37 protein-coding genes (1 of these 37 only partly in view) are annotated in these 41,007 nt (G+C 40.8%); 26 read left to right on the top strand and 11 right to left on the bottom strand.

Annotated features, from left to right (window positions below; all coding sequences use genetic code 11):
- The first annotated feature begins 278 nt into the window (after positions 1-278).
- Complete coding sequence (locus BB427_RS07925) at positions 279-893, top strand: trimeric intracellular cation channel family protein (protein WP_039492969.1); 615 nt, start codon at positions 279-281, stop codon at positions 891-893.
- A 17-nt stretch (positions 894-910) separates the two neighbouring features.
- Positions 911-2,431 carry a YifB family Mg chelatase-like AAA ATPase gene (locus tag BB427_RS07920; RefSeq protein WP_069020136.1) on the top strand — a complete coding sequence of 507 codons (1,521 nt, stop codon included), beginning with the start codon at positions 911-913 and terminating at the stop codon, positions 2,429-2,431.
- Positions 2,432-2,474: 43 nt separating this feature from the next.
- Here the strand turns inward: BB427_RS07920 and BB427_RS07915 are convergent, their stop codons facing one another.
- Both BB427_RS07915 and BB427_RS07910 read right to left on the bottom strand, forming a co-directional pair.
- Positions 2,475-3,170, bottom strand: coding sequence for a response regulator transcription factor (locus BB427_RS07915; RefSeq protein WP_017219015.1), 696 nt, complete (start codon positions 3,168-3,170; stop codon positions 2,475-2,477).
- A 224-nt stretch (positions 3,171-3,394) separates the two neighbouring features.
- Positions 3,395-5,848 carry an alpha/beta hydrolase family protein gene (locus BB427_RS07910; RefSeq protein WP_069020134.1) on the bottom strand — a complete coding sequence of 818 codons (2,454 nt, stop codon included), beginning with the start codon at positions 5,846-5,848 and terminating at the stop codon, positions 3,395-3,397.
- Positions 5,849-6,014: 166 nt separating this feature from the next.
- Here BB427_RS07910 and BB427_RS07905 point away from each other — a divergent pair, with 166 nt between their 5' ends.
- Positions 6,015-7,142 (top strand): hemolysin family protein, encoded by a 1,128-nt coding sequence (locus BB427_RS07905; protein ID WP_175401262.1) that lies wholly within the window; start codon positions 6,015-6,017, stop codon positions 7,140-7,142.
- Here the strand turns inward: BB427_RS07905 and BB427_RS07900 are convergent.
- Positions 7,126-8,334 (bottom strand): EAL domain-containing response regulator, encoded by a 1,209-nt coding sequence (locus tag BB427_RS07900; protein WP_045990536.1) that lies wholly within the window; start codon positions 8,332-8,334, stop codon positions 7,126-7,128. The two genes, BB427_RS07905 and BB427_RS07900, sit on opposite strands and share 17 nt — an antisense overlap.
- A 210-nt stretch (positions 8,335-8,544) precedes the next feature.
- Between BB427_RS07900 and BB427_RS07895 the strand changes: the two genes are divergently transcribed.
- Positions 8,545-9,555 carry a metalloprotease gene (locus tag BB427_RS07895; protein ID WP_069020130.1) on the top strand — a complete coding sequence of 337 codons (1,011 nt, stop codon included), beginning with the start codon at positions 8,545-8,547 and terminating at the stop codon, positions 9,553-9,555.
- A 30-nt stretch (positions 9,556-9,585) separates the two neighbouring features.
- Here BB427_RS07895 and BB427_RS07890 read toward each other — a convergent pair whose 3' ends face one another.
- Positions 9,586-10,899, bottom strand: a complete 1,314-nt coding sequence (locus BB427_RS07890; protein WP_069020124.1) for a short-chain fatty acid transporter — start codon at positions 10,897-10,899, stop codon at positions 9,586-9,588.
- A 220-nt stretch (positions 10,900-11,119) separates the two neighbouring features.
- Here BB427_RS07890 and BB427_RS07885 point away from each other — a divergent pair, with 220 nt between their 5' ends.
- Entirely contained in the window at positions 11,120-11,347 is a 228-nt protein-coding gene (locus tag BB427_RS07885) for a hypothetical protein (protein ID WP_010376621.1), read from the top strand.
- A gap of 3 nt (positions 11,348-11,350) precedes the next feature.
- On the opposite strand, the gene BB427_RS07880 is transcribed toward BB427_RS07885, so the two are convergent.
- On the bottom strand, positions 11,351-12,295 hold the full coding sequence (locus BB427_RS07880) for an AEC family transporter (RefSeq protein WP_254663603.1): 945 nt from the start codon (positions 12,293-12,295) through the stop codon (positions 11,351-11,353).
- A gap of 62 nt (positions 12,296-12,357) precedes the next feature.
- On the opposite strand from BB427_RS07880, the gene BB427_RS07875 reads away from it, so the two are divergent.
- The gene (locus BB427_RS07875) at positions 12,358-12,726 is read left to right on the top strand and encodes a YacL family protein (protein ID WP_069020117.1); all 369 of its coding nucleotides are present in this window, start codon (positions 12,358-12,360) and stop codon (positions 12,724-12,726) included.
- A 231-nt stretch (positions 12,727-12,957) separates the two neighbouring features.
- Here the strand turns inward: BB427_RS07875 and BB427_RS07870 are convergent, their stop codons facing one another.
- Positions 12,958-13,659 (bottom strand): 2OG-Fe(II) oxygenase, encoded by a 702-nt coding sequence (locus BB427_RS07870; RefSeq protein WP_069020115.1) that lies wholly within the window; start codon positions 13,657-13,659, stop codon positions 12,958-12,960.
- Between the two features lie 29 nt (positions 13,660-13,688).
- On the opposite strand from BB427_RS07870, the gene BB427_RS07865 reads away from it, so the two are divergent.
- The gene (locus tag BB427_RS07865; protein ID WP_069020113.1) at positions 13,689-14,087 is read left to right on the top strand and encodes an acyl-CoA thioesterase; all 399 of its coding nucleotides are present in this window, start codon (positions 13,689-13,691) and stop codon (positions 14,085-14,087) included.
- On the opposite strand, the gene BB427_RS07860 is transcribed toward BB427_RS07865, so the two are convergent.
- The gene (locus BB427_RS07860) at positions 14,068-15,162 is read right to left on the bottom strand and encodes a hypothetical protein (RefSeq protein WP_069020112.1); all 1,095 of its coding nucleotides are present in this window, start codon (positions 15,160-15,162) and stop codon (positions 14,068-14,070) included. The two genes, BB427_RS07865 and BB427_RS07860, sit on opposite strands and share 20 nt — an antisense overlap.
- Before the next feature lie 50 nt (positions 15,163-15,212).
- Positions 15,213-18,035, bottom strand: coding sequence for an excinuclease ABC subunit UvrA (gene uvrA, locus BB427_RS07855; protein WP_010605951.1), 2,823 nt, complete (start codon positions 18,033-18,035; stop codon positions 15,213-15,215).
- Positions 18,036-18,215: 180 nt separating this feature from the next.
- Here uvrA and BB427_RS07850 point away from each other — a divergent pair, with 180 nt between their 5' ends.
- The 11 genes from BB427_RS07850 (at position 18,216) to BB427_RS07800 (ending at position 31,829) form a co-directional block, all read left to right on the top strand.
- Positions 18,216-18,962, top strand: coding sequence for a substrate-binding periplasmic protein (locus BB427_RS07850; RefSeq protein WP_039492948.1), 747 nt, complete (start codon positions 18,216-18,218; stop codon positions 18,960-18,962).
- A 139-nt stretch (positions 18,963-19,101) separates the two neighbouring features.
- Positions 19,102-20,469: an MFS transporter gene (locus tag BB427_RS07845; protein ID WP_069020142.1), complete on the top strand. Its 1,368-nt coding sequence runs from the start codon at positions 19,102-19,104 to the stop codon at positions 20,467-20,469.
- Between the two features lie 17 nt (positions 20,470-20,486).
- The gene (gene ssb, locus BB427_RS07840; RefSeq protein ID WP_010376633.1) at positions 20,487-21,140 is read left to right on the top strand and encodes a single-stranded DNA-binding protein; all 654 of its coding nucleotides are present in this window, start codon (positions 20,487-20,489) and stop codon (positions 21,138-21,140) included.
- 338 nt (positions 21,141-21,478) lie between these two features.
- Complete coding sequence (locus BB427_RS07835; RefSeq protein WP_069020111.1) at positions 21,479-22,777, top strand: site-specific integrase; 1,299 nt, start codon at positions 21,479-21,481, stop codon at positions 22,775-22,777.
- Positions 22,774-24,366: a site-specific integrase gene (locus BB427_RS07830; RefSeq protein WP_217492900.1), complete on the top strand. Its 1,593-nt coding sequence runs from the start codon at positions 22,774-22,776 to the stop codon at positions 24,364-24,366. The genes BB427_RS07835 and BB427_RS07830 overlap by 4 nt, the downstream gene beginning before the upstream one ends.
- Positions 24,356-26,422, top strand: coding sequence for an integrase (locus BB427_RS07825; RefSeq protein WP_069020107.1), 2,067 nt, complete (start codon positions 24,356-24,358; stop codon positions 26,420-26,422). The genes BB427_RS07830 and BB427_RS07825 overlap by 11 nt, the downstream gene beginning before the upstream one ends.
- Complete coding sequence (locus tag BB427_RS07820) at positions 26,415-26,900, top strand: hypothetical protein (protein ID WP_069020106.1); 486 nt, start codon at positions 26,415-26,417, stop codon at positions 26,898-26,900. Before BB427_RS07825 ends, BB427_RS07820 begins: the two co-directional genes overlap by 8 nt.
- A gap of 2 nt (positions 26,901-26,902) precedes the next feature.
- Entirely contained in the window at positions 26,903-27,340 is a 438-nt protein-coding gene (locus BB427_RS07815; RefSeq protein ID WP_069020103.1) for a VPA1267 family protein, read from the top strand.
- Positions 27,337-29,517 carry an ATP-dependent DNA helicase gene (locus tag BB427_RS07810; RefSeq protein WP_069020101.1) on the top strand — a complete coding sequence of 727 codons (2,181 nt, stop codon included), beginning with the start codon at positions 27,337-27,339 and terminating at the stop codon, positions 29,515-29,517. The genes BB427_RS07815 and BB427_RS07810 overlap by 4 nt, the downstream gene beginning before the upstream one ends.
- Before the next feature lie 290 nt (positions 29,518-29,807).
- Positions 29,808-31,175 carry a glycosaminoglycan attachment protein gene (locus tag BB427_RS07805; protein ID WP_069020138.1) on the top strand — a complete coding sequence of 456 codons (1,368 nt, stop codon included), beginning with the start codon at positions 29,808-29,810 and terminating at the stop codon, positions 31,173-31,175.
- A gap of 42 nt (positions 31,176-31,217) precedes the next feature.
- Complete coding sequence (locus tag BB427_RS07800; protein ID WP_069020096.1) at positions 31,218-31,829, top strand: DUF6037 family protein; 612 nt, start codon at positions 31,218-31,220, stop codon at positions 31,827-31,829.
- 71 nt (positions 31,830-31,900) lie between these two features.
- On the opposite strand, the gene BB427_RS07795 is transcribed toward BB427_RS07800, so the two are convergent.
- Entirely contained in the window at positions 31,901-32,857 is a 957-nt protein-coding gene (locus tag BB427_RS07795; protein WP_069020095.1) for a bacteriophage abortive infection AbiH family protein, read from the bottom strand.
- 93 nt (positions 32,858-32,950) lie between these two features.
- Complete coding sequence (locus BB427_RS07790; RefSeq protein WP_069020091.1) at positions 32,951-33,529, bottom strand: hypothetical protein; 579 nt, start codon at positions 33,527-33,529, stop codon at positions 32,951-32,953.
- A 130-nt stretch (positions 33,530-33,659) separates the two neighbouring features.
- Here BB427_RS07790 and BB427_RS07785 point away from each other — a divergent pair, with 130 nt between their 5' ends.
- The 8 genes from BB427_RS07785 (at position 33,660) to BB427_RS07755 (ending at position 40,919) form a co-directional block, all read left to right on the top strand.
- Positions 33,660-34,523: a WYL domain-containing protein gene (locus BB427_RS07785; RefSeq protein WP_069020088.1), complete on the top strand. Its 864-nt coding sequence runs from the start codon at positions 33,660-33,662 to the stop codon at positions 34,521-34,523.
- Positions 34,524-34,538: 15 nt separating this feature from the next.
- On the top strand, positions 34,539-34,697 hold the full coding sequence (locus tag BB427_RS24430) for a hypothetical protein (RefSeq protein ID WP_175401261.1): 159 nt from the start codon (positions 34,539-34,541) through the stop codon (positions 34,695-34,697).
- Positions 34,698-35,237 (top strand): ABC-three component system protein, encoded by a 540-nt coding sequence (locus tag BB427_RS07780; RefSeq protein WP_069020086.1) that lies wholly within the window; start codon positions 34,698-34,700, stop codon positions 35,235-35,237. It begins immediately after the preceding gene.
- A complete protein-coding gene (locus BB427_RS07775; protein ID WP_069020084.1) occupies positions 35,234-35,740 on the top strand; it encodes an ABC-three component system middle component 5 in 507 nt (168 codons plus the stop codon). The genes BB427_RS07780 and BB427_RS07775 overlap by 4 nt, the downstream gene beginning before the upstream one ends.
- Complete coding sequence (locus BB427_RS07770) at positions 35,730-37,628, top strand: AAA family ATPase (RefSeq protein WP_069020082.1); 1,899 nt, start codon at positions 35,730-35,732, stop codon at positions 37,626-37,628. Before BB427_RS07775 ends, BB427_RS07770 begins: the two co-directional genes overlap by 11 nt.
- 129 nt (positions 37,629-37,757) lie before the next feature.
- Positions 37,758-38,126, top strand: coding sequence for a hypothetical protein (locus tag BB427_RS07765; protein WP_069020078.1), 369 nt, complete (start codon positions 37,758-37,760; stop codon positions 38,124-38,126).
- A 144-nt stretch (positions 38,127-38,270) separates the two neighbouring features.
- Entirely contained in the window at positions 38,271-38,855 is a 585-nt protein-coding gene (locus BB427_RS07760) for a hypothetical protein (RefSeq protein ID WP_069020074.1), read from the top strand.
- A gap of 477 nt (positions 38,856-39,332) precedes the next feature.
- The gene (locus BB427_RS07755) at positions 39,333-40,919 is read left to right on the top strand and encodes an EAL domain-containing protein (RefSeq protein ID WP_069020072.1); all 1,587 of its coding nucleotides are present in this window, start codon (positions 39,333-39,335) and stop codon (positions 40,917-40,919) included.
- A gap of 21 nt (positions 40,920-40,940) precedes the next feature.
- Here the strand turns inward: BB427_RS07755 and BB427_RS07750 are convergent, their stop codons facing one another.
- Positions 40,941-41,007, bottom strand: the end of a protein-coding gene (locus tag BB427_RS07750; RefSeq protein WP_069020070.1) for a 1-aminocyclopropane-1-carboxylate deaminase/D-cysteine desulfhydrase. The gene runs 845 nt beyond the window's last position; 67 of the gene's 912 nt are visible here — the last part of the coding sequence; its start codon lies off the right edge, out of view; its stop codon occupies positions 40,941-40,943.

Raw genomic sequence — 41,007 nt, 5'->3', positions numbered from 1 at the left:
CGACGGGTTTTTTGCTGTTTGGGATATAGAGATTTGAGGGATATAAAACCTCGCAAGCCAATCAACACATCGCGAGGTTTTCTAAACCTAAGTAAATGCGCTCCTACTCCCACCACAGTGCAACATGGTGGGAGGTAGTTTACCCGCAAGTATTCATCCTAAATATTTCATAAAGTCACTTTCTCAACACATTGAAAACTGTAAATATCGGCGATCCCACTACCTTTTGTGTGAGATCTTCGTTATGATTTTGCTTTTGTTTCACAACTAATTACGAAATGTCAGAACTCTATCATTGGTTTGATCTCTTGGGCGTTATGGTTTTTGCGATCTCGGGAACCTTAATTGCGCATAGTAAACATATGGATGGCTTTGGTGTGATTGTCCTTGCGACTGTAACTGGTATCGGGGGGGGAACATTACGAGACTTGATTTTAGATCAACCCGTTTTTTGGCTTCATGATACTAGCTATATTTACGCTATTTTATTTGCTGTCGCTGTGAGTATATGGTGGTTAAATCGGCATCAAAATATCCCAAGAACTGTACTGCAGGTTGCTGATGCCATTGGGCTTGCTTTTTTCGCTGTAATGGGAGTACAAAAGGCTTTAAGTATTGGAATGCCTGATACTACAGCTGTGATCATGGGCGTATTGACCGGGTGTTTTGGTGGAGTCATCAGAGACGTATTAGCTCGAGAAATCCCCCTTCTTCTAAAAGGAGAGTTATACGCGATCACCTGCATTTTTGGCGGGGTAGTCTATACTCAAGCAATTAAATTGGGCATGGCAACTGAATACGTAATGGTATTGTCCATGGCGGCAACCTTGTTATTGAGATTAGCAGCTATGCGATACCATTTGGTGTTACACGTATTTAACTATAAATATTAAGTAAGCAGGAGACATGGATGTCTTTAGCAAGAGTCTTTACTCGAGCACAAGTTGGTATTACCGCACCCGAGGTAATTGTTGAGGTGCACCTTAGCAATGGTTTACCTGCCTTTAGTATTGTTGGATTACCCGAAACCTCAGTTAAAGAAGCCAAAGAACGCGTCCGTAGTGCGCTTGTTAATGCTGGCTTTTTATTTCCAGAACAGCGTATCACAGTAAACTTAGCACCAGCAGATCTACCCAAAGATGGTGGCCGCTTTGACTTTGCAATCGCACTCGGTGTTCTCGTTGCATCAGGGCAGTTAGATAGTCATGCTATTGCTGATAAAGAGTTTTATGGTGAGCTTGCGTTAAATGGTGAGCTGAGGACGGTCACTGCGATTTTGCCATCTGTTATTGCAGCAGCGAAGGAGGGGCGAACTGCTTACCTACCAACTGGTAACGATGCAGTAGCGAGCCTTGCCGCTGATGCTAATCGTGTTGCTATAAGTTGCTTGCGTACAGCATGGTTAGGCTTAAGCGGCCAGCGATCACTTATGTTTAATCAACTCTACCCGGACGATTTAAATATACAAGTTTCAGGTGGGAGTTTGCTGGATATGGCTGAGGTGAAAGGACAAGAGGGAGCGAAGCGAGTGCTAGAAATAGCCGCGGCCGGTGGGCATAACGTTTTATTTCTTGGTCCACCCGGCACTGGAAAATCGATGCTTGCTCAGCGTCTACCCACGATAATGCCATTAATGACGGATAATCAGGCATTAGAAACAGCTTCTATCTATTCCATACTGGGAAAAACAATCAGCCAATCAAACTGGAAAACAAGGCCTTTTAGAGCTCCACATCATACTTGCTCTGCGGTAGCCTTGGTTGGAGGCTCGTCGAACCCTAAGCCCGGAGAGATATCATTGTCAAATAATGGTGTTCTATTTTTGGACGAGTTACCAGAATTTGATAGGAAGGTACTAGACTCATTACGTGAGCCGATGGAAACGGGCATGGTAACGATTTCGCGCGCAGCTCGGCAAGTTGATTATCCTGCAAACTTTCAACTGATCGCAGCATTAAATCCCAGTCCTACAGGTTGTTACACTGACAAAAGAGCGTCTCCAGATCAAGTATTGCGCTATTTGGCTAAGATTTCAGGTCCATTTTTAGACCGAATAGATCTACAAGTAGAGTTACCTCGTCTAAAAACGGAAGAACTACAGTCACAGCATGATGGTGAGTCTAGCTCGACAATAAGGGCTAGGGTGGAACAGGCCTATAAAACAGCTTTAGCACGTCAGGGAAAATGTAACGACCAACTGAGTGTAAAAGAGCTAAATCATATTTGCTATCTTGCTGATGCTGAACGCTTATTTCTAGCAAAGGCAGCAGAAAAACTAAAGCTATCACCACGTTCATATCATCGAATAATCAAGGTTGCACGTACCATTGCAGATCTGAGCTCTACACCTAATATTGGCTTATCACATTTAAAGGAAGCGCTTAGTTATCGCGCGTTGGAGAGGTTGTTAGCTCAGTTAACACAGTATTAGCTATCGGCATTTCAATAGAGAGGGAGCGTATTATTGGTAAAGATTAAGCTGACAACATATAACCTTTACCACGAACCGTGACAATGCGTTTTTGCTCTTTTTCATCGCCGAGTTTTTTGCGTAGTCGGCCAACTAAGACATCAACCGTTCTGTCACTTGGGCTCCAATCAGGTTGCCCAATGTCTTCTGAAATACGCTCTCTGGATGTTGCCCTTCCTGCATTGGAAATAAGACAAATTAATACTTTATGCTCTGCTTCGGTAAGTCGAGACTCAATACCATGTTGATTGATTAAGGTACGGTTATCAGGGTGTAGTTTAAAGTCAGCATATTCGATAAACTCTTCCGATTCATCGTCTTTATTACCAACTAAACGTTTGTATAAGGCACGCATACGCAGTTCAAGCTCAAGCGTATCAACAGGCTTACAAACGTAGTCATCAGCACCTTGCGCAAGACCTGCGATTCTGTCGGCTTGAGAGTCTCGACTGGAAAGCATGATGACACCAAGGTCTGATAAGGTATTAATCTCTTTCGCAAGTTGCAGGCCATCGGTGGCGGGTAAAACAACATCAACAATAGCAAGTGCAAATGGGTTTTGGGTTTGAGATTGAATAAGCTCAAGCGCAGTAGCCCCTGTATTGTCTACAGTGATACTGAACTCGGTATTTTCAAAGTGACTACACAGTCGCTTTGCTAAGAGTTCATCATCTTCAACTAATAAAACCTTTATGCTCATGTTTTCACTGTTAATTGTTGTTTAATTGTCGTTAATATAACACTGAGAGATCGCTGCTTGGAAGTGCATGAAACGAATTCTTACAACTCTGTATCTGGCACGTTAACCTGACAACCTAGTTCGATCAAGGGAAACCTAGCTTTATTATTAAATTATATACAATGATGTGTTTGATTGCTGCTTCGCTAAACAAAAAGGCGGCACATCGTGCCGCCTAGCATTGATTACTTACCGTATAGATGTTCCCACCACTGTGGCTCTTGTTTTAAATGTTTGTCGAAATAAGCCAGCATGGTGTTCCACCAATGGAAGCGCTGGTCACGAGCAAAAATTTGATGATCTGCGCCTTTGTATTCGACCAATTCAACATCTTGGCCAAGGATCTTCAATGCGGTATACATATTGTGACTTTCACCTGGCGGCACATTGGTATCCGCGTCACCGTGAATTAACAATAATGGTGTTGTTACTTTGTCTGCATTAAATACCGGGCTATGTTGCGAGTAAAGCGTTGGATTGTTCCAGGGGAAACTTCCTTTTGAGGCCTCGCCAGAATACAAATAACCCCACCAGCCTTGGCCCCAGTATGAAGTAATATTAGAAATACCAGCATGTGAGATAGAAGCTGAGAATAAATCAGTTTTTGTTGTCAGCAGCATAGTCATGAAGCCGCCGTACGAAGCACCTAAATTACCTAAACGCTTGTCATCAACGAAAGGGTAGGCTTTCACAAACTCTTTGGTACCCAAGATGATATCGTTAGCGGTGTGTTCACCCCAAGCATTGACATGTTCTGCTGAGAATTTCTGACCGAAACCTGTCGCACCAGTTGGTTGCAAGACATAAACAACATAGCCTTTTGCTGCCCATAAGTTAAATGGGTAACGCCCTGTAAAGCCACGAGTCACTGGAGAAGTGCCACCGTAGTAATAAACAAGTGCTGGGTATTTTTTAGCTTTGTCTAAATCGTGAGGTAGATACACGCGGCCTTTAATCTCCACGCCTTCAGTATTAGTAAAATTAAACTCTTCTAGGTTGGCAATTTCTGCATTCTGGTATGCGATATTTGTTGAGTCCCAGAGCGTGTCAGCTCGCTTATCTGAGGCAGACATGGTTTTTAACTGCTGTGGAGTTGATGCAGTAGTTCCTGTGAATAAGATCTCTGGATTACGTTCACTAGACACTGAATAGTTCGTGACAACATCCAGTCCGGTGTTTAAGCGTTTGAAAGTGGACTTACTTTCGTCGAAGAAGAAAAGCTGTTGACGATCTTGGTCAGTCGCTTTCAGTACCACATCGCCATTATTGAGTACGGTGAAGCTGCCTATGGCTGGGTCAAAGTTTTTACTCAGTGCTTTTACATTGTGGCCTTTGCGATCTATCCAATAGAGTTGGCCATCATAGTTATTCGCGAGCATACCTTCAGGTAAGTTGCGCCCCGCACCTTCGGCAAAATCAGGACCTGCAGTTACGTAAATACCATTTTTAGTGTATTGAGCGCCACTAAATGTACGATACTGGCCAATGACACTTTGCTGATTGTTTGATAGATCGATTTCTATTAACTCTGTCAACATGTGAGGAGGTTGCGCGTAGTCTTGCTTATTACGCGTTGCTAAAACTGTGTTTGCTTGTGCGTCAAAGTCGGCCAAGCTGTGGCTTTGCGCGCCAATGGTCACAGGATTAAGTAGCCCACTTTTGATATCGAGTAAGAAGATTTGCGATTGGGTGCGAGCATATGACCATCTATCTTCTAATCCTTGATAATGTTTAGTCAGTTTGCCTTCTTCTTTGCCGCTGTTGGTCCAAGTAAAAATAAGCGTGTCATTATCAAAAAACTCGATACTATTCGCGCCATTGAGCTTAGTAGCAACTTGAGTACGTTTAAAGGTTTTTACATCTAGGACGTAAGCTTTATTGTCTTCTAAATAGGTGAGTTTGCTGCTGTCATCACGCCATGCAAAGCTAGTTGCACTCATGCCATCGAAACTGTAAAGTATGTCACCATCTTCATTGTATAAAGCTGTTTCGGTGATTGCTGCGTTGCCTTTTTCATCATCGTAGTGGCGTACGGTAGAAATGTAATATTCGCCGTTAGGTGCAAGTGAGATAGCACTCACTGTTGGAGCATCAAACAATTGCTTTGCAGACAGCGCTTTGGTTTGTTTTTCTGTTAGCGTGATAACGTCATGCGCTGCTTCACCTTCAAAGCTAAGATCAACTTTATTCCAGTCATTTACCTGCTCAGCGATAACGAGGATTTGATGATCGCCCTTGACGACATCAAGCTGAACCTCTTTAACACCGGAGACCGGCTCTCCATTTAGAAACACTTTGGCTTTCTCAATGCCCTCAAGCTTGAGTTTACCTGAGACAAAGCGTTCAGTAGTGAAATTAAACTTCAGAGCTTGTAGTCCAGGTATCGTTAATTGAGATACTTTATTCAGTGCTTGCCATTTGCTCTCATTATTGAATAGCGTTACCTGTTTGGCGTCTTGTTGTAATGATGATAGCAGGTTTTCAATAATTGCATCGCGATGAGCTGTATCCGCTGGCTTTATTGTTGATTCGCCTGCGATGGGACCCAAAAATTGTATTTTTGATTCGTCTAATGGGCTTGCTGAAAGTTGTGCTGAGACTGCCGTAAATAGTAGAGTGACGGCTGTACGTAATTTCATTTATTTGCGCCTATTGTAGGTAATTATATGATAAAACTATATCATAGTATTTTGAACCGGTTGTATTGCTGCGATAGACGTCCTAAATTTAATAGTCTGTGTTGATGAGCAACATAACGTACGCGGTTAAGCAAACACTTAGCGTTGAATAAAGAGGAGAATTTACTTGGTTTTATTATTAACCTACATGTTTTTGGCAATAGCTATCTCTTTTATCTGTTCGGTAATGGAAGCAGTGCTACTTAGTATTACGCCAAGCCATATAGGGATCTTAAAGCAAGACAATGATGTATTAGCATCGCGAGTTCAACGCCTTAAAGACAATATTGACCAGCCTTTATCTGCCATTCTAACGTTAAACACCGTTGCGCATACCGCCGGTGCTGCAGGGGTTGGCGCACAAGCTGCTGTGGTATTTTCAGATGCCGCTGTCGGTATAGCCTCGGCAGTGATGACGCTACTGGTTTTGGTACTGTCAGAAATCATTCCGAAGACCTTAGGGGCGACTTATTGGCGCGGGTTAACACCTATCGTTTCAAGTGTGTTGGTATGGCTAGTTCGAATATTGAAGCCATTTGTGTGGATGTCTGATCAGTTAACAAAAGTGATAGGCCGTAAAGAAGATGAGGCTCACTATATTCGTCAAGAAATCGAAGCGATGGCGGAAATAGGCTCTGAAGCTGGTGCACTGCATCAGGACGAGACTGAAACCATTCGCAGCTTGTTGCGCTTTCGCCACGCCAAACTCGAAAGCATCATGACACCAAGAACGGTGCTATTTAAAGTGCATAAAGATATGACAGTACACGAGTATTTGTCTGAGCATGGTTCGGTTGCCTTTTCTCGGGTGTTGGTATTCGATAAAAACACAGATGACATCATCGGCTTTGTACACAAGAATGACATTATGCTTGCTTATCATAGGCTTGGAGAAGAATATAAAATTGGTAAGCTATCTCGCCCTCTTTATACCGTACCGGAAACACTAGCTGCGCCAGAGTTATTCAAAGCGTTACTGGCAAAGCGTCTACACATTGCGCTTGTCATTGATGAATATGGCGATGTACAAGGCATAGTGACATTAGAAGATTTGCTCGAATCATTAATGGGGATGGATATTGTTGATGAGCGAGAGCAAACCACCAATATGCAAGCTGCTGCTAAGCAAAAGTGGCGAGAGCGAGTAGATAATCATGATAATTTGATTGAAGACAGCGACGAAGCTGAAGAAGAGTCTGAAACGCAAAGTGATGGAGAGGAAACGCCCTCTCCAGAGGTTAAGGATTCGAATTAATCATGCGCTGCCAAGAGTGTATCCACCCGACTAGGTCTGTTAGTGGTTTAGGTTTGCTGATTAAAAAACCCTGCATTAATAGGCTATGCTTGTAGCGGTCAAGGTATTGTAGCTCTTCAATCCGCTCTATACCTTCAGCTACTATGTCTAACTGTTGATTTTGTGCGATGTCGATTAAGCTGTCGATAAGTACCTGTGAAAAGCGATCGGATTCCACATGGGTTATCAAAGAGCGGTCGATTTTGATCTCAGTAAACGGCAGAGACTTTAACTGCTGAATATTGGTAAATCCAGTACCAAAGTCGTCTAACGAAATATCAAACCCCCGGATCCGTAACCGGTTCATTGTTTCCAGTTGAATAGACTGATTCATCGGTTGGTTTTCGGTAATTTCTAAAATGATATCACTAGGCTTTAAACGGTTTATTTCTAGAATCAGTGCCAATTTATCTGGACAGCTTAAATCATTTAATTGCACAGGTGATAAATTAAAAGCCAGTTTAATCGGGTAATTGAGTTCAGATTTGATTGCTTTAAACTCGTCCGTTGCCTTTTCAAAAAGCTGAAAGGTAATGATATTTATTAGGTCGGTATCTTCGGCCACACCAATGAAATGATCCGGTAAAATGACCTGCTCGGTATTTTTAGACACAATACGGGCAAGCACTTCGACACTTTTTATCTTTTTGTCACCACGGTGAACCTTTGGCTGATAGTAAGGCGTAATTTCATTGTGACTAATGGCGTGCAAAAGATCGCTTTCGGTCACCTTTTCAATACGGCTACGTTTAACAGTGGTATACGTCTCCATTTTTTTGAGCATGCGCTCGACATCAACCAATTGTACGGGTTTGGAAATATTGCCGATAAGATGCGCATTGGACTGTCTGGCAAGGTTGGTTGCTAGATCAATAATCTTTTCGTCCATTTCGGAAATAATAATAATGCCGCCAGAGAACCTTAGCTCTCCTAGTTGGCGAATAAACTCCATGCCATCCATTTCGGGCATATTGAGATCTGTAAAAATGGCGTCAAATTGATGAGGAGTCTGCCGTATTTTTTCTACAGCATTCACCGCACTTGAGCAGGTTGTGACATGCTCAATGCCAAGCTCAGTCATAATAGCTTGCATTACGACGAGGATCGCGGGTGAATCATCTACTACCATTATCCGATGTTTTGCTAATGACATTAACAATTCCTTCGTATACCTTACCTCCTTAAAGTCTAGTACAAATAATTTAAAGTGCTCAAATCTCAAAATGCTTTAAAAGGTGATTTTTACTCAATTTGAAGCGCAATAATGACACTTTGCCTGCATTTTTCTAATTCAGATTTCGACAGCACTTTATGAAGCGGACGCTTTTAGCGATAATGCCCCAAATGACCTTTGGATCTGAATATGAATAGAGTCGAGCTTTCGCTAGCGGACAAAGCGGTATCTATCTTTTTTAACCAACAACAAGTAGTACAGCTTTTTGTCGAGCAGCAAGCGATTACCTTTGAAGAGCAACATAATGGCATTTTCGCGACCATTGATGGACAAGCACTGGCGGTAAATACAGAGCAGTTACCTCAGGGGTTGCTTGGTATTGCAGTAAATGGAGCTGAACTTCAGTGGCTCGAAGTGAGCACTGAAACACCTAAAGAAAAACGCAGCTTATTTGGTTTGGCAGCATTGGGCTTAAAGTTATTTAAAAGTGCAAAGGTGGTTAAAGCTGCCTTGGCTGGTGCATCCGTGGCAGGATACGCATGGCTATTTTCTTGGCAGTTTGCGCTTATGCTTGTGGCTTGTTTAGTCGTTCATGAATATGGCCACGTCCGCGCGATGCGCTATTTTGGGATTAAAACAAAAGGCATCTATTTGATCCCTTTCGTTGGTGGCCTGGCTGTAAGTGACGATAAGATCACGACCCGCTGGCAAGACGTAGTTATTTCGTTGATGGGACCGGCATTTGGTTTGATAACCTCAATCCTTGGAGTGGTGTTGTATTATGCGACAGAGATGGAAATCTTTGCTGGTGTTGCAGTGTTAAGTGCGCTGTTGAACTTATTCAATTTACTACCCATTTTGCCGTTAGATGGTGGGCATGTTCTAAAAAGTATAAGCTTTTCAATGCGCTCTTGGGTGGGGTTATTGGCGTGTATGGCAGGAGTATTATTCGGCCTTTGGATAAGTTACACCTTTGGCTTAATCCTGCTGGTGATATTCATTTTGATTGGTAGTTTTGAAATCCTGATTGAGTGGCGTGGCCGTAATTACAGTCACTTATTACCCCTTGACCGATATGGGCAAGTGGTCAGCGCCATTATGTATATAGTTGTTATTACAGGTCATGTTGCGGTAATGATGCATTTTGCTGATTCAGAGAATCCAATCCTAAGCTTACCAATGAAAATTTTATCAAGTTAATCTGTGTAAGAAGGTGCATTACGCACCTTCTTACAGGGGGAGCAACAATAAAGTTGCGATAATTACACCCGTTACCAGCAATTGTATCAGGCAAAATCCCATAATATCTTTGGCTTTAAGACCTGCAATTGCAAGTACCGGGAGTGCCCAAAATGGCTGGATCAGGTTAGTCCAAGCATCACCCCATGCAACTGCCATCGCGACTCTGGCTATGTCTGCATTAAGTGCTTCTGCTGTGGGAATAATAATTGGTGCTTGTACCGCCCACTGACCGCCGCCTGAAGGCACAAATATATTTACAAGGCCTGCACTTAAAAAGCTCCACAGCGGTAATGTCCATTGACTGCTAATAGAAACAAATCCTTGAGATATTTGTTGCGCTAGTCCTGTTTCGACCATCATAGCCATGATCCCAGCATAAAAAGGAAACTGGACCACGATACCGGCACCACCTTGAATTGCTTGTTGTAGGCTATTGAGAATATTTGCAGGGGTTTTGTGTAGTAGCATGGCTAAGAACAAAAACAGGGCTATGACGATATTCAATGTCAATGTGCCTGCATTAAATATAAAGTAAAAGCCCAAGTAGCTAAGACCTATTGCTCCTCCTAACATACCAAGCCATGAGGCATTTTCTAATTTTGCAGCCGGAGTATTGTGGGTACTGATATCATTACTTTGTTCAATGAGCTTTTCTTTATCAACAATAATTGCGTCATCATCTTTGGGAAGCATTAGTTTATTTATAAGTGGTAAAACGATAAAAATACTGAGTACGATGAGCAGGTTAAATGGTGCAAAGATTGTCTCTGAAGTGGTAACAATACCTATGCTCTTTTCACTAAAGTGCCCCGGAGTTGCGATAGTCAGGGGGACTGAGCCTGATAGGCCTGCGTGCCAAACAACAAAACCAGAGTAAGCACTAGCCACTAACAGGCGATAATCAACTTTCACTTTTCGAGCGATGGCCTTTGCGAACAAAGCCCCGACTACTAAGCCAAACCCCCAATTTATCCAGCTGGCGCTCATCGCAACAAAGGTGGTGAGTATAATTGCTTGAGAGGGTGTTTTAGCTAGGCCTGCGATACGGTCTAGCGCTTTCGCTACTGGAGGGGTAACAGCAAGCATGTGACCACATAATAAAACTAACAACATTTGCATCGCAAAAGTAAGCAGCTTCCAAAAGCCATTACCCCATGCCTCAAGCACCATGACAGGTGTTGCTGGAGTAAACAATGTAGCGAGTACCATCACCAAAAAAGTGAGTAAAAGCACAATCACAAATGGATCGGGTAGATACTTGTCGACTAATTTTGTTAGCGGGGTGGTAAACTTGCCAAGCATAAGACATCCTGTTTTCATTATTATTTTATGCAAATCAAAGTGATTGAATTACGCATCATAATATAGCTAAACTTTAAGCTAAAAGTTAGTGGTTTAGGCTAACTTATAGTGAACAGAAAACAATGAGCTTCATTGGTTTCTTTTAAAATCAAAGTGTTAGGGTTGGCATGAAATCTGATATATTAAAAAGAAAGACTTTAAGTAACTAAGAGAGGTAACTATGTCTGGACAAGGTTCTGGTGGTAATGTAATTGCAGCGATTTGTAACGTCTTTTTCCCTGGCCTTGGTCAGTTGGTTCAAGGTCGTATATTGGCGGCTTTAATCTTCGCAATTGTTGTTGTAGGTGGGTATGCACTGTGGTTTTTATTGGTTCCACCTGTGATTGCAGCTGTTTTCCATTTGTGGGCTATTATTGATGCTGCTAAGTATACGCCGCCTAGGTATTAACGGTTATACCAAAAAGTATAACCACCCAGTCAGGCTGACCATGCTCAGTACAGTAGACAGCACAACGGTAGCCGCAAGTGTTGCTTGTTGGCTGTCGAGCTGCCTAGCAACAAGATAGGCATTGACTCCCAAAGGAGAGGCACTCATTAAAGTCACCACCTGAACTTGCTGAGTTGCCAATCCTAAATAAGTGGCAAAGAGATAAACCAATCCCGGTAGTAGTATCAGTTTTACTGCACTTAGCCATATCGCACCGTGTAACTTTCCTCGCACGCCATACTGTACCAAGCTCGCACCCAAAATAAATAGCGCCCCAGGAATGGCAGGTTTTGCCAACCAACTAAAGCTTTCAAGTATTAAGCTTGGTAGCTTTAATCCAGCAACGTTTAATATCAAACCACTCGTAATACTTATCACTATTGGATTTAACAGCAGGGGTTTCGCAATATCCAACTTATGCTTGTGTCTTGCTGCCAGTAAAAAAGTCATAAAAAACAGCATCGCACTGTGGAATGTAATAATCATAAATACCATGGCAGCGGCTTGCTCACCGAGCGCCATTAGGATAATCGGTAATCCGACTAACACGGTATTAGAGTAGGTGCCACTTAATGCTAATGCTGCACTGTCTGCTTTTGAGCGATGTTGCGCTTTAAAGAGAAACAGGTATAAGCCTGCATAAGTCAGAGCGACTGGGAGATAAAAGGATGACAACAAGGAGCCTGTTGCGAGGCTTTTCAGATCTGCTTGAACCATACTGCTAAATAACAGCATAGGAATACATAAATTAAAGATAAAAGTACGCAAGCCATCAAGCTGATTGATGGCGATAAAGCCAATCTTTGCACTCAAAAAACCAGAAATAACGATAAAGATGAGAGGAAATAAGATCTCAACAGGCGACATGCGTTGACCAACAATCGAGTGGTTAAAAGGTAATTCTATCAATGAATGCTTAGCGGACGCCACTTAGGTATAATAAAAGAAGGTGATTTAGTTAAGAAGTAAAGATGGAATACCAGTTTATTCGTGACCCACTTTCTGGGTTTCGAGCTCGCTTAAATGACGAGCATGCGTTGATAGGTCGGTGGCTGAGCGAAGAGCTTGCACATGAGCGTATTGTCAGCCTGCTGACACAGCTTGAAAACCTGCCAAATCAAAAAGAAGAGCTTGTGTTGGCTGGAAAAGAGATCCGCGCCACGTTCACGCCGCAAGAAGCATTATTTGAAAGCCACGCTCTGTTTCATGAAAGTGATGACATAGCGCAGTACCAAGAAGACGCGCTGGCTTTAGATGAGTCGGGTATGATGGCGGTGTGTGGCTATGAAGATTTTTTACCCATGCTGATAGAGTGGGCTGAATTTACCAAAGTTAAATAACCTGAGCTGCGTAAATTCGCCTTGCCTACAGGATGTAGGTACCTTAGCGAGAGCAGGACGCGGAAGCGGAGTTATCCCCAAAACTCTCTGGCTAGATAAGAAGATAGTTTAAGGTGATTAAAAAACAGTGAGTTAGCTCATTCCTTATCCAAACCTCAGGTTAAATAAGTTCTGTGGGGCTTGTTGATCTTGCATGCTTGAGTTCAACAGCCCCTGAAGTATAGAGATAGCTTATTTGGGTGTACCATAGAGTTGCTCTGCTCTATTAAATAACACCCACGAAGTGAGTATATACTTATCATTAGAAACCGGAATATTGCCTCTATGTGTATGTGTAAAATACCCTGGCGCTATCACCATAGAGCCTTTTACTGGGGCAATTTTACGCTGCTGATAATAAAACTCGGTCTCGCCACCTTCCTCGACATCATTAAGGTAGAACATAAATAACAGCACTCGGTGTAAGGCTTCATTATGGTCATGTTGAGGGTAGACTTCGCTGTGCCAGTAGGGATAGCCGCCTTTATTTATTTGATAGCGCTGAGCTTGGATAGCGCCCAAACGAAACAGCTGTTGAGCAAGGACCGGGAGTTGTGGCTCGCCGACTTCTTCAAAGTTATCCACAGTGAGATCGACAGGCTCACCAGTTTTGGGGTGATACACTTTAAGTCCAAATGCACCGATGATCATAAAGAAATGTTCTTCAAGGTATTCAAATAAGTGCTTTGCCGTAACCTGTTGAATGTGTTGTAACTGTTTGGCATAGTCAGGATAGGAATTTAAATAAAGGTCGTGACTGACTTTTTTACTCAAGTCGACACCACCAGACGTAGTCCCCTGTTTTAAATGTGGGCTTTGATCGAAGGTCTTTACGAATTCATCGCAAAAGTCTGAGCTGAGTGCGTTATCGTAAACGCGAATAAAATCACTCATGTTTTTCCCTAGTTTTTATTGGAGTTATTATGCTGTCTGAAAAGCTTATGCCGCGTTTTTGCGACACTGATGTGCTTGGACATATCAACAATACCGTACTCCCTGTGTGGTTTGAAGCCGCGCGCACACCTATTTTCAAAATATTTACACCAGATTTAAATCCAAAAGAGTGGAAATTGATCGTTGCTAAAGTCGAAGTTACCTTTAAAGGAGAGCTATTTTATGGTCAGGAAGTCGAAATAAAAACGGCTGTTGAACATATCGGCAACAGCTCATTTGTGATTTTGCAGCAGGCTTGGCAGCATGGAGAATGCTGTGCTGAGGGTAAAACCATTATGGTGCGATATGACTTTGCGGTTAAGCAATCTCAACCGCTGAGTCAGCAAGAGCGCGATGCGCTAGGCACCTTTATGGTTGCTGTGGTTTAAACTGATGACCAATTGCCGCTGAGATACAAGGCTTTACCGTATAGGTATAGCCGTATTCCGCGGCGTTATCCGGCATGATCTCTAAAATCTCATAATCGTTTAATTCAACAATATTACTGCCTTCGCTATGTTCACAACGTGAGTTTCCGTCAGACTCAAAGCGAAAGATAAAGTAAGCCAGTATTTGATTAAGCACATCGTTATAGTTTTTGCCTTGCTCATGCAAATCGGGGTTAGGATCGTTATTAATAGATACTGTTAACGACTCCGGCTCATCTGCCGTGGACTGTGCTTCATCTTGTTGTGGAGTATCGCCACTCATGTCGGCCACTTGTGGTTGAGTTTCCGATGCTCCTTCGTTTTCTTCTGCGGAGTCTGCTGAGCGCGATTCTTTCGCGTTGGCTTGGAAAGAAATTCCGTCCTTATCTACTTTGAAATCAGAAGAAAACTCAGTAAATGCGGTTGAAGCACCTGATTTAGCGATGCCAAGCACCAAGAACGCCAATAAAACAAAACACATGATCAACCTAATGATCGCTGTTGTTGCCGGATAACGATAGTGATTCTGATGCCAAAAAGGCTTTATACGTAATGGTTTAAGCAGGAAAAGTACAACGACATAGCAGGTCATAAAGAGTTGCGCGAGAATTAATAAGAAGGTACTGGTAATAAAAAACCAAGTAGGTAACGACAGCAACACACTCAAATTATGTGTGTAAGGGAAATTATCTGTGCTGACCCCAGTTAAATCATTGATACGGCCATCAGCTTGCACTAACACAAAGTTGGCGATAAAGGCATAAAATAACAGTATTAGTGCTTTACCAGGCACACTTTCCCAAAAGGTCATGATCCTTGGCCAGAATTCATAACATAGCGCCGTTACTGTGGTTATTAAGATCAAAAAAGCAGTGAAGTTATCATCTTCAGTTTCACTCAAGCTGAACATGAAAATGATAAAACTGACCAAATAATAGCGTTGAGCCAGCGTTAGGCTTTGCCAAAATTGGCCGATGGAAAAGCGCAGTCTTGCTAGGTATGCGGTTAAGTTTTTTGGCGCGAGAAGTTGATGCATAATAAGTGAATTTGTAATTATTATGCACCAATAATAGAGACTTTTAGAAATTAAGACAATAAGGGCTTAAGGTACTTACCTGTATGCGAAGCCGCAAAGTCAGCCACCGTTTCAGGCGTACCTGAGACGAGTATTTGACCACCTCCTGCTCCTCCCTCTGGACCTAAGTCCACAATCCAGTCCGCGGTTTTGATGACATCTAGATTATGCTCGATAACCAGCACCGTATTACCATGATCGCGTAGACGGTGTAATACCGCGAGTAGCTGCTGAATATCATGGAAGTGCAGACCTGTGGTTGGCTCATCGAGAATGTAGAGTGTTTTACCGGTATCTCGTTTTGATAGTTCACGAGCGAGCTTAACCCGCTGCGCTTCACCACCGGACAAGGTCGTGGCGGCTTGCCCTAAGCGAATGTAGGAGAGGCCAACGTCCATTAAAGTTTGTAGTTTGCGATTGATCGCGGGAATTTTATCAAAAAATTCTCGAGCGTCTTCAACGGTCATTTCCAACACTTCGTGGATATTTTTACCTTTATACAGCACTTCCAGTGTTTCACGGTTATAGCGCTTACCAGTACAGACATCGCAAGGAACATAGACATCCGGCAGGAAGTGCATTTCTACCTTGATAACTCCATCGCCTTGACAGGCCTCACAGCGACCGCCTTTAACATTAAAACTAAAGCGGCCAACCTTATAACCGCGTGAACGCGACTCTTGCGTCCCCGCAAATAGTTCACGGATAGCAGTAAAGATCCCTGTATAAGTTGCAGGGTTTGAACGTGGTGTGCGACCGATAGGACTCTGATCAATATCGATAACTTTATCGAAGTGATCTAGCCCATGAACTGATTCATACGGTGCAGCTTCTTGCGTTGTTGCACCGTTTAATTCCTGATGGGCAAGCTTGAATAGGGTGTCATTAATGAGGGTAGATTTACCCGAACCAGATACCCCAGTTACGCAGGTCATGAGACCAACAGGCACTTTTAAGTCGACACTTTTTAGGTTGTTGCCCGTTGCACCTTTAAGTTCAAGCCACTTGTCATCACATTGATGACGTTGCGCTGGAACTTCAATGCATTTCTCGCCACTGAGATATTGACCCGTTAATGAGTCTTTACTTTGCATTATCTCATCGCGAGTTCCCTCAGCGACGACATAGCCGCCGTGTACGCCGGCGCCTGGACCGATATCGATGATGTGATCGGCTGCACGAATGGCATCTTCGTCGTGCTCTACCACAATCACGGTGTTGCCAAGATCTCTTAAGTGCGTGAGTGTTTTAAGTAACCGGTCATTATCACGCTGATGTAGACCAATTGAAGGCTCATCCAGTACGTACATTACCCCCACGAGACCTGCGCCAATTTGGCTTGCAAGACGGATCCGCTGAGCTTCACCGCCAGATAAAGTATCAGCACTACGCTCCAAAGAGAGGTAGTTTAGGCCTACATTGATCAAGAAAGATAAACGATCGCGGATCTCTTTGAGTATTTTGTCCGCAATTTGTGCTTTTTGGCCTGTGAGTGCTAAGTCGATAAAAAATTGACTGGCTTCGCCGATACTCATCGTTGTTACGGTTGGCAGGTTAGTCGAGCCGATAAACACATGGCGCGCTTCTTCGCGCAGGCGTGAGCCATGGCAACTAGGACACGCTTGGCTGGTTTGATATTTGGCGAGCTCTTCTCTTACTGAACTTGACTCCGTTTCCCGATAACGGCGATTCATATTGTTTAACACGCCTTCGAACTCGTGATTGCGGGTGATAAGATCGCCTCTGTCATTGCGATACTTAAACGCGATTTTAGTTTTGCCTGAGCCTTCTAATACCACTTTTTGAAACTTACTCGGCAGATCCTGAAATGGCGTTTCTAAGTCAAATCCATATTGCTCGGCAACTGAGCTTAGCATTTGAAAATAGTAAAAACTGCGTTTATCCCACCCTTTGATTGCACCACCAGACAAGCTTAGTTCTGGGTTTTGCACTACACGTTTGGGATCAAAATACTGCTTTACCCCCAAACCATCACAGCTTTGGCACGCACCTGCGGGGTTATTGAAAGAAAACAATCGAGGTTCAAGTTCGCTCATGGCATAGCCACAAGTTGGACAGGCAAAGTTGGCCGAGAAGATCAGTTCGTCTGCGTCGCTATCATCCATATAGGCGATTTGCGCAATGCCATCAGCCAAATCAAGCGCGGTTTCAAAAGATTCGGCTAACCGTTGCTCAAGCCCTGCTTTGACTTTAAAACGATCCACCACGACTTCTATGGTATGTTTTTTCTGTAACTCTAGCGTTGGTGGATCTGAGAGATCGCACACCTCGCCATCAATACGTGCACGAATAAAACCTTGGCTCGCAAGCTCTTCTAGCAGTTTTACGTGCTCACCTTTACGGTTTTTCACCACCGGTGCAAGCAGCATGAGTTTGCTACCCTCGGGTAGCGCCAACACAGTATCAACCATTTGACTGATGGTTTGTGCGGCTAACGGTAAATCATGCGTAGGGCATCTCGGTTCACCCACTCGAGCAAAGAGTAATCTTAAATAGTCGTATATTTCGGTAATGGTTCCCACGGTTGAGCGTGGGTTGTGAGAAGTCGACTTCTGCTCAATGGAAATCGCGGGAGACAAGCCCTCAATGTGATCCACATCTGGTTTTTCCATCAGCGATAAAAACTGCCTCGCGTACGCAGACAAAGACTCGACATAACGACGCTGGCCTTCTGCGTATAAGGTGTCAAATGCTAAAGACGACTTCCCTGAGCCAGAAAGACCCGTGATCACTATCAACTTGTCTCTTGGAATAGTGAGTGAAATGTCTTTTAAATTGTGGGTGCGGGCACCCCTAACTTCTATTTTATCCATACGACCCTTGTGTTTTTTCGTGCGCTGTACTGAGTACGCGATACTAATCCACTATATTGAAACCTGGATCAGTCAAAGCATGATGTGAAGTGAACAGATTACCGCATCCCGAATACAAAATTAAGTTATCTCTGCTAAACGAACTAAACTTATTAAACCGATCAACTTGGGATATTGATTTTGTATCGACTTTTATTGCTTTTGGCGCTGCTTTGCCAAAATGTGTTCGCCTGTGAGCTGGTGGTGCGGTTTGAGAATTATGCGGCGCAGTCTAAGTTAAATGACGACCTTGTTTGGCACGGTATGGATGTTGATTTCGCTAAAGCCTTATTAGATGAAGCGGGGTGTAGCTATCGTTTCGTAAGTATTCCTTGGGGTCGGGCGCTGAAGCTTTTAGAGGAGGGCGACATCGATCTTATTTTGAGCGTCACAAAAACACCAGTACGTGAACAGTTTGCGTATTTTATTGGTCCCCAACGCATGGAAACCATTGTTTTTGCAATGAACTCAGGCGAGCCTCATCAGCTTGACTCACTTGAGTCGTTATTCCATCTGTCAAAGCCCATCGCTATTCAGCGTAATGCTTATTACGGTGAGGCGTTTACAGCTCGCCTTGCGCGTCGTACCGACAGTGAAACACAATTTATTTATGTACCCGACAATCAGGTAAAATTGAATTTGCTCAAAAAAGGACGGATAGCAGGGTTTTTAGAAGAAAAATTCAACATCCTGTATCAAAGTAAAAATAACCCTGATTTTGAAAAGTTTGCGATTAGCTCGTTGGTTATTAACGAAAACCCAGTATATTTTGCCTTTAGCAAGGCACGCACCTCGAGCGAGCGTTTGCAGCGTTTGAGTCAAGCATTTGAACGGGTTAAACGTAGCGGAAAATTAGCTCAGATCACGGCCAAGTACGGCGTCAACTAGCGCTTTTTTCTCTCGAAGTAAGCTGCTCAAATTCATGATGGTAACAATCGCATTGCAAAGATCCGTTCGCGCTAGTGTAAGTTAAGAAAAGAGTTTGTTAAACTTGCGCGTGATTTTCGATAGTGATGAATACCGCCTTATGTCTAATGACTCTTTAAACCCAACTGAAAAGCGCGCCGCGATTTCTCTTGCTGGCGTTTTCGCTTTCCGCATGCTTGGTTTGTTCATGCTGATGCCTGTGTTAGCTGTTTACGGCCAGTCTTTACAGGATGTCTCGCCACTGTGGATTGGTTTGGCTATTGGTGCTTATGGTTTGACTCAAGCTGTACTGCAGATACCTATGGGTTGGTTGTCTGATAAGTTCGGCCGCAAGCCAATCATCATTGGTGGGTTGTTGGTATTTGCATTAGGATCCGTTATCGCGGCATTAGCGGATTCAATCTATTGGGTGACATTTGGTAGAGCCCTACAGGGCATGGGCGCGATTGCAAGTGCGTTACTTGCGCTTGCTGCGGATTTGAGCCGTGACGAGCAGCGTCCGAAGGTTATGGCGGTCATCGGCATGTGCATTGGTATGAGCTTTGCTGTAGCCATGTTATTAGGACCAATGATTGCAGCGTCTTTTGGTATCGCAGGGATCTTCTGGCTGACGGCGGTATTAGCAATTGTAGGTATCGCTATCATTACCTTTATGGTGCCAAATGCGGTAAATAAAGCCCCAAAAGGCGACACAATTGCAAGCTTTGCAGATATTCGTCGCTTGGTGCAAAACCCACAGTTACTGAGGCTTGATCTTGGGGTGTTGCTATTGCATTTGACGCTGACTACAATTTTTGTAGCCTTGCCTGGTCAGTTGATCCGTGATGGCCTTGCAGCAGATAGGCATTGGCAACTCTATATTCCGGTATTTTTACTCGCCTTTATTTTGATGGCACCGATGATGATAGTGGCGATCCGCAAACAAAAAGAAAAGCAGACATTCTTGCTTTCTATTGCAATGTTAGTGGTAAGCTCGGTTACTTTGTATTGCTTTGTAGATTCACTTTGGGTGATCGCAGGTGCAATGCTGGTCTATTTTATTGCCTTTAATTTTCTCGAAGCAACTATGCCTGCGTTGGTTTCTCGCATAGCTCCAGCAAACCAAAAGGGATCGGCGATGGGAGTCTTTTCATCTGGCCAGTTTCTTGGCGCATTTATAGGTGGTGCTTTGGGTGGTGTCTTGGCACAAAATTTTGCGGTCGATACGATATTTGCCGCAACGGCCATTATTGGGGTAATATGGTTTGTTATCGCATGGGGCATGCAAGTGCCACCCAAGAGCAAAGCGATCAGCTTAGTTTCTGCTGTAGAAAATGAGCAACAAGCGACGGAATTGGCAGACCAATTGGTTTCATTACCTGGGGTACTTGAGGCCACGGTAGTGAGAGATGAGAATCGTAGCTACCTAAAAGTAGATGATAAAATTTTTGATTTGAAGCAAGCCAAGCAAGTGCTGGGCTTGTCATAGTGTGAGGAGACAATGCCATGGCACGTGGTGTTAATAAAGTAATTTTGGTAGGTAATCTGGGCCAAGATCCTGAAGTTCGCTATATGCCAAACGGTAACGGCGTGGCTAACATCAGCATTGCAACTACGGATAGCTGGAAAGATAAAAACACCGGTCAATTGCAAGAGCGTACAGAATGGCACCGTGTGGTGTTGTTTGGCAAACTTGCGGAAGTTGCGGGTGAGTATTTAAGAAAAGGCTCGCAGGTTTACATTGAAGGTCGTCTACAGACTCGTAAGTGGACAGATCAAAGCGGCCAAGAAAAGTACACAACGGAAATCGTGGTGGACATGGGTGGCCAAATGCAAATGCTAGGTGGCCGTGGCGAGCAGCAGGGTCAAGGTGGCGGCCAATACCAAGGCGGTCAACAGCAGCAAAATAATTATGGTCAGCAAAGCTATAATCAAGCGCCTCAGCAGCAATATTCGCAGCCACAGCAAAGCCAGTCAAACCAACAGCAAGGTGGATTCGCACCACAGCAATCGCAACAGAATTCTCAGCAGTCTTCTGGATTTGGTGGTCAGTCTCAAGGTGGCTTTGCACCACAACAGAATCAAAACAACGGTCAATCAGGTGGTAGCTCAAATCCTATGGAGCCACCAATTGACTTTGATGATGATATTCCGTTCTAGGTCCTGCTTTTTTTAAAAGTGTAAATATAAGCTGCTTTTTATTAAAATTCTAAACCAAACCCAGTGTAAAAACTGGGTTTTTTTTATTTTTACACTTTAGCTTCTTAAAAATTTGTGAAAGAAGTTTTGCTGTATTTTAAAAGTGTAAATTTAGCACTTCTATTCTTTTTAATCTCATTAATAAATTTCTTCTTAATCTACACAATTTTGTCCAACCCTTTAATTATCAGTATATTAAGTCAAAAATCATATTTTTTCTAAAAAGTCAAATTTTTTCTTGGCGATTTGAAGTTTGCGAACTATGTTTCTTAGCAATAGAGAAATATGGTGAATTTTAGATGTACAAATTAGAAACCCTAATTTTTGAGAATGGTGAGCGCTACCCTGTTTTATTAGGTGAGGATGGTATGCCCCATTTTTATTCTACCTTGTGGGTTACTGCGACTCAGCGCAACAAAAAAGCTAGGACTATAACGAATAAGCTTAGAGCGATAGATTGGTTATTCCACTGGGAACAAATAAACCAGAGGAATTTATTTTTAGAATTTAAAGAAGCAAAATTTTTAACTTTGAAGGATATCGTCAGTATTAAAACCCATCTTTCTTTGGACGTTGGCCTCTATAAAAATAATAAAGGGAGCAGCAAACGAAGAAAAGTAATTAACCTGCATGACTCTCCAAGCTCAATTACTCATTCGCGTTCTGTAAGCAAATGTCATCTTTATGCACGTATGACGGCAGTTAGAGACTTTTTGAATTTTATTGCTGAGCTTGCTGTTCAGCATCGAAATAATACAGAGCTTACTAAGAAAATTGCCAATATGAACGCGAGAATTACATTAATGCGGCCTAAAGGAAAATCTAATTTAAATAAATCTTATGACGATGTTCCAGAAGGTTTAGTCCAGGATTTTTTAGATTTAGCCCATTTTAGTCATCCTGATAACCCATTTAAAAATATAGAAAACAAAAAGCGAAATTACTTGATGATTCTATTACTTAGGGAGTTATTCATTAGAAAAGGGGAGCTACTTTCGATGAAGATTACAAGGATGAACCTAGTGGGGGCTAAAAAGTATGTCTGGGTAGAGCGTACTCAAGATGATAAACACGATAAGAGGCCCCAGCAGCCAGTTGCTAAAACAAAAGAGCGAATGCTTCCTATTTCTGCAAATACTGCAAGCTTGCTTGATGAATATATCACTACTATTCGGGCGAAGATTTCTGGGGCTAGGCTACATCCGTATTTGTTTGTGGTGCATCAAAATGGAAAAACGCTGGGGAACCCCATTTCTATTAAAGCATTTGACGACATATTTAGTGAATTGAAATCGATGGATGGTCGTTTCTCCATTTTACATCCGCACTTTTTTAGACATAACGGTAACGAAGAGTTTTCTAAAAAAATTGATTTGAACAATGAGTTGGCTGAACAGGGTGTGTCTGGTTATCAAACGATTGATTCTGGCAAAGAAGCTAAGTTGCGTATGCACTTGATGGGGCATTCAAATGAGGCATCTGGAGATGTTTATAACCAAAGACACATACGCCAAAAAGCCAATGAAGTTCAATTATTAGAGCAAGAAAAGTTACAAGAAGATATTAAAAAAGCGCAACAAAAAAAGGATGCTAAATGATAGAAAAAATGCATATGCAAATTAAGCAAGATATGAAATCAAATACTGCTTTTGATAGCAGCTTAAAAGTATCAAAGGATGGGTATAGCTTTGATGTTGAGAGTAATAAATGGAGGCTAAATAAGGATGTAACTATATCTTTTATGCCAGATCTCCTAGCTATTGAGCCGAAGCTACTTGAAGGATTTCGTAATTCGCTTTCCATATATGCACAGGAATTATCAGCACTATACACCCTGAATATTTATTCGCGATTTCAGCGCATGATTAGAGATACCCAATCAACATCAATTGATGAATATACGCTCTTAAATTGGAATGCAATATTAGATGACGAGCATAAATATTATTTAGGTTCACTGCGAGCATTTTTCTTTAGTTGGCATGAATATGGTTTCTTCGGGGTAACAAATGAAATGGTCAATGTCCTTGAAAAGTTGACCATCCCAGGAGGACCTAAAGGTGTTGCTGTTGCTAATCGTTGCTCGTATTCGGGTGCTTTTACGGACAATGAATATACAGCTATCAATTTAGAGCTTATCCGTTTATTCAAGGAAGGTAGTATTTGCTTGCCTACATATGCTTATGTAAACACGGTACAAGCGACCGCCTATCGACCTGAAAATATTAGGCAACTAAAAGCTGTTGATTTAATTATTAAAAAACCTTCAGGTAAAGGTGTAGAGAGCTACACTCTAAATCTTCCTAAAGCAAAAGTTAGAGGGGGGCACTTTAGAATTCAGTTCGATTCAATTGTGATTATCGAAGAGCTGCACTTGATTTTATTGAACCTTATTCAGGTGCAAACTAATAGGCTTGAGAGCCTTTATGAAACAAAATTGCCTGAAGAGCTGAAAGGGTTAGTGCCTTTATTTATTGATTGGAAGGTTGCAACTGATTTTGCAAATGAAGGCATTTCCTTATCACGAGAACTTCTAAGTCTAGACCTATTTCATATGGGGACTAATGACCTTCAACGTGAATACATGTTGTCATTTCGCAATAAGCAGCAAGCCTACTCAGAGCGGACTGGAGATGTTATTCATATTTCCGCTCGTCGCTTTCGATATACCAGAGCGACCAACATTGCTCGTAGAGGTTTTGGAGCACAGGTTATTGCTAAAGCACTCGGCCATTCGGACACCCAAAATGTAAAGGTATATACCGAGAATAACGCAGACACAGTGACTTACATAGATAAAGCTGTTGGAAAGCAACTCGCGCCATTTGCACATGCATTTCTGGGTAAAGTTATTGAGAAACCTGAAGAAGGCGAGCGTGGTGATGACCCCGCTGCTCGTATTCCCAACAAGGATAATTCAGAAGTCGGAGCCTGTGGTACAAATGATTTTTGTATCAAAGGATATGAGGCTTGTTATTTATGTGAAAAATTTCGGCCCTTACTCGATGCGCCTCATGAGAAGTTTCTTGAAAGCCTTTATGCAGAAAAAGAAGCGCGTTTAAAAGAAACGAAAAGTGAGACATATGCTGCAACAAAAGATCGTCTTATTTTAGCTGTTGAGATGGTTGTGGATAAGTGCAAAGAAATTAAGCTGCAACGTGAGAAGGGCATGAACAATGGAAAATAACATTTACCACTTTGTGGCGAAAGCTGAGTTAACAGCTAAAGAAAACCTAACGAGATTTATTGAGGTCAGTAAAACCAAGTTAAGTGCTTTTGGTAAAAACTGTTGGGAGGAGAATAAATGGGCTACCCACAAAGGTACAAAGAAGGTGATCGCTCGCTTTGCTACAAACACAAAGCCATTTGATTCATATAACTATTACCCAATGGCTACGCCATTTATCGATTTTGCGAAGGCATATATTCGCTATATTTTTTCATATAACCCCGTATCTAATCTTCAGCGCCAATTTGAAGCGTTAAGAATATTGGAAGAGGCACTTATTCTTGCTAAGGGAGGTGCTGATGTTTTACTTCTAGATGGGTTGGTTTTAGAGCAAGTAAATATTTTATTTCCTAAGCGGATATCTAACAAACAAGGTAGGAATAAAGCTGGGTATCAAATGGAGTTGTTACTTGATTTTTGTCGTGATAACCAGATTACACCTAGCCTTCCACAATGGAAGAATAATTATACCAGAGAGAAAGATCTGACCATTTCACTAGATGAAAAAGGTATTGAGCATAGGAATGAGCAACTTCCAAGCAATGAAGAAATGATGCTGGTTGCTAATATGTTTAGTCAAGCCCCTACTTATGGAGTAGAAGCTGAATATTATACGTCAGCAATGGCGATTTTAATGACCGCACCATCTCGCTTTTCGGAGTTAACGCTACCAATCGATTGTTTTGTCAAAGAAGAAGATAGAGCTGGCATAGAAAGGCTTGGTATTAGATGGAATCCCTCAAAGAAAGGAAAGAAGGGAATCAAGTGGGTTCCAACAGAGATGAAAGAGGTTGTTATTGAAGCTCATAGACGCTTAATCAGAGTTGGTGAGTCAGCAAGATTAGCAGCAAAATTTGCTGAGAATAATCCAGGAATATTTTATCGGCATAGTGATTGCCTAACGCCTCCTGATTACCCTGAAGATAAGATACTAACTCCACAACAGCTTGGTGCAGCTCTTGGGTTGGTAATTAAAAATGAGTCATCACTTCAACATGGAACTAAATGGTTGAAAGATCTTTACGAAAAAAACAACGGTAAAATTTCCTATCGAGCATTAGGTCAACATCAGTGGGCTTTTTACACATCAAAATTCCCGAACTGGCCTTTTATTGATAACGAGAGGAAAGTAAAGGTATCAGAAGCTCTAATGCTATATCGGGAAAATGAATTTAACCCAAGGGCAAGAGCTGCAAAACCATTTTCTTTTTTGTTTCCAACATGCAACCAAGTTAATGATCGGTTTATACAAAAAGATAGCCGCTCTGCGGCTAGTTTGTGGGTTAAGCATGGGTTTAAAAAAGCAGATGGAACTTATTTACGGGTCGATACTCATGGAGCCAGACACTGGCTGAGTACTATGGCGGAACGTGGTGGCATGGATGCGATTACCCTAGCAAACTGGGCTGGACGCGCTCTAATAAGAGATAATGCTAGTTATGATCATCGTACTGAACAAGAAAAAGCAGATGAAATTGGCGCTTTAATGATTCCTGAAGATGCCTCTTCGTTAGATAAGATTAACTTAAATATTCCTGTTTCATATGAAGATATAGGTAGTGACTTACCGGGGTGTACTATTACGACTGAGCTTGGGCTATGTGTTCATGATTATGCAATGCTTCCTTGTCAGCGCCATGGTGACTGTGAAACCTGCAAAGAATTAGTTTGCATTAAAGGTTTTAGCAAGTCTTTAGAGTTGCTAAAACAACGAGAAAAAGCAGTAGTGAGCCAGCTTGAAAAGGCCATGAAAGAACATGAATTAGGTGCTTTTGGTGCTGATCGTTGGGTTGATAATCATATGTGGCGCTTGGCGCACATCCGAACAAAAATTCGTCTTCTTGAAGATGAAAGCATTCCGGATGGCACTGCTTTGTTTATTCCTGAACAATATGATCCATCACCCTCAAAAGAGGTTTTGCGAGGAAAAGGTTTAACAGCTGGAATACCTTCGCCCGACGAACTCGAAATGCAAAACGAAATCTTTGGGCTACTTAGAGGTGACGATGCCTAAAGTAGTAGTTACTGAAGAGTCACTTATCGATGTTCTATCTATTATTCGCAACTGGCAAGGAAAGTTAACTTGGGGGTTATTATGTGAAGAGGTGGCGTGCCATCTCTCCATTGAGAAGGTTGGTGTAACTCGACAAACTTTATCAAGTTATCTTGAAATCCAAGAGGCATTTACTAAACGGAAAAAAGAGTTGAGGAGTGCTGTTTGTGAGCAAGATAAACCATCAGGGTCAGAAGACTATAACCTTGAATATTGGAAGAATAAAGCGTTAGCCTTAGAAGCACAAGTTGAGGTGTTGTTAGATAAGAATAAGGCTTATAAGCAACGATTTATTAAGTGGCAATATAATGCTTATTTACATGGAGTTCGTATCTGCACTTTAGACCATGCTGTAGTTGTTGATGAAAATACTGATGTAAGCAGTGTTGTGCAAATGCTTGAAAAGCCACTTTCAGAAGTAAATCGTAGGGAGGGCTAGGTATGGCAAATGGAATTGAGCTGGCCCTTGCAAATGTTCAGGCATTTGAAGCTTGGAAAGCAACTCAGACAGATGATACTTATCGCCAAATTATTTATCGAGGAAAGTTAAATCGGGGGGAGATTGCAAAGGCCATTGATTGTGGGCGTTCTGCATTAACTCAGAACCCAACGTTGCGTGCAGGTATCAATCAGTTGGAAGATCAATTAAGGAAGGAGGGGATTCTTCCACCGCTGACTGATGAGGCAAAAGAAGTTACAAGCAATGGTAAGGTATACGATCCCAAAGCTAGCAAGCGACAGCGAGAATCAGGCAGGTTATCTGCTTTAGAAAGAGAGAATGTTGAGTTACGAAGTTTAGTTAAAGAGCTAAAAAACCAACTTAGCCGTTATAAAGAACTATCTGAAACGCTATCTGAAATGGGGTTCATGCCACGATGAACTCTACTATTCATTCAGATCAATTACGTGTTACTAGTATTCCATATAAAGCTCTTGGATTTATCATTTTTTCCGGGGTGCCAATAGAACGTGATTCATACAAAATTAATGATGGTAAGTACTATATAACCATCAAGTCAAAACTGGAGTTGCTGCCAGTCGAACCCTCAATCGGGCAATATTGGAGGGTTGAAGGTACTAGAGCTATTGAAGAGATAGAGCTCGATAACTATGTGATGCAACAGCATACTTACACTTCACCTAGTAACACTATCTGTACTTTACCTGAGACCGGTGAGCAACTAATTCGCTTCATTGCGAAAGAAAAAGACTTTAAAGGGATCGGGGAAAGCAAAGCCCGAGCTCTGTGGCAGTTATTTGGTAATAAACTTCATGAAAGATTGCAAAAAGACAACACTAAAAACAGGGCTGAGCTGCGGCAAGTATTATCTGTGGAGTCCATTAACTCGCTGTATTTGGGGTATTCAAAATATAAAAACTTAGCTCATTGTAATTGGATGTCAGAATGTAAAATACCATCTTCAATTCAGCAGCGATTGCTGAAGTTCCATGATGAAGATACTGTTATCTCGATTAGAAAAAATCCATACCTTTTAATTGGATTTGGTATGAGCTTTAACGAGGTGGACGAGCTTGCTCAAACAAAGTTTGAGGTCGATTTAAAAAGTCCTCTCAGATTGAGTGCCGCACTTGAATTTTCAATCAGTGTGGAAGTAAGCCGTGGACATACGTTTACTACTCTTCAACGGTTAAAGCCCTTACTGATGAAGTGCCTTAAAAGCGGTGAGCTAGTCAGTTTAGCTTTTCAAGTTGGCTACAGCTCTGTTCAGTATCTATTAAATAGTGATTCGGGGACATATCATCCAACAGCTCAATTATTAATGGAATCTGTAGTGGCAAAGCGCTTTTTATTACTCGCCACCAATAATAACTTGTATAGCGATACGGCTAGACAAGCCAATCAACTCGCTCTTAGAGAACTAAGTTACGAGTTAACACATAAACAGAATGAAGCTATTACAACTTCGTTAAGTAATGCTATTAGCTGTATTACGGGTGGTGCTGGCACTGGTAAAACAACCGTATTACGAACTGTGTTGAAGTCCTACCGAGAAATGGATTTTGAGTTACATGCTGTAGCGCTATCAGGTAGAGCCGCAATGCGTCTTTATGAATCAATTGGTTTTAAAACATTAACAATAGCCGCGTTTTTGAGAAAAGATCCTGTTACACCATCGTTTAATAAACCTAATCATGTATTGGTTATTGATGAAGCATCAATGATTGATTTACCAACGATGTATCGTTTAGTGACACATGTTCACCCATCTGTTCGTTTGATATTTACTGGCGACCCAGATCAGTTACCACCAATCGGGTGTGGTAAGGTTTTAGCTGATTTGGTTGATTCAAAGTGTATCGCAAATACCAGGTTGGATATTGTTAAAAGGCAGGAGTGTTCAAGTGGAATTCCGGAGTATTCTAGCCTTATCAATCAAGGCGTTGTTCCGAAAAAATTGAGTTCGGGCAAGATCTACTTTCACAATACTCCAGATAAGCAACTTAAGAATGTTTGTGCTGAGCTTTATCAACAGTCGCCTGGAAATAGCCGTGTGATCGCGCCAACCACTGCTTTGGTCGATGATATCAATAAGTGGATTCAGAACTCATTAAACCCAAATGGGCAAGCCATGCAGTTTTTCATGCACGGTGAAGTGTACTTTCGAGGTGATTTACGTGAGGGAGATGAAGTCTTATTTACACAGAATAACTATGAGAGAGGAATTCAAAATGGCACGTTGGCGACTTTGACCAGTGTTGACTCTACTGGAAACGAATACGGGGAGGTGCAACTTGATACGGGTGAGTTTGTTAGCATTACCCAGGACTTGTTGGATAGTATGATGTTGGGTTATTGCATTACGCTCCACAAAGCACAGGGGTCTCAGTTTCCAAGGGTGATTGTTGCACTACAGAAAGGCCGAATTACTGACCGAGCCTGGCTATACACAGCTATTACAAGAGCTGAGCATGAGGTCCATATAGTTGGTGATGAGTCTGACTTTGCTGAAGTTGTTAAAACGATAAGCAATTCTAGGAGAAGGAATAGTTATTTAAATAAGCTACTTACTTGTACAGGAATAATTACTAAGTGACCTTGAATTAATTACACTAATTCAATTTAGGCTACAATTCAGATTTTTAGTGTCATTTTTTAAATGTTCCCTGGGCCCACAATGAAGTAGTTCATATTTAGGAAAACGGGCTATTGATTCGTTTTGTCCTTAGATCGTTGATCTTAGGAGCGAATTTATTTTATAAGTAGAAAAAGGTTATTTAGTTTGTTAAAAAGTTAATATTCAGAAAGAGAGCATTAATGTTGTGGAGTAACCTCCCTACCGTTTCCTATTAAATTTTTATGCTTTACTATAGCTTCGGTGTATTTATGGATGAAATAAAGGTATTAGATTTAGACGCTAAACGCTTTAATGCGCTCGCTGCTCAATCAAGAAGTCCAGCAGCTGCATATATGAGTGAAGAGCTAGCATACTATACTGATGATAACGAAATTGTTTTAGGACTTGTTCTAAGAGATACAATAGATAACGATTTTGTCGGCGTTTTATTCGGAAGAGATGAAGGAAATAGATTTAGGGCGTTTGATGTTGAAGCGTCGCTTGAAACACAAGAGGAAGCCACCAGTTGGGTTAAAGGCGGAATAAAATGGCACGTAGGTAAAGGTAAAAAAGAGTTTCCCCAAGGAGATAACCAGAAAAATGTAGATCTATTCACTCCTATTGTTCCAGTGCATAAACAGCATTTATATTTCTCAAAATTATCACAAGAAGAAGCATTTGTACCTGCTAAAACTGTTATTAATGAGTTAATGTCACATTTTGTTGATATTGATGGTAACTTTGTCGAACAATTTCAAAGTACAGGCTTTGATGCGAGATTATGGGAACTTTACCTAAATACTTACCTAAATGAAGAGCAATTGTTCTTTGATAGAGAACATAATGCGCCAGATTTTATTGTTGAGAAATATGGAAAAAAGGTAGCAATTGAAGCAGTGATAGTAGGTAGAAAGCGAGATAATCCTGTTTCAGCTTTTAAAGTCGAGCCTAAATACATAGACCCATCTGAGATTAAAGAAAAGCACGAAAATGAAATGCCAATAAAATTTGGTAGCCCTTTATATTCAAAATTAAAAAAAGAATACTGGAACCTTGAACAGGTGAAAGGAAATCCTCTAGTTTTCGCTATAGCTGATTTTCATGATGATCAATCAATGCAGTGGAGTTCAAGTGCCTTGATTAACTACCTTTATGGCGTGAAGCATGAATTTGATTATGATAAAGATGGGAAGCTAGTAATTTCAGCTTTAAAAATTGATAAACATGAACTTAATGGTAAAGAGATACCTTCTGGCTATTTCTTTCAACCAGATTCCGAAAATGTTAGTGCAATTTTATTTTCTGCAAGTGGAACAATCTCGAAATTTAACCGTATCGGTAAACAGGCTGGTTTTGGTAGCGATAACATAATCATGCATCGTTTTGGCACGTACCATGATCATAACCCAAATGCTTCATTGCCAAAAATGTTTATGTATCAGGTAACTACTGAGTCAAATGAAACATGGGCTGAAGGCTTATCAATGTTTCACAATCCAAATGCTAATTTTCCAGTGCCAGAAGAGCTTTTCCCCTCAATTGCTCACCATCATTTTGAAGATGGGCAAATAGTAAGCTCATTACCTGAGTTTCACCCCTATTCGTCTACAACAATGAATATGAAATTGACGAAATAAAAGCCTAATAAGGTTGTCTAGCTAAACGCTAAAGGAAAAACGATGAGTGTATTTGAGAATTTCAAGTTATTAAAAGCAGATATGGTTGCAAAGGGCTGGGTTATAGAAGCATTTCCTTTCAATTACAAAAATCTTGATTACATAGTGTTAGCAAAACTGTACGAGGTTGACGAAAAAAAGCCCAAATATGCTCTGATGAAAGTAGAGATATTGAAAAGTGAAAGCATTGATGAACGCCTGGTTTCAGCAGTTAATGCAAATGGGTTCCTCATCGAGGCGAAACTATTAAGAGAGTTTTTCAATATAGAGTATGGTAAAAATATTGGAGATATATTGAGTCAGTTTAATGAATATTTTGCCCAATTTATTCCAACTCAAGTAACTTTAGGCAAATCACCACTGATTGAGAGAGCAATGGTTGCATCTCTATCAAAGAGTGATAGCCAAGATCCTAGTAAGCGCTACTGTTATGGTGTTAGGAGAAATCCAGATGGGCAAAAAAGAACACCTTTCAATGACAATAAAACTAGGCTGTTAAGACCTACTTTGTATCCAGAGTTTAGTAGAGACCAATCGATAAGCTTCTGCTATTCAACTGATATTAATGATCACGAATCAGATGCAGTAATAGTTCAAAATTTTTCGAACAGATGATTTCGAGGTTTGGAATGTAAGAAATGTATTGGTTTCTATTAGATTAGAACAGGTTGAATCTCGATGAAAATTCATCTTTTTATCTCGATATTACGGAGCTTTATCAAATAGAAATTTGTAGTTGGAATTCCAAGACCTAACAATACACCCTCTAGATGTTTTTTTTCTGCTTCACTGTAGAACGAAACTGTCCAATGGCAGTCTATTTGCAAATGTTCTTTGATGGCTTCAAAGTATCTGATATCGACATCCGACATAGAATGCCCGAGGATAAAGACTGAGTTAATAACCTTTAAACCAGCAAAGAACTCTGAGTTGTATTCGATGATTTTCTCAGAGTTTTTATAAGACCTGCAATAGTATGAAGCTAATTCTTCTCGGGCTTCGTCAAGAAATGGAATGTGCTGATCAGACATATAATCATTCCACTGTTCACTCTCTTCAGGAGTAAGACCGGCAGGAGGGCTTCCATTTTCATGTTCTTGAAGGAAATTATCTGGGTCTACAGCATGCCCTAATACAATGTCTTCTCTATCATCAAATGTGCCATGTATATATAAAATTTTATCGCTGTTGATGTCATAGTAATACTCAAGTGTCTTGGTGTAATTGAAGCTTATATAAAAAGCATCAGGGTCAATATCTAGAAATCGACTTGAGTCAACTTTGTGTTTTGAAGCGAGCTGAATATAATTAGAAAACTCATTTCTAAGACCTTCAGTAAGGCTAAAAATTATAGTTTGAGACTCTCGATGGCAAGCGGCCATATCACGGAAGTAATCATCGCTGGATAAGTCTGGGACATATTCACAGATAATATCATCGAGAAACTCCAAATCTATAAACGATAAGTTTTCTTCGAATCGACACCATATGTCATCATCTGAGCTTGGGTAAGAGAATGATTTGTTTAAATTGTCTAATACTGTAGGGTTGTGCTGTTTTAAATAGTCGCAAAACCCTCTGTAGCTTGTAGGTAACCCATGATGAAGATCAAATCCATTACCAATAATATAAAGTTTATCCAAGCAAATCCCTCTTTACCTTACGTGTACCTTCTGAGTGGGCAATGTAATAGGCTTAAGATTGATGGAAAATAAAGCTGTTTGAAGCTTTGTTTATTAGTCACGTTCAGTTTTTCCAGCCCTATAAGTCGCCCGAAGTTCCTCTTCAGTAGCTTCAAAAATAGCTAAAGGATCTTTGGGTGATTCAATCCTTTTAAACAACTCATCAAATTCATTGCTTAACTCAGTATATGAATCCTCTCTTGAGACTTTAGTATGTACATCGTTTTGTTGTCGCTGTGTATTATTAACACATTTTTGAGGGTTAAAGTCTTTCACATTATTAAGCTTAGTTTCTGTGACTGTGTTGATATCAAATGAGTCATTGTTAATTAAGTCCAATCTGGTCAGTTTTATTCTACCTTCAGTTAAAGTAGGAATTATCTTTTGTTCCAATATGCTGAGTGTGTATGACGTAGTTTGATTTTGCCCTTCGAATGGTAGCTCATAAATGGACCCGGACATCTGTGGCCATATGAGGCATTTTCCTTGGACAGTAAGGTTCGATAGCGTATCTGAACCAGAAGATAGTCTCCAAGTATCGTCTTGCTGCCAAGTTGAAAAAATCTTGAAGGATTCGGTTCCATCTTCACGGTAAAACTTCAATATGTACCAGCCTTCAGGTTTAACATTCATAGTATCTAATAGGTTGATTATCGAACTTAAAAGATAGCACATAAAATCAAAATGATTTCATCATTTTGATTGCTGCATCTTCGACTTTCATCTAATCTAAGATTAATAAATATTGATATAATATGTCCGAATGCTGTTAGATAGTATGAGCCATTCACAGCGTGAACGCCTTGCTTTTATTGACTTTAATCTTGAGTTTTTAGGTCAAATAGCAAGGGCAGAACTTATCCAAAAGTTTGGGATAGGTCCTGCATCCTGTACTCGTGATTTTGCTTTGTATAAAGAACTGGCTCCTGGTAACGCTGTGCTAATGCACGAGAATAAGCGTTATGTTCGCTCAGAAGCTTTCAGAGCTGTTTTTGAGCATGACCCAGCGGATGCCCTTAAAGCGCTTGCAAAAAGCTCTAGTGGCGAAATATCGCGGGTACGAGATGCTTCTCAATTTTGTTTTGATACTGTGCAGTTATGTCAACCAACCACAGAAGTCATATCGGCGATGACGAGAGCTATTTTTTCAAAATCAGTAGTAGCTTGTCACTACGAGTCGCTTAGTAATGGAACAGTTAAACGGCAGATCGTACCTCATGCTGTTTTCTATAGTGGACAGCAATGGTATGTGCGAGCCTATGACAGGAAAACAAATGAATTTAGGGATTTTGTTTGTACTCGTTTTAGCCGAATAGGAATTTTAGATTCTGATGCTCAGACAAATGAGTTAGCAGAGAAAGATATTGATTGGAATGAGTTTTGTGATTTAAATCTTGTGCCACATCCAGAATTACAGCATCGCAAAGCGATTGAAATGGATTACGGAATGACGAACGGGATGTTAAATCTCAAAGTTCGTATTGCATTAGTAAGATATTTACTTGGGCAATGGAATATTGATTGTGGCGATAGTCTTAACGTTTCTAATTCTGGATATCAATTAAGATTGAATAACTTAGAGCAAGTCAAAAAGCGAGTAGAACTTGTAATTGCTCCAACAAACTGACGTAAAAGGAATGGTATGGATTTAATGACAATAGGTTTAATAACGGTAGCAGTTCTTGCTGTATTAGGGCTTGGAATAAAGATTGCTATTAGCTATAAGGGTGGCAGCAAAAGCACGATAAAAAATGTGAAAGCAGGCGGTGATGTCGTGGGTAGAGATAAGGTCCAAAAGTAGATGTTTAGTAGGTTCAGAAATATCCTCGCAGGAGGTGATGTTGTAGGTAGGGATAAGATTACAAATATCCTTCCTACACCGACACAGATGGATTTGCTTTCTCAGAAATATGTTGAAGAAAAGTCTAATCAGGAAATGACTCATGTGATTATTGATGAACTTACTCACTATAGTAATGAAAAGCATGACATTAGAGATTTGAAAGAAAAGCTTCAGGACGCTGGTTTTGACTATGTGATTGAAACCGGTGAGCTTTTAAAAGAAGAGGTCAGCAAGTTAATTATTCGGAATCAACACTACAAGTCCGCACAGAAAATAATTACGTATTTGTTGGCTGAAGTTGAATCGATATTTAATGCAAAAATCAAAGCTGAGCTACTTACAGTTAACGAGGAATCTGCTCTCAAACTATTATTTCGAACTCATTTAGAGCGTGAGATCCAAACTCATCTTGGAGAAAATGTTTTAGAAATATATAACCGCCAGATCAATGGAATGGTTTATTTCCTTACCGGAAACTGCCACTTGGAGTGGAAATGATGCTTCTTTATAACAAAGCACTAGATGCAAATCACACTTTATTACGCATGATTGCGCTGCTTGTTTCATGGAAGGCCGAAACGGTTGAAGTTGAAGCTCTTCGGTTATTTGATTTTTTGATTGCAAATCCAGGTCATATCCAAAAGCTCTCTGTACCCAAAGGGAAATTTGTAGAGAAGAAAGAGTTTAAAAGCTATAGCAATCGATATCAAAACTTTGATCCAAAAAGTCTATTCAATGCAATGAAGGAAATCCACCTTTTAGTTATTGAGCGTCTGGTTGAGATAGGTATCTTAAAGCTCGAATCGAAGACGTCCTATTATCACGTATTACTCGAAAATATACCTGATGGATTGAAAACATTAGCAGAATCAAATGAGAACAGCATTTCTGTGCAAGCTATCGATTTTATTGTAGCTAATTTGACAAAGATCTCTGTAACTGGGTCTGAAGGATTAAAAAAAATAACAAATCTAATGGATTACAAATACGATGTTAATTAAACCCACGTTGAAGGTAGACAGGCTTCATGTAAAGCGAGGCTCACAAATTGCCTTTGATGAAACTTTTCATTCAGGTGTAAATGTATTGTTCGGGCATAATGGCTCGGGGAAGACTTCAGTTATTCAGTTGTTAATGTATGGGTTAGGTTATGAAGTCCCTAATTGGAAAGATGAAGCCGGTCAATGTGACAATATTTACGTTGGGCTTTCAATTAATGGTAGCCCTTTAACCGTAAGACGTAAAAATAACGGTTCTGATAAGCAGTCAATGGATTTTTGCTTTGCGGATATGGAAACAGCTTTGCAATCTCCTATTACGAATTGGCTTAATTATCCGTATTCAATCGGAACAAAGCCTAGCTTTTCACAGCAAATGTTTGATGTGATGGGGATACCTGAGGCTAAAGCTGATGCAAATAATAATAACGTAACATTACACCAGATATTTCGCCTTATATATGCAGATCAATCCAACAATTCGAGTGCAATTTTTAATAGTGAACCATTTGATTCCGCTTTCAAAAGAGAGTCTGTTGGAAGGTACTTGCTAGGCCTATACGACAATGAATTATATGAGGCCAAAATCAAGTTTGTCGAAGCTGATAAAAAGCTGCAAAAAGTAGTAGCGAAGCTTCAGGCTATTCAATCGGTAATAGGTAAAACCTCTTTTGGGGAAGGAGTTGGTACATTAGAAGAACAGAAAAAATCTATCTTAGCTGAAATAGCTTCAATAAATGTTGAGATATTGAAGGTCAAAGATGAGTCACTCATTTCATACGGTGCAGAAAAGAAAGAAACCGAATCAACAGCTAAAAATAGCGTTGTGATTAAAAATAAGTTATTGGAAGTTGAAACTGAAATACAACAGTTGAATTACAATATACTTGATTCAGAAGAATTCGTGTCAGAACTACTAGATAAAAAATGTGCAATAGCTGATTCAATTAAAGTTGGGAAATTAATAGATGGATTCAAATTTTCATCCTGCCCAGGTTGCCATAAACCCCTGAAAGAAAAGGCTAAAGAATGTTGCTCTTTATGCGGCGAGCCAAGTGATTCAACCGATAGCTCCAATAGTTTATTAAGAATGAAAAATGAAATCGAAATTCAACTTCGAGAGTCAGAAAAGCTACTGGTTAAAAAGAAAGATAAATTAGTTGATCTTACAAAAAAGCGAAACGAACTAAGGACTGCTTTTAGAAAGCAAGTTACTAAAGTAACTGCAACTATGAGTTCTGTTGATTCGAATCGAGAAAAGCAAATTTTTGAATTTTACAGGCAAACTGGTGAGCTTGAAGAAAAGCTGCAAACTTTAGATAAAATTGCAGAGTTGCATCAGTCATTACTTGAGTTGCGCTCTGAGAGAGATACTGTTCAATCTGAGTTTAATCACTTAAAAGATAAAATCGAACTAATTGAAAAGCAAAAACTAAAGCGAGAGCCCGAAATTAAAGAGCTAATCTCTGAGAAGCTCTGTAGTTTGCTGCGTAAAGATAATGGAGCTGAAAAGGAATTTAAGGATGCAAAATATGTTGAGTTTGACTTCGCTGCGAATAGTGTATCAGTTAACGGAAAAACAGCCTTTTCAGAGAGTGGAACGGTTCTGCTAAATAATGCATTCCATGTAGCCTTGCTAATGGCTTCTTTAGAAAAGAATTACGTTCGGTTACCAAGAATATTAGTTTTAGATGGTATTGAAAATGGTGGGATGGAAGATGAGCGTTCTCAAAATTTCCAAAAAATCGTAGCTGAAGCTTTATCTGAATACCAAGTAGAGCATCAGTTAATCTTTGCTACAAAAAATATAGATGGCAGCCTGAAGTCAAATACTTACATGGTTGGTGAAGAATATAGTGAAACAAATAAAAGCCTGAAATCATTCGACTGATTTTGCTATGTGGCCATGATGGCGGCCTGTGACCACAACAACGAAGCGAAAGCCCATTTTTTAATTTGAACTACTTACTTTCAAAGTATCAGAAATGCTGTGGATTGCCTGATACTTCGAGGACTAGTAGTGCCTGAACAAAAGTCACAATTACTACGTACAGCTCAGCGACAGGCCAGGACGATTGTTGAACTGTCAGGCTGTAAATTAAATCAAGCGCAAATGACATTAGCGATAGATGTATATGGGTATAAATCTTGGGCTAAGTTAAAACATAGTATTGATAGTGGTCAATTAACGGAAGAAAAAGTTTGCCTTCTTTCACATGAACACGCGAATCCCGCTTTGCTGATTGATACTATTAAATCTTTATGGCCAAGCTGGCAAAGCGGATTTGCCAAAGTAAGCTATTTGAAAAATGTTAGCTCTTTGACCTTAATAGCTTCTATATTGAAAATTGATCAGGTTGATTTAGAGAAGATAATTGATATAGACTAATTTCAATCGTAAGCAATTTGCTTATGGCTGGGCTGTGCGGACAGCCTGTGCCACCAAAATGACGAAGCCGAGCATCCGCAATATTTTATCTAATGATTCAACGTAAGCCGTGGTTGGGTGGACTGCTGCTTACTGGAGATCATTATGACGAAATGTAATTGCCTAAAGCGCGAATATTCAGAGAATTTAAGCCTCACTCCACTTCAGAAATCCGCAATTAAACGTATGCCTTGCGCAGCTTATGATGTTGAAGATACACATGACTATTTCGCAAAGGTTTTAGCTTTTGCATATCGAAATGAATCAATATTTGATTTTACTGAGCAGCTTGGTAAATGTATTAGCTATGTTCTATTTCATTTAGAAACTATCAATGACATGGCAGGCGAGTATTCTTTTTTAAAATATTGGATTTCATACAAAGGGGAGTTCAGAGTTCCAATACACGAGCTGCCTTACTTCTTCCAAGATAAAGAGCATTTATATTTGTGCCGGTTAAATGCTCTTTTTGCATCATTAGATGCAGATGGTGATTATTCAACCCTCAACGAAATTTTGGATGATTGTAGTATCGATAAGCAAGAATTTCGTACTCTTATTCAAAGGGTCGTTCCAGGATTGTATGAAGATTTTGACATGAATAGTTCTTTGCCATTTTCATTTATTGAAAAGCTAAGAAATAGTCCTGAGTGGCTTCAGTATGAAGAATTATTGAAATATTATAGTTGAGTTACAGGGCAGCTTGGGTGATTGTTAAATTTAAAAAATGTAAAGAATGAGCTAATTGAAGCCAACTTTAAGCTTTAATTTTACGGAATGACTTGTTTTGTAAGAATAAAATTATAAAAGAACGATGGTAAAAATCTGTTTGTGTTTATAAAACAATGGCATAGCTTGGTTTGCTCACTCACTCAGTCATCTGTGGATTTTTGGCAGTTACTTCCCTTCTAAGTGGTGGTATAGCATCTACGAAAACCCTAGCATCATGCTGGGGTTTTTGTTTTTTACTGGTATAAATATCTCTAAGAAAATGGTGACAAGTAAGCTTAGATAGAGCTTACCATCTTGTACGATTAATAAACTTAACGCATTTCTAGTTTTGGCTCAGTTGCTTATCCTTTCTGTACAATTAAAAGCCACATCTCGCTTGAGTTTTGCACTATTTTGAACAACACTTCAGTTATCTTTCCACCCAATAAAAACATTATGCCAATTCAGCTGTTAGATGGATTTAGTCGTCAGTATCAAAAAAAGCTAGTCGCGGTAAGTTTGGCGGTGTTGTTGTGTCTAAATTTCCTTCTTAATCATTTACTGCACCTTCAGGTTCACACGCAAGGCGAAGAAGCCGCGGCTGAAATTTCGCAGCTATCAGCTGAAGCTTTTGCTGCGGGAGTAAGTGAAATAGCTACGAAGTATGGTTTTTCATTGTTACCTGTTGCGAATGCAGAAGAGCACCAATTTGTTGCCAATGACCAAACGGTTACCTTGTACCATGAATCTATATGGATAAGTCATGGATATATATTGATATTTTTCAATTTATTGTCAATTGGGCTGGTGTTATTCGTACACCGGTGGTGGTTTTTATACGGTAAGGCTGAGTCTACCTCACATGCGCAAAAGCCTGTGGCTTTACCAGCTCCCGCTCCTGAAGGGCAGTACGCATTATTTGCGTTAATCCATTGGCAGTGCAGTACGCCTAAAGAAGTTGATCTGCAGTTACATTTTCAGCTTGCGCTGGTTAAAGGCGTTGGAGAGTTTGGGACGGTGGCAGTTAAATATCTAGCTTCTGGGGCATTAGCCGTGACAGTAAAGCAGATAGGGGCGACTAAAGGTATGGATTTGGTAAAGCAAATGCACGAAATCGTTTATCGAGTGCTGTTAGAGTTTCGGGGGGATTTATCTCGCAGCAAAGTGAAACTTGGCGCTTGTTTTTATCAGGAAAATAAACAACAGACTCAGGTTTATCAGAGCGCAAAATCAGCGCTTTCGATCGCGCAAAATCAAGTGTGGCAACATACTCATCTAGTTCATCTCACAGAGTTATTGGCAAAACGCCTTAACGAAGATGGTGAGGCTTTGCTGAGTTATCTGAAAGCCGGACAGTTTTCCTTATTCTTCCAGCCGTTGTTCGACTTTTTAGCCGAAGACGTAATTGTAAGCGAAGCGCTACTAAGAGTGACTCACAAAGAAATGGGTCGAATTTCGGCCAAGCAGGTGATGCAACACCTTTACACGCCAGAGCAATTTCAGTTTCTGGATAGAGCGATAGTGAAGCAGGTGTTGTCTGTGTATGAGCAGGAAAGGAGTTTTGGTAAGGTAAGTATTAACTTACATATCTCGAGCTGGGTGGATAGTCAGTTTATTGATTGGCTAGAGGGGCAGCTCATTGCGTCTCATAGTGGTGCGGCAATAGGCTTTGAACTTAGCATAGAAGAGGTCTATCAACATGGAGAGCGTTTGCTAGCAGCTTTTGATAGGTTGAACCGACTTGGATGCGATATTTATTTGGATAATGTTACGCAGGCTCTGACGCTAGGGCGCTCACCGCTTGCCGAGTTGGTAAAAGCTGTTAAGCTTAGCTATGAGCTGGTACACGGCATTGAAAAGTCTGCGTATCGTAAACGCACAGTAAAGCAAATAGTCGCTCAAGCAAGAAGCTTGGGTATTCCAGTATATGCAGTGGGGATTGAAACCATTGCTGAACTGAGTTGCATCAAGGGGCTTGGAGTGAAAGGGGCCCAAGGTCATTATTTCTCCGCACCGTTACAACAGCTCGCTGATATTCACTAAAACGCTAACCGCATGAGCTGATTAGGTCTGCTTTTTATTTTCCAGATATCTCAAACCATCTAATCCTTGTAAGCCGCCGGTATGGATT

This window comes from Pseudoalteromonas sp. BMB (genome assembly GCF_001709235.1).
Taxonomy (GTDB): Bacteria; Pseudomonadota; Gammaproteobacteria; order Enterobacterales; family Alteromonadaceae; genus Pseudoalteromonas; species Pseudoalteromonas maricaloris.
Note: the sequence above shows the minus strand (reverse complement) of the source record. Positions and strands in the feature narration are given on the sequence as shown.

Excerpts from the sequence above, each read along its gene's own strand:
- BB427_RS07925 (WP_039492969.1), top strand. The coding sequence starts at position 279 with ATGTCAGAACTCTATCATTGGTTTGATCTCTTGGGCGTTATGGTTTTT.
- BB427_RS07920 (WP_069020136.1), top strand. The coding sequence starts at position 911 with ATGTCTTTAGCAAGAGTCTTTACTCGAGCACAAGTTGGTATTACCGCA.
- BB427_RS07915 (WP_017219015.1), bottom strand. The coding sequence starts at position 3,170 with ATGAGCATAAAGGTTTTATTAGTTGAAGATGATGAACTCTTAGCAAAG.
- BB427_RS07910 (WP_069020134.1), bottom strand. The coding sequence starts at position 5,848 with ATGAAATTACGTACAGCCGTCACTCTACTATTTACGGCAGTCTCAGCA.
- BB427_RS07900 (WP_045990536.1), bottom strand. The coding sequence starts at position 8,334 with ATGTCATTAGCAAAACATCGGATAATGGTAGTAGATGATTCACCCGCG.
- BB427_RS07895 (WP_069020130.1), top strand. The coding sequence starts at position 8,545 with ATGAATAGAGTCGAGCTTTCGCTAGCGGACAAAGCGGTATCTATCTTT.
- BB427_RS07890 (WP_069020124.1), bottom strand. The coding sequence starts at position 10,899 with ATGCTTGGCAAGTTTACCACCCCGCTAACAAAATTAGTCGACAAGTAT.
- BB427_RS07885 (WP_010376621.1), top strand. The coding sequence starts at position 11,120 with ATGTCTGGACAAGGTTCTGGTGGTAATGTAATTGCAGCGATTTGTAAC.
- BB427_RS07875 (WP_069020117.1), top strand. The coding sequence starts at position 12,358 with ATGGAATACCAGTTTATTCGTGACCCACTTTCTGGGTTTCGAGCTCGC.
- BB427_RS07870 (WP_069020115.1), bottom strand. The coding sequence starts at position 13,659 with ATGAGTGATTTTATTCGCGTTTACGATAACGCACTCAGCTCAGACTTT.
- BB427_RS07865 (WP_069020113.1), top strand. The coding sequence starts at position 13,689 with ATGCTGTCTGAAAAGCTTATGCCGCGTTTTTGCGACACTGATGTGCTT.
- BB427_RS07860 (WP_069020112.1), bottom strand. The coding sequence starts at position 15,162 with ATGCATCAACTTCTCGCGCCAAAAAACTTAACCGCATACCTAGCAAGA.
- uvrA (WP_010605951.1), bottom strand. The coding sequence starts at position 18,035 with ATGGATAAAATAGAAGTTAGGGGTGCCCGCACCCACAATTTAAAAGAC.
- BB427_RS07845 (WP_069020142.1), top strand. The coding sequence starts at position 19,102 with ATGTCTAATGACTCTTTAAACCCAACTGAAAAGCGCGCCGCGATTTCT.
- ssb (WP_010376633.1), top strand. The coding sequence starts at position 20,487 with ATGGCACGTGGTGTTAATAAAGTAATTTTGGTAGGTAATCTGGGCCAA.
- BB427_RS07835 (WP_069020111.1), top strand. The coding sequence starts at position 21,479 with ATGTACAAATTAGAAACCCTAATTTTTGAGAATGGTGAGCGCTACCCT.
- BB427_RS07830 (WP_217492900.1), top strand. The coding sequence starts at position 22,774 with ATGATAGAAAAAATGCATATGCAAATTAAGCAAGATATGAAATCAAAT.
- BB427_RS07825 (WP_069020107.1), top strand. The coding sequence starts at position 24,356 with ATGGAAAATAACATTTACCACTTTGTGGCGAAAGCTGAGTTAACAGCT.
- BB427_RS07820 (WP_069020106.1), top strand. The coding sequence starts at position 26,415 with ATGCCTAAAGTAGTAGTTACTGAAGAGTCACTTATCGATGTTCTATCT.
- BB427_RS07815 (WP_069020103.1), top strand. The coding sequence starts at position 26,903 with ATGGCAAATGGAATTGAGCTGGCCCTTGCAAATGTTCAGGCATTTGAA.
- BB427_RS07810 (WP_069020101.1), top strand. The coding sequence starts at position 27,337 with ATGAACTCTACTATTCATTCAGATCAATTACGTGTTACTAGTATTCCA.
- BB427_RS07805 (WP_069020138.1), top strand. The coding sequence starts at position 29,808 with ATGGATGAAATAAAGGTATTAGATTTAGACGCTAAACGCTTTAATGCG.
- BB427_RS07800 (WP_069020096.1), top strand. The coding sequence starts at position 31,218 with ATGAGTGTATTTGAGAATTTCAAGTTATTAAAAGCAGATATGGTTGCA.
- BB427_RS07790 (WP_069020091.1), bottom strand. The coding sequence starts at position 33,529 with ATGAATGTTAAACCTGAAGGCTGGTACATATTGAAGTTTTACCGTGAA.
- BB427_RS07785 (WP_069020088.1), top strand. The coding sequence starts at position 33,660 with ATGCTGTTAGATAGTATGAGCCATTCACAGCGTGAACGCCTTGCTTTT.
- BB427_RS24430 (WP_175401261.1), top strand. The coding sequence starts at position 34,539 with ATGGATTTAATGACAATAGGTTTAATAACGGTAGCAGTTCTTGCTGTA.
- BB427_RS07780 (WP_069020086.1), top strand. The coding sequence starts at position 34,698 with ATGTTTAGTAGGTTCAGAAATATCCTCGCAGGAGGTGATGTTGTAGGT.
- BB427_RS07775 (WP_069020084.1), top strand. The coding sequence starts at position 35,234 with ATGATGCTTCTTTATAACAAAGCACTAGATGCAAATCACACTTTATTA.
- BB427_RS07770 (WP_069020082.1), top strand. The coding sequence starts at position 35,730 with ATGTTAATTAAACCCACGTTGAAGGTAGACAGGCTTCATGTAAAGCGA.
- BB427_RS07760 (WP_069020074.1), top strand. The coding sequence starts at position 38,271 with ATGACGAAATGTAATTGCCTAAAGCGCGAATATTCAGAGAATTTAAGC.
- BB427_RS07755 (WP_069020072.1), top strand. The coding sequence starts at position 39,333 with ATGCCAATTCAGCTGTTAGATGGATTTAGTCGTCAGTATCAAAAAAAG.